Origin of the sequence: Achromobacter insuavis (assembly GCF_902859645.1) — a bacterium.
In the GTDB taxonomy this organism is placed as follows: Bacteria; Pseudomonadota; Gammaproteobacteria; order Burkholderiales; family Burkholderiaceae_B; genus Achromobacter; species Achromobacter insuavis.
The window spans coordinates 1-56954 of record NZ_CADIJR010000018.1 but is presented as its reverse complement, the minus strand read 5'-3'; the positions used below and the strand labels follow the sequence as shown (position 1 = coordinate 56954).

Annotated in this window: 51 protein-coding genes and 1 pseudogene; 27 read left to right on the top strand and 25 right to left on the bottom strand. The window is 69.0% G+C overall.

The features are described from left to right. Window positions 1-95 precede the first annotated feature (95 nt). Window positions 96-2258 carry a TonB-dependent siderophore receptor gene (locus H0523_RS12320; RefSeq protein WP_371741537.1) on the top strand — a complete coding sequence of 721 codons (2163 nt, stop codon included), beginning with the start codon at window positions 96-98 and terminating at the stop codon, window positions 2256-2258. Between the two features lie 52 nt (window positions 2259-2310). Here the strand turns inward: H0523_RS12320 and H0523_RS12315 are convergent, their stop codons facing one another. From H0523_RS12315 to H0523_RS12280, 8 genes are all read right to left on the bottom strand, one after another. Continuing rightward, window positions 2311-2466, bottom strand: coding sequence for a hypothetical protein (locus H0523_RS12315; protein ID WP_156350986.1), 156 nt, complete (start codon window positions 2464-2466; stop codon window positions 2311-2313). A 107-nt stretch (window positions 2467-2573) separates the two neighbouring features. Then, window positions 2574-3125: a hypothetical protein gene (locus H0523_RS12310; protein ID WP_054431868.1), complete on the bottom strand. Its 552-nt coding sequence runs from the start codon at window positions 3123-3125 to the stop codon at window positions 2574-2576. Window positions 3126-3184: 59 nt separating this feature from the next. After that, window positions 3185-5347, bottom strand: coding sequence for a TonB-dependent receptor (locus H0523_RS12305; protein ID WP_054431869.1), 2163 nt, complete (start codon window positions 5345-5347; stop codon window positions 3185-3187). Between the two features lie 44 nt (window positions 5348-5391). Beyond that, the gene (locus H0523_RS12300) at window positions 5392-6030 is read right to left on the bottom strand and encodes a hypothetical protein (protein WP_054431870.1); all 639 of its coding nucleotides are present in this window, start codon (window positions 6028-6030) and stop codon (window positions 5392-5394) included. After that, window positions 6027-6632, bottom strand: coding sequence for a hypothetical protein (locus H0523_RS12295; protein ID WP_054431871.1), 606 nt, complete (start codon window positions 6630-6632; stop codon window positions 6027-6029). The genes H0523_RS12300 and H0523_RS12295 overlap by 4 nt, the downstream gene beginning before the upstream one ends. A 3-nt stretch (window positions 6633-6635) precedes the next feature. Next, window positions 6636-7373 (bottom strand): ABC transporter ATP-binding protein, encoded by a 738-nt coding sequence (locus H0523_RS12290; protein ID WP_054431872.1) that lies wholly within the window; start codon window positions 7371-7373, stop codon window positions 6636-6638. Continuing rightward, on the bottom strand, window positions 7366-8442 hold the full coding sequence (locus H0523_RS12285) for a FecCD family ABC transporter permease (RefSeq protein WP_231689782.1): 1077 nt from the start codon (window positions 8440-8442) through the stop codon (window positions 7366-7368). Before H0523_RS12285 ends, H0523_RS12290 begins: the two co-directional genes overlap by 8 nt. Further along, window positions 8426-9496 carry an ABC transporter substrate-binding protein gene (locus tag H0523_RS12280; RefSeq protein ID WP_082385472.1) on the bottom strand — a complete coding sequence of 357 codons (1071 nt, stop codon included), beginning with the start codon at window positions 9494-9496 and terminating at the stop codon, window positions 8426-8428. The genes H0523_RS12285 and H0523_RS12280 overlap by 17 nt, the downstream gene beginning before the upstream one ends. A gap of 99 nt (window positions 9497-9595) precedes the next feature. On the opposite strand from H0523_RS12280, the gene H0523_RS12275 reads away from it, so the two are divergent. Continuing rightward, entirely contained in the window at window positions 9596-10294 is a 699-nt protein-coding gene (locus H0523_RS12275) for a Crp/Fnr family transcriptional regulator (RefSeq protein ID WP_054431873.1), read from the top strand. 76 nt (window positions 10295-10370) lie between these two features. On the opposite strand, the gene H0523_RS12270 is transcribed toward H0523_RS12275, so the two are convergent. Continuing rightward, complete coding sequence (locus H0523_RS12270) at window positions 10371-11144, bottom strand: alpha/beta fold hydrolase (protein WP_054431874.1); 774 nt, start codon at window positions 11142-11144, stop codon at window positions 10371-10373. A 157-nt stretch (window positions 11145-11301) separates the two neighbouring features. On the opposite strand from H0523_RS12270, the gene H0523_RS12265 reads away from it, so the two are divergent. Further along, window positions 11302-12747: an HD domain-containing phosphohydrolase gene (locus H0523_RS12265; RefSeq protein ID WP_054431875.1), complete on the top strand. Its 1446-nt coding sequence runs from the start codon at window positions 11302-11304 to the stop codon at window positions 12745-12747. A gap of 64 nt (window positions 12748-12811) precedes the next feature. On the opposite strand, the gene H0523_RS12260 is transcribed toward H0523_RS12265, so the two are convergent. Beyond that, window positions 12812-13999 carry a serine hydrolase domain-containing protein gene (locus H0523_RS12260; RefSeq protein WP_231689781.1) on the bottom strand — a complete coding sequence of 396 codons (1188 nt, stop codon included), beginning with the start codon at window positions 13997-13999 and terminating at the stop codon, window positions 12812-12814. Window positions 14000-14168: 169 nt separating this feature from the next. Here H0523_RS12260 and H0523_RS12255 point away from each other — a divergent pair, with 169 nt between their 5' ends. The 3 genes and pseudogenes from H0523_RS12255 to H0523_RS32255 all read left to right on the top strand — a co-directional run. Beyond that, complete coding sequence (locus H0523_RS12255; protein ID WP_180180066.1) at window positions 14169-15212, top strand: alpha/beta hydrolase; 1044 nt, start codon at window positions 14169-14171, stop codon at window positions 15210-15212. A 786-nt stretch (window positions 15213-15998) separates the two neighbouring features. Further along, complete coding sequence (locus H0523_RS12250) at window positions 15999-16478, top strand: hypothetical protein (RefSeq protein WP_156350120.1); 480 nt, start codon at window positions 15999-16001, stop codon at window positions 16476-16478. A gap of 118 nt (window positions 16479-16596) precedes the next feature. Further along, window positions 16597-16719 (top strand): annotated as a pseudogene (locus H0523_RS32255) (metal-dependent phosphohydrolase); the annotation flags it as partial. Between the two features lie 26 nt (window positions 16720-16745). On the opposite strand, the gene H0523_RS12245 reads toward H0523_RS32255, so the two are convergent. Further along, on the bottom strand, window positions 16746-17498 hold the full coding sequence (locus H0523_RS12245; protein ID WP_231689780.1) for a GntR family transcriptional regulator: 753 nt from the start codon (window positions 17496-17498) through the stop codon (window positions 16746-16748). Between the two features lie 94 nt (window positions 17499-17592). Between H0523_RS12245 and H0523_RS12240 the strand changes: the two genes are divergently transcribed. From H0523_RS12240 to H0523_RS12225, 4 genes are all read left to right on the top strand, one after another. After that, entirely contained in the window at window positions 17593-18948 is a 1356-nt protein-coding gene (locus tag H0523_RS12240) for a class-II fumarase/aspartase family protein (protein ID WP_054431880.1), read from the top strand. Between the two features lie 50 nt (window positions 18949-18998). Beyond that, entirely contained in the window at window positions 18999-19979 is a 981-nt protein-coding gene (locus H0523_RS12235; RefSeq protein ID WP_054431881.1) for a Bug family tripartite tricarboxylate transporter substrate binding protein, read from the top strand. A 12-nt stretch (window positions 19980-19991) separates the two neighbouring features. Beyond that, window positions 19992-21494, top strand: a complete 1503-nt coding sequence (locus H0523_RS12230; protein WP_054431882.1) for a fumarate hydratase — start codon at window positions 19992-19994, stop codon at window positions 21492-21494. A gap of 140 nt (window positions 21495-21634) precedes the next feature. Further along, a complete protein-coding gene (locus H0523_RS12225) occupies window positions 21635-22630 on the top strand; it encodes an AraC family transcriptional regulator (RefSeq protein WP_231689779.1) in 996 nt (331 codons plus the stop codon). A gap of 39 nt (window positions 22631-22669) precedes the next feature. Here the strand turns inward: H0523_RS12225 and H0523_RS12220 are convergent, their stop codons facing one another. Genes H0523_RS12220 through H0523_RS12210 form a run of 3 tightly spaced genes read right to left on the bottom strand, consistent with a single transcriptional unit; the run spans window position 22670 to window position 25209 of the window. Beyond that, complete coding sequence (locus H0523_RS12220) at window positions 22670-23518, bottom strand: IclR family transcriptional regulator (protein ID WP_054431884.1); 849 nt, start codon at window positions 23516-23518, stop codon at window positions 22670-22672. Window positions 23519-23546: 28 nt separating this feature from the next. Then, on the bottom strand, window positions 23547-24401 hold the full coding sequence (locus tag H0523_RS12215) for a fumarylacetoacetate hydrolase family protein (RefSeq protein ID WP_054431885.1): 855 nt from the start codon (window positions 24399-24401) through the stop codon (window positions 23547-23549). Window positions 24402-24438: 37 nt separating this feature from the next. After that, window positions 24439-25209 (bottom strand): SDR family oxidoreductase, encoded by a 771-nt coding sequence (locus H0523_RS12210; protein ID WP_054431886.1) that lies wholly within the window; start codon window positions 25207-25209, stop codon window positions 24439-24441. A 249-nt stretch (window positions 25210-25458) separates the two neighbouring features. Between H0523_RS12210 and H0523_RS12205 the strand changes: the two genes are divergently transcribed. Genes H0523_RS12205 through H0523_RS12175 form a run of 7 tightly spaced genes read left to right on the top strand, consistent with a single transcriptional unit; the run spans window position 25459 to window position 31107 of the window. After that, window positions 25459-25785: a UxaA family hydrolase gene (locus H0523_RS12205; RefSeq protein ID WP_054431974.1), complete on the top strand. Its 327-nt coding sequence runs from the start codon at window positions 25459-25461 to the stop codon at window positions 25783-25785. Window positions 25786-25795: 10 nt separating this feature from the next. Then, window positions 25796-27028, top strand: a complete 1233-nt coding sequence (locus H0523_RS12200) for a UxaA family hydrolase (protein ID WP_054431887.1) — start codon at window positions 25796-25798, stop codon at window positions 27026-27028. A gap of 22 nt (window positions 27029-27050) precedes the next feature. After that, window positions 27051-27734, top strand: coding sequence for an amino acid ABC transporter permease (locus H0523_RS12195; protein ID WP_006387173.1), 684 nt, complete (start codon window positions 27051-27053; stop codon window positions 27732-27734). Between the two features lie 10 nt (window positions 27735-27744). After that, window positions 27745-28404 carry an amino acid ABC transporter permease gene (locus H0523_RS12190; RefSeq protein ID WP_020928764.1) on the top strand — a complete coding sequence of 220 codons (660 nt, stop codon included), beginning with the start codon at window positions 27745-27747 and terminating at the stop codon, window positions 28402-28404. Further along, window positions 28388-29119, top strand: a complete 732-nt coding sequence (locus H0523_RS12185) for an amino acid ABC transporter ATP-binding protein (protein ID WP_020928765.1) — start codon at window positions 28388-28390, stop codon at window positions 29117-29119. Before H0523_RS12190 ends, H0523_RS12185 begins: the two co-directional genes overlap by 17 nt. A gap of 52 nt (window positions 29120-29171) precedes the next feature. Next, the gene (locus H0523_RS12180) at window positions 29172-29990 is read left to right on the top strand and encodes a transporter substrate-binding domain-containing protein (RefSeq protein ID WP_054431888.1); all 819 of its coding nucleotides are present in this window, start codon (window positions 29172-29174) and stop codon (window positions 29988-29990) included. A gap of 13 nt (window positions 29991-30003) precedes the next feature. Beyond that, entirely contained in the window at window positions 30004-31107 is a 1104-nt protein-coding gene (locus H0523_RS12175) for a mandelate racemase/muconate lactonizing enzyme family protein (protein WP_054431889.1), read from the top strand. Window positions 31108-31145: 38 nt separating this feature from the next. Here the strand turns inward: H0523_RS12175 and H0523_RS12170 are convergent, their stop codons facing one another. Genes H0523_RS12170 through H0523_RS12155 form a run of 4 tightly spaced genes read right to left on the bottom strand, consistent with a single transcriptional unit; the run spans window position 31146 to window position 35473 of the window. Then, window positions 31146-32744 (bottom strand): GMC family oxidoreductase, encoded by a 1599-nt coding sequence (locus tag H0523_RS12170; RefSeq protein ID WP_054431890.1) that lies wholly within the window; start codon window positions 32742-32744, stop codon window positions 31146-31148. A gap of 18 nt (window positions 32745-32762) precedes the next feature. Beyond that, the gene (locus tag H0523_RS12165) at window positions 32763-33572 is read right to left on the bottom strand and encodes a shikimate dehydrogenase family protein (RefSeq protein ID WP_054431891.1); all 810 of its coding nucleotides are present in this window, start codon (window positions 33570-33572) and stop codon (window positions 32763-32765) included. A 56-nt stretch (window positions 33573-33628) separates the two neighbouring features. Further along, window positions 33629-34615: a transketolase family protein gene (locus H0523_RS12160; protein WP_054431892.1), complete on the bottom strand. Its 987-nt coding sequence runs from the start codon at window positions 34613-34615 to the stop codon at window positions 33629-33631. Continuing rightward, window positions 34616-35473 (bottom strand): transketolase, encoded by an 858-nt coding sequence (locus H0523_RS12155; protein ID WP_054431893.1) that lies wholly within the window; start codon window positions 35471-35473, stop codon window positions 34616-34618. Window positions 35474-35608: 135 nt separating this feature from the next. Here H0523_RS12155 and H0523_RS12150 point away from each other — a divergent pair, with 135 nt between their 5' ends. Then, window positions 35609-36313 (top strand): GntR family transcriptional regulator, encoded by a 705-nt coding sequence (locus H0523_RS12150; RefSeq protein WP_054431894.1) that lies wholly within the window; start codon window positions 35609-35611, stop codon window positions 36311-36313. Between the two features lie 9 nt (window positions 36314-36322). Then, window positions 36323-37390: a glycerol dehydrogenase gene (locus H0523_RS12145; RefSeq protein ID WP_054486687.1), complete on the top strand. Its 1068-nt coding sequence runs from the start codon at window positions 36323-36325 to the stop codon at window positions 37388-37390. A gap of 40 nt (window positions 37391-37430) precedes the next feature. Here H0523_RS12145 and kce read toward each other — a convergent pair whose 3' ends face one another. Genes kce through H0523_RS12130 form a run of 3 tightly spaced genes read right to left on the bottom strand, consistent with a single transcriptional unit; the run spans window position 37431 to window position 40103 of the window. Continuing rightward, window positions 37431-38366, bottom strand: coding sequence for a 3,5-dioxohexanoate:acetyl-CoA acetone transferase (gene kce, locus H0523_RS12140; RefSeq protein ID WP_054417316.1), 936 nt, complete (start codon window positions 38364-38366; stop codon window positions 37431-37433). After that, window positions 38359-39321 (bottom strand): 3-hydroxyacyl-CoA dehydrogenase, encoded by a 963-nt coding sequence (locus H0523_RS12135; protein ID WP_054431895.1) that lies wholly within the window; start codon window positions 39319-39321, stop codon window positions 38359-38361. The genes kce and H0523_RS12135 overlap by 8 nt, the downstream gene beginning before the upstream one ends. Further along, entirely contained in the window at window positions 39321-40103 is a 783-nt protein-coding gene (locus H0523_RS12130; protein WP_054431896.1) for an SDR family oxidoreductase, read from the bottom strand. Before H0523_RS12130 ends, H0523_RS12135 begins: the two co-directional genes overlap by 1 nt. A 332-nt stretch (window positions 40104-40435) precedes the next feature. Here H0523_RS12130 and H0523_RS12125 point away from each other — a divergent pair, with 332 nt between their 5' ends. The 6 genes from H0523_RS12125 (at window position 40436) to H0523_RS12100 (ending at window position 46932) form a co-directional block, all read left to right on the top strand. Continuing rightward, window positions 40436-41635, top strand: a complete 1200-nt coding sequence (locus H0523_RS12125; RefSeq protein ID WP_054431897.1) for an ABC transporter substrate-binding protein — start codon at window positions 40436-40438, stop codon at window positions 41633-41635. 150 nt (window positions 41636-41785) lie between these two features. Continuing rightward, a complete protein-coding gene (locus H0523_RS12120) occupies window positions 41786-42652 on the top strand; it encodes a branched-chain amino acid ABC transporter permease (protein WP_006390231.1) in 867 nt (288 codons plus the stop codon). 22 nt (window positions 42653-42674) lie between these two features. After that, complete coding sequence (locus H0523_RS12115; RefSeq protein WP_054431898.1) at window positions 42675-44456, top strand: branched-chain amino acid ABC transporter ATP-binding protein/permease; 1782 nt, start codon at window positions 42675-42677, stop codon at window positions 44454-44456. Then, the gene (locus tag H0523_RS12110) at window positions 44449-45153 is read left to right on the top strand and encodes an ABC transporter ATP-binding protein (protein WP_054431899.1); all 705 of its coding nucleotides are present in this window, start codon (window positions 44449-44451) and stop codon (window positions 45151-45153) included. The genes H0523_RS12115 and H0523_RS12110 overlap by 8 nt, the downstream gene beginning before the upstream one ends. Window positions 45154-45172: 19 nt before the next feature. Then, entirely contained in the window at window positions 45173-46168 is a 996-nt protein-coding gene (locus tag H0523_RS12105) for an NAD(P)H-quinone oxidoreductase (protein WP_054431900.1), read from the top strand. Further along, window positions 46165-46932, top strand: coding sequence for an SDR family oxidoreductase (locus H0523_RS12100; protein WP_054431901.1), 768 nt, complete (start codon window positions 46165-46167; stop codon window positions 46930-46932). Before H0523_RS12105 ends, H0523_RS12100 begins: the two co-directional genes overlap by 4 nt. Before the next feature lie 64 nt (window positions 46933-46996). On the opposite strand, the gene H0523_RS12095 is transcribed toward H0523_RS12100, so the two are convergent. Continuing rightward, on the bottom strand, window positions 46997-49195 hold the full coding sequence (locus tag H0523_RS12095; RefSeq protein WP_054431902.1) for a TonB-dependent receptor: 2199 nt from the start codon (window positions 49193-49195) through the stop codon (window positions 46997-46999). A gap of 266 nt (window positions 49196-49461) precedes the next feature. Next, window positions 49462-50439, bottom strand: a complete 978-nt coding sequence (locus H0523_RS12090; RefSeq protein WP_054431903.1) for a pirin family protein — start codon at window positions 50437-50439, stop codon at window positions 49462-49464. A gap of 118 nt (window positions 50440-50557) precedes the next feature. Between H0523_RS12090 and H0523_RS12085 the strand changes: the two genes are divergently transcribed. After that, window positions 50558-51466 carry a LysR substrate-binding domain-containing protein gene (locus H0523_RS12085; RefSeq protein WP_054431904.1) on the top strand — a complete coding sequence of 303 codons (909 nt, stop codon included), beginning with the start codon at window positions 50558-50560 and terminating at the stop codon, window positions 51464-51466. Window positions 51467-51725: 259 nt separating this feature from the next. Beyond that, on the top strand, window positions 51726-54431 hold the full coding sequence (gene acnA, locus H0523_RS12080; protein ID WP_054431905.1) for an aconitate hydratase AcnA: 2706 nt from the start codon (window positions 51726-51728) through the stop codon (window positions 54429-54431). A gap of 246 nt (window positions 54432-54677) precedes the next feature. On the opposite strand, the gene H0523_RS12075 is transcribed toward acnA, so the two are convergent. Then, on the bottom strand, window positions 54678-55628 hold the full coding sequence (locus H0523_RS12075; protein WP_231689778.1) for an OmpA family protein: 951 nt from the start codon (window positions 55626-55628) through the stop codon (window positions 54678-54680). Between the two features lie 206 nt (window positions 55629-55834). Then, window positions 55835-56728 carry a LysR family transcriptional regulator gene (locus H0523_RS12070; protein WP_231689777.1) on the bottom strand — a complete coding sequence of 298 codons (894 nt, stop codon included), beginning with the start codon at window positions 56726-56728 and terminating at the stop codon, window positions 55835-55837. Between the last annotated feature and the right edge of the window lie 226 nt (window positions 56729-56954).

Sequence of the window (56954 nt, the reverse complement as noted above, 5' to 3'; positions counted from 1 at the left end):
AAGCGCTGCTGCAACTGGGCCGCCAGACCCGGCTGCAGGTCTACTACCTGCCCGAAGCCGTGCAGGACCGCCGCGCGCCGGCCATCAGCGGCACGCTGACACCGCAGCAGGCGCTGGACCGGCTGCTGGCGGGCACCGGCCTGGTGGCGCGCATCAACGGCAACACCGCGGTGGTGCAGCAGCCGGCCGGCGACACCGCCACCCTGCCCAGCGTGTCGGTCTACGGCGACGCGCGCGGCGAGGCCGTCGAAGGCCTGGTTGCGCGCCGCAGCCGCACCGGCACCAAGACCGACACGGCGCTCAACGAGATCCCGCAGACCATCAACGTGGTCACCGCGCAGCAGGTCGAGATGACCGGCGCCACCGACATCAACCAGGCGCTGCACTACGTGCCCGGCTTCTCCAGCTATGGCTCGGACAACCGCTCCGACTGGTACTCGGCCCTGCGCGGCTTCACCCCCACGGCCTACGTCGACGGCCTGCAGGTGCCCAACACGCTCAACCTGGCCAGTTGGCGCGTCGATCCCTACCTGATCGACAGCATCACCGTGCTGCGCGGCCCGACCTCGGTGCTGTACGGCCAGGGCGATCCCGGCGCCATCGTCGACGTGCAGAGCAAGCTGGCCAACGGCGAGCGCATCCGCGAGATCGAGACCCAGGTCGGCAACTACGCCCGCAAGCAGCTCAGTTTCGACCTCGGCGACAGCCTCAACGAGGACGGCACGCTGTCGTACCGCATCCTGGGCGTGGGCCGCGACGGCAACGCCCAGACCGGCCCCAACAAGGACCAGCGCGTGGTCCTGGCGCCGTCGCTGCGCTGGCAGCCCAGCGCCGCCACCAGCCTGACGCTGTCGGCCACCTTCCTGGAAGACTGGGGCGATGTCACCAGCAACTTCCTGCCCGCCCAGGGCACGGTGCTGCCCAACCCCAACGGCCGCATCTCGCGCGATCTCTACACCGGCGAGCCGGACTTCAACTACTACCACAAGAAGCAGTGGTCGCTCGGTTACGCGCTGGAACACAAGCTGGATTCGGTCTGGACCCTGCGCCAGAACACCCGCCTGATGCACCTGCAGCTGAACAACCGCTCGGTCTACGGCGGCGGCCTGGATGACAGCGATCCGACCATGGCCTCGATCACGCGCTACGCCGGCATCTTCCAGTTCAACTACAGCCGCTTCGACGTCGACAACCAGGCCGAGGCCAAATTCCGCACCGGCGCGCTCGAACACACGCTGCTGACCGGCCTGGAATACAGCCGCCAGTCGACCACCGACAGCGAATGGCTGGCGCAGGCGCCGTCGCTGAACCTGTACAACCCGGTCTACACGCCGATCAACAAATCGCTGTTCTACGGCCCCAACGCCTACCCGCGCACCGACACCTACACCGTCATGAACACGGTCGGCCTGTACGCGCAGGACCAGGTCAAATGGGACCGCTGGGTGCTGACGCTGGGCGGCCGCAAGGACTGGGCCCGCACCCGCCAGAACGACCGCGAGGCCGACACCCGCACCTCGCAGCTGGACCAGGCCTTCACCGGCCGCGTCGGCCTGACCTACCTGGGCGACTATGGCCTGTCGCCCTACGTCAGCTATTCGACCTCGTTCAACCCGGTCTCGAACACGCGCCTGGCCGACGGCAGCTGGGCCAAGCCGACCCAGGGCAAACAGATCGAGGCCGGCCTGCGCTGGCAGCCCGACGGCAAGAACCTGACGCTGAACGCCGCGGTCTACCAGATCAAGCAGACCGACGTCGTCACCAACAACCCGAACGACCCCACCAACAGCAGCTACGTGCAGACCGGCGCGGTACGCTCGCAGGGCATCGAGCTGAGCGCGGTCGGCAAGATCACGCCGGAACTGTCCATCGTCGGCGCCTACGTGTTCCAGAACGTCAAGATCACCAAGGCCAACGACGAGACCCAGGGCAAGTGGCCGGTGGACATCCCGCGTCCGCGCCAGATGGCGTCGCTGTGGGCCGACTGGACCTGGCGCACCGGGCCGCTGGAAGGCTTCGGCGCCGGCGCGGGCGTGCGCTACCAGAGCTCGGCCGCGGGCGCGTCCGACAACTCGCTGAAGATCCCCAGCTACACCGTCTACGACGCCGGCCTGCACTACGAGATGCCGAACTGGCGCTTCGGCCTGAACGCCACCAACCTGTTCGACAAGCGCTACGTCAGCGGCTGCCAGTCGTACGGCGTGTGCATGTTCGGCAACGGTCGCACGGTGGTGGCGTCGGTGAAGTACTACTGGTAGCAAAAAAAGGCGGGCGTCCCGCAACCGGGACGCCCGCCAGCCGATCAGACGGCTACACCAGCAACAACGCGCCGCCGCTTCCCGCGACGATGCCCAGCCCCGCCAGGGCGTAGCTGTCGCGGCGCTCGCAACCGGCGCGATGCGTGCCGATCGCCGCGTGCAGGCACACGGCGCCAAGAATGGCCAGGGCGATTCCGATCCCGAACATGAGGGGTTCCTTGATCTGTTGGGCGGACTGGCCGGCGGCCAATCCGTTGGCTATGGACCGGGCCCAATCCTTTCAGTTCCCTGAATAAATAAATGACCGGATCCGCGTCAAGGAGCCGTAACGGCCTGGTCGAGCTGGTTGAACACGAACAACGCCTCCGGCGCCTGCCCCAGCACCGTTTCCGCGATCCGCGCCCGCAGCCGCGCATGTTCGCGCTGCGCCTCGGGCGCCGGGTTGCCCAGCAGGGCGAAGAACTCAGGCGGCAGCACGCCTTCGCGCAGCACCGCCTGCACCCGCCGCTCGCCGCGCGCCAGCCAGAAGCTGTACGACTTGTCCGCGGCCTGGCTGTAGCGCGCCTCGGGCAGCGACAGGTCGATCCGGTAACAGCCGCGGGTGACGGCGCGGGTGGCGAACTCGATGGCATCGCGCACGCCCGGCCCGGGATGGCCGCTGACCACGCTCAGTTCGCCGCGCGGCACCGGCGCCCCGCCCTCTTCCAGCCGGGCCAGCGCGCCGCGCAGCCCCTGGAAGATCAGCGCCAGCATGGCGAGCGCGCCGTGGCCGTGATAGGCCATGACCGCGTCGAACGGAATCCGCAGGGGGCCCTGCTCGCCCTGCACGCGCAGCTCGCTGCCGGCGGGAATGGTCGGAATGGTCATGAAGGTCTCCATAAGAAAAAAAAGCCGGCCGCGCCAGGCGGCCGGCCAGCGGGGGGCTATCAGAAGCGCGTGCGCAGCGTCAGGCTGAAGCTGCGGCCCGGCTCCAGCAGCGGGTTCAGGTCGGTCATGGCGTAGGCCACGTTGGACGAGGTCGCGGCCGTGCGGTAGGCGCGGTCGAACAGGTTGTTCACGCCCAGCACCACCTGGGTATTGCCCAGTTGCGGCAGGCCCAGGCGGTCCAGCTGCAATTGCGCGTACAGGTTGACCACGCCGTAGCCGGCCGCCGGGTATTCGGTGCGGGCGTCATAGCGGCTCTGGCCCTTGGCCCACTGCACCTCGCCGCTCAGCGCGTAGGCCTCGTTGGCGCCCACATACTGCAGGCCCACGATGCCGCTGAGCGGTGCGATGGAGGCCAGCGGCCGGTCGGTGTTGCGGTTGGTGGCGTGCAGATAGCTGGCGTTGCCGTACAGGTTGACGGTGCGCGTCAGCTGCCAGCGCCAATCGGTCTCCACCCCCTGGATGCGCACCTTGCCGACGTTGCGGCGCTGGGTCGCGGGCAGGCCCAGGTAGGTCGTGGTGGCGTTCTCCAGGAAGTCGCGGTAGTCGCTGCGGAAAGCGGTCAGGCCGACCGTGGCGCTATCGAAGTGCAGGCGCGTGCCGCCCTCGACGGTGGTGCCGCGCTCGGGCTTCAGCTCGGGGTTGGGAATGGTGTAGCTGGTGCCGGTGTAGCCGGCGCTGAACATCTCGGACGTCCACGGCATGCGGAACGAGGTGCCGACGCTGCCCAGCAGTTCGACCACGTCGGTGGCGCGATACGACAGGCCCAGGCTGCCGGTGGTGGCGGTCTGCTTGCTGTCCTGCGCGGCGCGGAAGGCCGGCAGCAGGTTGGGCGACGGCAGCGCATCCAGGCCCACGTCGGAACGGAACCAGTCGAAGCGGCCGCCGGCGGTCACGGTCCACTTGGGCGCGGGCTTCCACTCCGTCGTCAGGAAGGCGCCGACGTTGGTCTGGTACTGGTTGGGGCCGGTCTTGGCGTAGGGCGTGCTGGTGGTGGTCGAGGTGCCGTTGGGCCGGTAGACCGTGATGTCGCTGCGGCTTTCCGAGCCGGGCCGGCGCTCGTGCATGAAGTCCAGGCCGAAGGTGGTGGTGGTCTGCGCCCACGGCACCGTCGCGGCCACGCTGCCGCCATAGACCACCGGGCCGATCACATGGCTGCGGGTCTCGACCAGGCGCGCCGGGTTGGTCTGGTTACGCGCCGACATCCAGGTATCGAACTCGTTGACGTAGACGCTGGCCTTGAGCGCGCTGATGGCGCCGTCGAATTCGCCGGTATAGGCCAGCCGGGCCTGCTTGACGCGGTTGGGGTCGCGCCGGCTGCTGGCGGCGGGATACGGCGGCACGGTGCCGGCGGCGCCGTCCTTGACGTAGGCCACGCGCGCGCTGGCCTCGATGCGCTGGCGGGCATCGGGCATGTAGCCCAGCACGATGCCGCCGCCCGCGCCGCGGAAGTCGCTGTTGGGCACGTCGCCCGTGGCGCTGTCGTAGTTGCTGGCGCGGCGGCCGGTGGCGTAGACGCGCAGGTCGAAGCCATCGCCCGCGCCTTCCACCGCCACGTTGCTCTGCACGCCGTGGCCGTTGCTGCGGTACGTGACCGAGGCTTCGCCGCCGTTCAGGCTGAACGGCTGCTCCAGGTTGCCATGGCCGCGCTTGGTGACGAAGTTGATCAGGCCGCCCAGCCCGTCGCTGCCGAAGCGCGACGAATCCGGGCCGCGCACCACCTCGACCTGTTCGATCTCGGTCGGGCTGATCAGCATGAACTGCAGCGTGTTGCGGCCGCGGAAGCGGTCGCCGTCGATGAACATCGGCACCCGCATGTCGTTGGTGTTCAGCCCGCGCAGGAAGATGGTGCCGGCGATGCCGCCGCTGCGGCTGACGGTGGCGTTGGGCACGCGGCCCAGCAGGTCGAGGGTGCTGTCGGTGTTGAGGCGCTCGATGTCCTGGCGCTCGATCACCGTGACCGGCTGCGTCACCGCGTGGTCGATGGTGGCGGGCGCGGGCGTGGCGCCCAGGGGCCGCAGGCGTCCGTCATCGGCCGGACGCTCGGCGCTGACCTGGATGGCGGGAAGTTGCGGCGCGTCGGCGGCGGCCGCCGGCGCGCCAATGGCCGCGGCGGTCAGCAGGCTGGCGCGGACGAGGGGCGAGAGAGAGGAAGGACGTGACATACGTGGACGCGATAGAAAAGACCAAGGGGTCGGACCGCGCCGCCTCAGGCGGCGGGAGTGGAAGCTTTCAGCCAGGGCAGGAAGCCCCGCAGGAAACGGGACGCGGCGGGCATGAAATAGCTGCCGTGGTGGTACATCGGATCCAGCGAGGTCACGATCAGCCGCCCCGCCGTGCTGTGGCGGTCCTCGTACAGCACCGAGCCCGCGCCGGCCTTGTCGATCAGCGAGACCGCGCCCGGCGGCGGCGTGAAGGTGCCGTGCTGATGCCAGGTGGCGTCGGCCAGCGTCAGGTGTGAAAACAGCGGGTGCGCGGGTTGCGCCAGGCGCAGGCCCGAATCGGCGCCCGGGGTCTTCCACCACCAGAAATTCACTTCGCAATCGGTCCAATGCACGCCATCCAGCCAGCGGTGCGAGCCGGTCTCGCCCATCGCCACCAGCGTCCTGCCCGAGGCCAGGAAACGGGCGAAGCGCGCGCGGTGCGGCACGAGCAGGTCCGGGTGGGTCCGGCACGACACGATCAGGGCGTCGCAGTCCGCCAGCGCGGCGTCGTCCAGCTCGGGCAGGTAAATGAAGCGGTCGAGATACGGCGTCAGTTCCGGCGTGTGGAAGGTGCGGTGGTGGTAATACGTGCCGGCGTCCAGCGCCGCGATCACGGGGGTGCGCGAGGCCATGGCGGCGGTCATGCGGCGTCTCCCCACAGCCAGTCGAACAGCTGCGGCACGATGCGCCCGGCGCTGTCGGCGCTGCCCGCGTACATCCACAGGTCGTTGCCGCTGTGCGTCAGCAGGCGGCCGCCGCCGGGCAGCGCCAGCACCCAGTCCACCGGCAGGGCGTCCGGGCCCAGGGTGTTCAGCACCCGCGCGCCGTCGGGCGGCGGGTTGCCGCCCCGCGCGTAGAAGCCCGCCACGCCGCGCCGGAAGGTCAGGTGTTCGGGATCGACGCCCTCGAACACCGGATGCGCGGCGGCGCGATGCACCCGCAGGCCGTCCAGGCCGCGCGCCGCCCCCGGCGCGAACGGCCGCAGCCAGCGCAGGAACGGATAGGCGACGTGGCCGTTGAACACCATGGCGCCGCCGGCCAGCAGCCAGGCTTCAAGCCGGTCGCGCTGCCCGAGCAGATAGCGCTGGTCGACGTTGGCGGGCACCAGCAAGGCACGCACGCGCGCCAGGTCGAGCCGCTCCAAGCCATACAGCGGTTCGGCCACGGCGCGCGGCCGCTCGCCGCCGGTGAGCGCGGCGGGGCCATTGCCGCTCCAGTGGTTCAGGTAGACGATGGAAGTCATCATGGATCAACGGAAAAGAGGAATCACGCCGCGTACCTCGCCGGCCTCGCCGCTCAGCGACGCCACCCGCACCGGCATGCGGTACAGGCGGCTCAGGCGTTCGTCGGTGCACATGCGGTCAGTGGGGCCGACTTCGCAGGCGTCGTCATGCATCAGCAGCGTCTGGCCGGCGATGTGCTGCGCGTGCTGCGGCTGGTGGGTCGAGAACACCACCGCCAGGCCCTGCTCGCGCGCCAGTCGGCGCAAGAGCGACAGGATGATGTCCTGGTTGCGCAGGTCCAGCGCCGCGCCCGGTTCGTCGAGCACGATGATGGAACTGGCGCTGGCCATGGCCCGCGCGATGCACACCAGTTGCTGCTGGCCGCCGCTCAAGGCCTGGAACGGCCGCCCGGCCAACGACTCCAGCCCCACCGCCCGCAGGCAGTCGCGGGCGATCTCGCGGTCGCGCGGGCCGGGCGACGCATACCAGCGCAGATGGCGGGCGCGGCCCATCGTCACCATCGCCAGCACGTCGTAGGCGAACAGCGCGTCGGTGCGCTGCGGCACGTAGGCGGCGTGGCCTTGCAGGCGCACCGCGCCGGCGGCCGGCGCCCGCAGGCCCAGCAGGGTCTTGAGCAGCGAGGTCTTGCCGCGGCCGTTCGGTCCCAGCACCGCCAGGATCTCGCCGCCGCGCACGCGCAGCGACAGGTCCGACAACAGGCGGCGGCCGCCCGCCTGCACCGCCAGGCGATCGAGCTCAAGCATGGTGCGCTCCCCCGCCCTGCGTGCGGCGCAGCAGCCAGGCGAACAGCGGCGCGCCGATCAGCGCGGTGATCACGCCCAGCGGAATCTCGGCGCTGGTGGCGCTGCGCGCCACCGTATCGACCCACACCATGTAGGTGCCGCCGATGAGCGCGCTGGCCGGCAGCAGCGCGCGGTGATCCGGGCCGACCAGCATGCGCGCGATGTGCGGCACCACCAGCCCGACCCAGCCCACCGTGCCGGACACCGCCACGCTGGCCGACACCACCAGCGTGGCGCAGCCCAGCAGCAGCCAGCGCAGCGGCTCGACCGCGATGCCCATGGCGCTGGCCTGCTCATCGCCCAGCGACAGCACGTTGATGCGGAACCGCAGCGCATACAGCAGGCCCATGCCCGCCGCGATCGGCAGCGCGGCCGCGGCCAGCTTGACGTACGAGGCCGTGGCGAAGCTGCCCATCAGCCAGAACACGATCGCCGGCAGGCTGTCGTTGGGGTCCGCGAAGTACGTGGCCAGCGAGATCAGCGCGGAGAAGAAAGCGCTGGTGACCACGCCCGCCAGCACCAGCATCAGGATGGTGGTGCGGCCCTGCGTGCGGCCCAGCAGATAGACGATGGCCACCGCCAGCAGGCCGCCGGCGAAGGCCAGCCCCAGCGTCGCCCACAGCGACGAGAACAGCAGGATCGCGGCGCAGCCGCCGAACGCCGCGCCGGACGAGATGCCAAGGATCTGCGGCCCCACCAGCGGATTGCGGAACGCACCCTGCAGCGCCGCGCCGCACAGCGCCAGGCTGGAACCGGCCAGCACCGACAGCAGCACCCGCGGCAGCCGCACCTGCAGCACCACGCGCTGTTCGGCGCCGCTGACGGCCGGCAGCCAGTCGGCCAGGCCGTCGGGCAGCGCCAGCCCCGCCAGCACGCTGGACACATGCGCCAGCGGCAGCGGGTAGCGGCCCACGCACAGCGCCGCCAGCATCGACGCCGGCAACGCCAGCGCCATCAACAGCCACGGCCAGGCCAGGCGGCGGCGCGCCACGCCCGCCTCGAGCGGCACGGATTCAGCGCAGGCGGTCATAGCCGGCGGCTCCCAGGTTCTGCCGCGCGTGCAGCACGGTGTCGATATCCGCCGCATCGGGCGTGTGGCCATACAGCTGCGTGTAGGCCTGCGCGATGTGCTCGCGCAGCGGCCAGTCGAAGCGGTCCGGGTGCAGCAGCTGGCTCAGCCACTGCCAGTACAGCGGCGACTCCTGGCTGGGCGGATCCCACAGGTAGCCGCCGGCCGGGATCTTGTAGACGCGATGGTTGCGCACCGCCGGAATGTCGGCGAACAGGGGGTCTTGATACAGCATGGCCGGCGTCAGCCCGGGCTCGAAGTTGTTCAGCAGGATCACGTCCGGCGCCCACGCCATGAGCTGTTCGATGTTGATCGTCTGCCCGCTGCCGATCGCCGCCGCCACATTGCGGCCGCCGGCCAGGCGGATGTCATCGTCGAAGCTGGTGCCCGCGCCCGAGGCGCGCAGCTGCGGCGCGTAGCGCGCCAGGTACAGCACGCCCGGACGCTGGTCGGGCCGCAGGCCGTCGGTCACCTTGGCGATGTCCGCCCGCACCTGGTCGCGCCACGCCAGCTGCGCCGCGGCGCGCGCCTCCTGCCCCAGCGACCGGCCCATCAACCGGATCCATTCGCGGCTGCGCGCCTCGTCGCCATACAGCAGCGCCGCCACCGGCAGGCCGGCGTTGCGCAGCGGCGCGATCAGGTCGTCGCCCATGTGCCCCCACTGCCACACCAGGTCCGGCTGGATCTGCAGCAGCGTCTCGACGTTGGGCGCGAAGCCCGAACGCGTGATGTCCGTCCGGACGGCGGCGAGGGCCGGGAACATGCGCGCCAGCAGGCCGTCCTTCATCAGTTCATGGGCGTTGGGGTGCATGCCGGCCAGATGCTGCGCGCCGCCGTCCAGCGAAATCAGCAGCGAACCCGCGGGCATCGGCAGCGTGACCACGCGGCGCGCGGGCGCCGCCAGCGGCACCGGGTTGCCCAGCATGTCGGTGAAGGCGGTGGGGGCCGGCAGGACGGCGGGCGGCAACAGGACCAGCGCCGCGAACGCGGCACTGCGCAGGAATCGGATAGCCATGGGAAATGAGGGGAACGGACGGCGCCGGATGGCGCGGTGGTACCATTACAAATAAGAATCAATCTTATTTAATTCTAAGCGGCGGGGCCGCTCCCTCAAATGACTATTGTCAATTCGTCAAAGTCCCTCCTGACGGCCGCCCTGCGCCGCCATCCCTGGTTCGACGGCGTCGGCGACGCGGCGCTGGCCACGCTGGCGGAACGCAGCCGCTGGCTGCGGTTCGAGGCCGGCGACACGCTGTTCTCGGAAGGCCAGGCCGCGACCTCGTGCCTGCTGGTCTGCGAAGGGTCGGTGCAGGGCCTGCGCTACACCGCCGACGGCGGCGACAAGGTCTTCGGCCACGTCGGGCCGGGCGGCTGGCTGTCGGCGCTGACGCTGTTCGAGACCTCGCCGCGCCACCTGCACAGCGTGCGCGCCCGCACCGACGGCAACGGCTGCCTGCTGCAGGCCGACGCCTTCCGGCAGCTGTGCCTGGACGACGCCCGCTTCGCCTGCCGCGTCATGACGCACGCCGCCAACCTGGTGCGCCACCACACCGACCAGATCGACTGGCTCACCTCCAGCTCGGCCGAGGAACGGCTGGCCGAATACGTGCTGCGCGCCGGCAAGCCACAGGCCGACCAGCCACTGGCGCTGCCGCTCAGCCACTCGCAGATCGCCGTCAAGCTCGGCATGCGGGCCGAGACCCTCAGCCGCATCTTCTCCAAGTGGCGCCGCGAAGGCATCATCGCCAGCCGCCGCGGCACGCTCTACGTGCTGCGGCTCGCGCCGCTCGAACAACTGGCGTCCGGATGCTGAAACGCCGCGCGTCCCGACGGACGCGCGGCGTTCATGCGTGACCGCCCGATGTCACGTCACCGGGCGGTCACAGCCCTCACTTCACGCTGGCCACCGCGTCCAGGATCACCCGCGCCACCGCCTCCGGCTGCGATTGCTGCGGCACGTGGCTGGTCTGCAGGTCGGTGACCTTGGCGCCGATGCGCTTGGCCATCTGGTGCTGCAGCGCCGGCAGGATCATGCGGTCATGGTTGCTGACCACGAACCACGACGGCTTGGTTTTCCACGCGGCGGTCGACACCGGTTCGCCAAAGGCGCTGGCCTTGATGGGACCCTGCGTGGCCGCCATCACCCTGGCCTGCGCGGCCGGCACGTCCTGCGCGAAATCGCGCGCCAGGCCGGCGGCCGACAGGCTCAGCCAGCCGTGGCTGTCGGCGCCGATGCTGTCCGAGCCCGGCGCCTTGGGCGTGCCTTCGGTCAGCGTCGCCACCGACTGGCCGGCGTCGGGCGCGAACGCGGCCACGTACACCAGGCTGGCGACCTTGGGATGGTTGCCGGCCTCGGTGATCACCGTGCCGCCCCACGAATGGCCGACCAGCACCACCTTGCCGGGCTGGTTGTCGATGGCGCGGTTGGCCGCGGCCACGTCGCCGGCCAGCGATTCGAGCGGGTTCTGCACCGCCTGCACCTGCACGCCCTTGGCCTGCAGCAGGGCGACCACCTTGGCCCAGTCCGAGCCGTCGGCGAAGGCGCCGTGCACGATGACGACGGACGGCCGCGCGGCGGCCGGCTCGGCGGCGAACGATTGCGAGACGGGCGCGGCGAACAGGCCGGCGACCAGGAGGGAGGCTGCGATAATATGGCGCTTCATGGAGATTCCTTTTTCGGGATCAAACGCCGACGTGGCGCTTGGTTGACGCCAGTGTCGTTTTCCCGCCGGTCGCGCGGTATCGGATGATTGACCGATGCGCCGGTTCTCGCCTTCCCGCCCTCTCCTGCCGCCCCCATTCATCGCCCCGCCTGTCCCCATGATCGCCGATAGCGCCATTGAACTGACCGACGCCGTGCTGGCCATGGCCTTCATCGGCGACCTCAGCATGGGCCGCGCCACCGACCATTCGCGCCGCACCGCCTGCCTGGCGGGCCTGCTGGCCGCGGCGCACGGCCTGGATGCGGCCGGCCAGGACCACGCCCGCGCGGTGGCGCTGCTGCGCTGGTCCGGCTGCACCGCCAACGCCGGCGGCTTCGCCGAACTGCTGGGCGACGACATCGCCTCGCGCGAGGCCATGATGGCGCAGACCCTGCCGCCGCTGGATGCGCGCACGCAGTCGCTGATCGTGCCGCTGGCGCTGATCCATTGCGAGATCTCCGGCGACGTCGCCGTCAGCCTGGGCATGCCCGACGCGGTGGTGGCCGGGCTGCGCCACGCCTTCGAGCGCCACGACGGCAAGGGCATGCCGCAGGCGCTGGGCGGCGACGCCGTCTCGCCGCTGGCGTTCATCGTCAACGCCGCCAGCGACCTGGAGATCCTCAGCCGCGCCCATGGCCGCGACAGCGCGCTGGACTTCCTGCGCCAGCAGGCCGGCGCCAAGTATCCCGCCGACGTCGCCGCGCTGGCCGTGCGCCACGGCCCGGCCTGGCTCGACCGGATCGACGCCGATCCGCCCGACGGCGCCGACTGGAACCTGGCCGGCGGCCGCCCCGGCGCGCCCGCCGCGCTGACGCTGCTGGCCGACGTGGCCGAACTCAAGCTGCCCTGGCTGGCCGGCTATTCGCGCCGGGTGGCGGCGCTGGCGGTGGCCACCGCCGCGCGGCTCGACCTGGACGCGGCGACGGAGGCGCGCTTGCAGGCCGCCGCGCTGGTCCACGGCATCGGCCGCGCCGCGCTGCCGAACCGCCTGTGGAACACCGCCGGCAAGCTGTCGCCGGACCAATGGGAGCAGGTGCGCCTGATGCCCTACTGGACCGCGCGCGCGGCGCGCCAGATCAAGGGCCTGAGCGAGGCCGCCGAACTGGCCTCGTATGCCTACGAACGGCTGGACGGCAGCGGCTATTTCCGCGGCGCGGCGGGCGCGGCTCTGGGCTTGCCCCAGCGCGTGCTGGCCGCCTGCGTGACCTTGCAGGCGCTGCTCGAGGACCGCCCCTGGCGTCCCGCGCTTGCGCTGGCGGACGCGGCGCGGCAACTGCGCCAGGAGGCCGCCGCCGGCCGCTACGACGCCGACGTGGCCGAGGCCGCCATCGCCGCGGCGGGCGGCGAGACCGCCGCCCCGCGCCGCGCCGTCTCGCCACTGTCGCAACGCGAACTCGAGGTGCTGCGGCAGATCAGCCTGGGGGCCAGCAACAAGGAAGCGGCGCGCGCCCTGAACATCAGCCCCAGCACGGTGCGCACCCATGTCGAGAGCGTGTTCCGCAAGCTGGAATGCTCGACCCGCGCGGCCGCCACGCTCAAGGCGCTGACCTCGGGCCTGCTGTAGCCGGCGTCACGCGCCGGCGCGGCCGGCAGGCAGTGATCGGCCAGGCCCCCGGCACGGCGCCGGCTCAACGATCGGCGATCGCCCGCAGGACCGCGTAGGTTTCCCGCTCGTCCTGGTTCTCGCCGTAGTCGCTGAGCTTGACGATCACCACGCGCCGGCCAGGATGGACGTACAGGTACTGGCCGTGGATGCCGACGGCCGCGAAGTCCGGCCCGCCCGCGGGGTCCAGCTGCCACCATTGCGCGGCGTAGCCCCAGCCATCGACCGGATGCGGCGCGGGACGCGCGATGCGCGCCACCCAGGCGGCCGGCACCAGGCCGCCGCCCTGCCCGGACTCCAGCACGCGCTGCCCGACCCGGGCGAAGTCGCGCGCCGTGGCGTTCAGGCAGCAGAAAGCCTTCTCGACGCCGCCGGGCCGGTCCACGTTCCAGGTGGCGGCGGACTCCGCGCCCATCGGGCCCCAGAGCCGCTCGGCGAGCAGGTCGGCCAACGGCTTGCCGGTGACCCGCGTCAGCGCCATGCCCAGCAGCTGGGTGTCGATGCTGCGGTAGTCGCCGTCGCTGCCCGGCGTGAAATGCATGCGCCGGTGATCGCGCGCAAAGCCGGCCAGGTCGCGCGTCAGGTACATGCGCGCAGTGCCGGTGAAGGGCCAGTAGGCCCGGTAGTTCTCCGACACGTCGATGCCCGAGGCCATGTCCAGCAGATGCCCGAGCGTGACGCGGTCGTAGTCGCCCGCGCCCGCCAGTTCGGGCAGCAGCGCGGTCAGGCGGTCGTCCTCGCGCAGTTCGCCGCGCGCGATCGCCTGGCCCACCAGCAGCGACACCACCGACTTGGCCATCGACCATGACGACTGCGTGTCGGTGGCGCGCACGCCCGGCCGATACCACTCGTATTCCAGCTGGCCGTCGCGCAGCACCACCAGCGCGTTGGTGGCGGTGCTTTGCAGGAACTGCTCGAACGGGATTTCGGCGCCCTTCCACGGCACCGTGGCGGGCGGCGGCCACGCGCTGGCCGCCAGCACGGATGGCGTGGCCGAGGCCGGCACGACCCGCGCCGGCAACAGATCGCCGCGGCGCGACGGCGCCGACACTTCCAGCCGCCACAACGTGTGCGGCGGCGGGATCTCCATCACGGCGGTGGCCGCATAGGCGGCGGCCGCCAGCGCGGCCAGCCCCAGGGCCAGCCGCCAGGCGGCGCGGCCCGGGCGGCGTGCGCGCGGGCGCGTGATGCGGGAGGTCGGGTCCGTAGCCATGGCGCGGATCATGCCAAGTCCGCGCCGATTGCACAACAGGCATCGCGCGGTCGAGATTCAAGTCCCAATGTATCTGCCCGCCCGCGCCGTACATTGCGACACCCCCGGGTCCGCGCGCCTGGCTACAACGGCACCACAACCTGTCACTTCCCTTTCTCGGAGACCCGCCATGCCGGACCCCATCGATACCCAACGCCGCCGCCTGCTCGGCACCACCTCGGCCCTGGCCGGCGCCAGCCTCTTGAACCTGGGCCTGGGCGCCAGCGCACGCGCCCAGGGCGCCGCGCCCACCGCCCCTCGCGCCAGCGGCGCGGCCGCCTTCAGCGGCCTGCGCCAGATCCGCGCCGGCGACCTGGATATCGGCTACGTCGACGCCGGTCCGGCCAACGGCCCGGTCGCGGTCCTGCTGCACGGCTGGCCCTACGACATCCACAGCTTCATCGACGTCGTGCCGCGCCTGACCGCCGCCGGCTACCGCGTCATCGTGCCCTACCTGCGCGGCTACGGCTCGACCCGCTTCCTGTCGGCCGACACCGCGCGCAACGGCGAACAGGCGGTGGTGGCGGTCGACATCATCGAGCTGATGGACGCCCTGAAGATCGGCAAGGCCGTGATCGCCGGCTTCGACTGGGGCGCGCGCACCGCCAACATCATGGCCGCGCTCTGGCCCGAACGCTGCCAGGCGCTGGTGTCGGTCAGCGGCTACCTGATCGGCAGCCAGGAAGGCAACCGCAAGCCGCTGCCGCCGCAGGCCGAGTTCCAGTGGTGGTACCAGTTCTACTTCGCCACCGAGCGCGGCGCGGCCGGCTACGCCACCAACGTCGACGCCTTCAACAAGCTGATCTGGCAACTGGCCTCGCCGCAATGGCGCTTCGACGACGCCACCTATGCGCGCAGCGCCCGCGCGTTCGCCAACCCCGACCACGTCGCCATCGTCATCCACAACTACCGCTGGCGCCTGGGCCTGGCCCAGGGCGAGGCGCGCTACGACGACCTGGAGCGGCGCCTGGCCGTGGCGCCGAAGATCGCGGTGCCGACCATCACGCTGGAAAGCGACGCCAACGGCGCGCCGCACCCCGCGCCCGCCGCCTACGCCGGCCAGTTCAGCGGCAAGTACCGGCACGTCGACGTCACCGGCGGCATCGGCCACAACCTGCCGCAGGAAGCGCCCGAGGCCTTCGCCGACGCGGTGCTGCAGGTGACGCGGCTGTGACGGCCGCGTGTCCGCCGGGCAACACGTCTTCGCTGTTCGAACTCTCCCGCCTTGCCCCCCCCCGCACGGCAGACGCAATTCCGAAAGCGCAACACATCCATCCGCGTCCTTCCCCGCAAGACCGTGTTGTTGGCTTTACCGCCTTTCCAGGAGAAACCCATGACACCGGGTTTCTGCGCGCATGTATTCGCCCTGCGCAATCCGCCCAGACTTAGCAGGTGAAGTGGAGCCTCAGTTGGATCTTTCGTTGCGCCTGCCTGGCGAAGGCGTCGGTCGTTAAAAGACCGGCGCCTACCACTGACCAAGCGGTGGGCACACTGTAATTTTTCGAAGCGCCGCTGCGGGCGTGTGCGCTGCTTGTCTGCCTACCCGTCACACGTTCCACTGTGCAGCTTTGGTCCGGGCGGACCGAACGTGATGAACTCTTGCAGCGAACTTTCGCTGCATTTCCAGGCGGTATAGCTACGGCCGAAAAAAATCAGACCGGAGCAAAATGGTTCGCGAGCGCAACTCAACATACCAGCACATCAAGCACATCATATTAAATAAACATCAGATGCGTGCCAGTGCAATGTTGTCTCCGCATACCTGGCGCAGACACCTACCAATCTGCATATCGGTATGCTCGCGGCTTTAGATCCAGGCGTGGCATGCAGTACTGCATGACGCATTCGCTCCTTATTGCTTCGCGAATCTCTCAAGCCATCAACGAATAAGGTATGGTAAACAGGACGCTTTATTCCTCTGTGCCATTAAAAACAATTCTCTTTTGTATGATCCGATCTAATGGATTGGAGTTTTTTTGCGCTGGCCTACACACACATAACGTGCTGCAAAATGGAAATAACTCGATTTGAAAAAAAGGCCTTGTTCTGGAGCCTCGTTGCCGGAATCTCGGGCATCTTCCTAAGTTTCTTGCTGAAAGATGGAACCTGGTTTGCGCGGTCCGGCGCTCTGATCACGGCTGTGGCCGTGTGGTTCGCCTCCATCGATCTCCCAGCTCGCCTACTACTTGCCGCCCCCGATGCATTGGCGAAGCCGCTGGCCGAACAGAAAGCTGACTTGTTGGCTCGAAAGGAAGAGTTCAAGTTCACCGAGCAGCAAATTCAACAAATTTTCGATCAAATTGAACGGGACTCACGAGCTATCCTTGATAAGGCAAATCGCGCACTCTCGCAGCGATTTCACTATGTTGAGCTATATCTGTTTCTGATCGGAACGCTGATTTGGGGATTCGGCGATCTGCCGTTCATGTTGCTGGGGTAATGCGCAGGCATACGAGTATTAAAAAAAAGACTAGTCTCAGGCTGCGGTAAAAAAAGGCCGTCCAACGGGGACTGCTAGACAGGCCGGGGCAGAGTCTTGGTGTTAGGAAAGCGCACCCGAGCTGCTGCGGCGCAACGCCCGGCGCGACACGTCGCTGCCGAACAAGACCCTGCTGGGCATGCTGCACCGCTGGGACCTGCCGCTGCCGACCGAAGCGCACCGCGTGGTGTACGCGGTGTAGGCGCGGCGGCGCCGGGATCAACCGGCTCAGTGCTCGCGGATCAGCGTCGTCGAAAACTCGTAGCGCCCGGCCGGATGGTACGAGCACGACGCTTCCACGATCTGTCCGGCCTGGTCCTTGTAGTGGCGCAGGATCAGCAGGCCGGGCGACTCGGGCGTCACCTGCAATTCGCCCGCCACCGCGGCCGGCATGGCGCAGGCCGAGATGGTCTGCTCCACCGACGCGATGCGGCGGCCGTAGTGTTCCTCGATCAATTCCGACACCAGCCGGTCGGGATGCTGGCGCGCCAGCTTGCGCACGCCCTTGTAATGGGCATCCACGTACAGCTCGGTCCACACCACCGGCGCCTGCCCCGGCGTGCCGCGGGTGGAGGCGAAGCGCAGCCAGCGCGTGCCGGGCCCGACGCCCAGGCGCGCGGCCAGCTCCAGGTCGGCCACGATTTCCTGCACCTGCAGGATGGTGCGCGGCGTGCGCGCGGCCAGTTGCACCAGGTCTTCCAGCGACCGCAGCGACTGGCTGAAACCGGCCTTGGGCCGGGCCGCCGTGACCACGGTGCCGCTGCCGCGCCGGCGCGCGATCAACCCCAGGTCCTGCAACTGGCGCAATGCCGCCCGCAAGGTGTGGCGGCTGGCGTCGAACTCTTCGGCCAGGGCGTTCTCGGACGGCAGCACGGCCCCCACGGCATACACGCCGCCGGCGATCCGTCGTGCCAGTTCTTCGGAGATGCGGGTGTACAGCGAGATGGACATGGAACCGGGGGTGTATGCGACAGGCTCCATTCTATCTGCTGCCCGGGCGCGGGTATTCCCCGGCATTGACGCCCGCCGACGGCCCTGCTTAAATGTACGTACAACTTTTTAAGAGCGTACATTTATGCCAGTCTCGGTCCTCGAATCCACCCTGTTCAAAGACATGTTCGGCACCGCCGCGATGCGGGCCGTGTTCGACGACGCCGCCACCGTGCGGCGCTATGTGGAAACCGAAGTCGCGCTGGCGCGGGTGCAGGGCCGGCTGGGCGTGATCCCGGCCGAGGCCGCCCGCGCCATCGAGGCCCGCGCCGACGCCGCCGCCCTCGACATGGCGCTGCTGCGCGAGGAGACCGAGATCGTCGGCTATCCGATCCTGCCGCTGGTGCACCAGCTGTCGCGCCAATGCGGCCCGGAGGGCGAATACCTGCACTGGGGCGCGACCACGCAGGACATCATGGACACCGCCACCGTGCTGCAGGTGCGCGAGGCGCTGGAACTGGTGGACGCCGACCTGGCGGCGCTGGACGCCATCCTCGACAACCTGGCGCGCGAATACCGCGACACCCCCATGGCGGGCCGCACCCACCTGCAGCACGCCCTGCCGATCACGTTCGGCTACAAGGCGGCCGTCTGGCTGCTGATGCTGCGGCGCCATCGCGAACGCCTGGCGCAATTGCGGCCGCGGGTGCTGATCGGGCAATTCGGCGGCGCGGCCGGCACGCTGGCCTCGCTCGGCGAGCAGGGGCTGGCGGTGCATGGCGCCCTGATGGACGAACTGGGATTGGGCGCCGCGCCGGTGACCTGGCACGTGGCGCGCGACGGCCTGGCCGAAACGGTGCAGTTCCTGGCGCTGGTGTGCGGCTCGCTGGGCAAGATCGCGGTCGACATCATGCTGATGATGACCAACGAGCTGGGCGAGGCGTTCGAGCCGTTCGTGAAGGGCCGCGGCGCCTCCAGCACCATGCCGCAGAAGCGCAATCCAATTTCGTGCGAGCTGATGTGGGCGGCGTCCAAGACCGTGCGCCAGCACGCCGGGCTGGCGCTGGACGCCATGCTGCAGGACTTCGAGCGCGCCACCGGCCCCTGGCACATCGAATGGTCGGCCGTGCCCGAGGCCTTCGTGCTGACGGCCGGCTCGCTGCGCCAGGCCCGCTTCATGCTCGGCGGACTGGAAGTGGACACCGCGCGCATGGCGCGCAACCTGGATCTGTCCGGCGGCCTGATCGTGGCCGAGGCCGTGATGATGGGGCTGGCGCCGCACATCGGCCGCCAGACCGCGCATGACGTGGTCTACGACGCCTGCCGCGAGGCGGCCACGTCGCGCCGCCGCCTGGCCGACGTGCTGCGCGAGGACGCGCGGGTCGCGCAGCGGCTCGGCGCGGACCAGATCGAACGGCTGTGCGATCCGGCCCACTACCTCGGGGCCGCGCCCCGGATGGTGGACCGCATGCGCGCCCATCTCAACCCCGGCGCCGCCTGAACCGCGGCGCCGGCTTTCCCCCGATAAAAAAACACCCACGGAGACAAACCATGAAGAACTGGCTGGCGGCGATCACCGCCACGGCGGCGTTCGCCCTGACCCCGGGCGCGCACGCGCAGGACACCTACCCCAACCGCGCCATCACCTGGATCGTGCCGTTCGCGGCCGGCGGCCCCACCGACGCGATGGCGCGCAACATCGCCAACCGCGTCGCGCAGGAACTCAAGCAGACCATCCTGATCGAGAACGTGGGCGGCGCGGGCGGCACCATCGGCGCGGCCAAGGCGGCCAAGTCGACGCCCGACGGCTACACCTTCCTGGTGGGCCACATCGGCTACATGGCCGCCGCGCCGTCGCTGTACCAGCGGCTGCCGTACGACCCCACCAAGGACTTCCAGGCGGTGTTCCGCTTCCCCGACACGCCGCTGGTGCTGCTGGTGGGCGAAAGCTCGCCGTACAAGTCGGTGTCCGAACTGATCGCCTTCGGCAAGCAGCATCCGGGCAAGCTCAACTTCAGTAACGCCGGGGTCGGCTCGACCTCGCACCTGGTGGCCGCCATGTTCGCCAGCCAGGCCGGCATGGAGATCACGCCCATCGCCTACAAGGGCGCCGGGCCGGCGCTGAACGACCTGATGGGCAATCAGGTCGACGCCATGTTCGACCAGACCAACACCGCGCTGCCGCAGACCCGCGGCGGCAAGGTGCGCGCGCTGGGGCTGACCTCGGCCACCGCCATGCCGCAGTTCCCCGATGTGGCGCCGATGGGCGCGCAGGCGCTGCCAGGCTTCCAGGTGTCCACCTGGTACGGCCTGTACGCACCCAGGGGCACGCCGGACGCGGTGGTGCAGACGATGTACCGCGCCTGGCAGAAGGCGCTGGCCGACAATGACTTCACCGGCAAGATGGTGGAACAGGGCATCCAGTTGCTGCCCGAGGGCCAGTACGCGCCCGCCGCCTTCCAGCAGTTCACCGCCGACGAAGGCAAGCGCTGGGCCGGCGTCATCAAGCAGGCCGGCATCACGCTGCAATAGGCCCGCCACATCATGCGCGTCCTGCTCGCTTCCGATATCGAGACCAGCATCGCCCAGGCCCTGCAGGCGGTCAGCCACACGCACCCGCCCGATTTCGTGCGGGCACTGAAGGCCGCCCACGACCGCGAAACCGCGCCGGCCGCGCGCCACGCGCTGCTGCAATTGCTGGTCAACAGCAAGATGAGCGCGCGGGCGCGGCGCCCGGTCTGCCAGGACACCGGCGTGGCGCATGTCTATGCCCGGCTCGGCATGGACGCGCGCATCCGCGCCGATGGCCCCGGCCCCACGCCCACCCTGCAGGCCCTGGCCGACCGGGCCGTGGCGCGCGCCTATGGCTGTGCCGCCAATCCGCTGCGCGCCTCGATGGTGCGCGACCCGCTGGGGCTGCGCCGCAACACCCGCGACAACACGCCCGCCGTGCTGCACGTGGAACTGGTGGAAGGCGACGGGCTGGAGCTGACCGTGGTCGCCAAGGGCGGCGGCGGCGACGTCAAGGCGCGCTACGCCATGCTCAATCCCAGCGACTCGGTGGCCGACTGGGTGGTGGCGCAGCTGCCGGGCATGGGCGCCGGCTGGTGTCCGCCGGGCGTGCTGGGGCTGGGCGTGGGCGGGTCGCCGGAACAGGCCATGGCGCTGGCCAAGCGCGCCCTCTTCACGCCCATCGACATGCCCGAGCTGCTGGCGCGCGGCGCTGGCGATCCGGCCGAGCGCTTGCGGATCGAGGTCCACCAGCGCGTCAATGCGCTGCGCATCGGCGCCCAGGGCCTGGGCGGCGACACCACGGTGCTCGACGTCAAGGTCGCGACCGCCGCCTCGCACGCGGCGCTGCTGCCGGTGGCGCTGCTGCCCAACTGCGCCGCCACCCGCTTCGTGACGTTCACCATGCCCGACAGCGGGCCGGCGCAATGGCCGCAACCGGACCCCGCGACGTGGGATGGCATTCCGGACGCCCTGCCCGCCAGCGGCGGCCGGCGCGTCGACCTGGACAGCCTGACGCGCGCCGAGGTGGCGTCGTGGAAGGTGGGCGAAACGCTGCTGCTGTCCGGCAGGCTGCTGACCGGACGCGATGCCGCGCACAAGCGCATGGACGAATTGCTGGCGCGGGGCGAACCGCTGCCGGTGCCGCTGCAAGGGCGCGCGCTGTACTACGTCGGCCCGGTCGATCCGGTGGCCGGCGAAGCGGTCGGCCCGGCCGGCCCCACCACCGCGGCCCGCATGGACAAGTTCATGCCGCGCCTGCTGGCCGACAGCGGCCTGCTGGTGACCATCGGCAAGGCCGAGCGCGGGCCGCTGGCGGTGCAGGCGATCCAGACCCACGGCGGCGCCTACTTGAGCGCGGTGGGCGGCGCCGCCTACCTGGTGTCGCAGGCGGTGCGCGCGGCGCGCGTGGTCGCCTTCGCGGACCTGGGCATGGAGGCGATCTATGAGTTCGAGGTGCGCGACATGCCGGTGACGGTGGCGATCGATGCGCGCGGCCGCTCGGTGCATGCGGTGATCCCGATCCAGGCCGCTTGAGGCTGGCCACATGAGGCGGCTGCATGAAGCAGCCACGCCGTGCAGCCGGCGGCGCGATCTTCTATAGTGCCGCCAGGCGCCCGCCCCCCGGGCGCCCGGCCGCATCGGCCGGTCACCGTTCCGTTCGTCGCGCCCCGGCCTTGAACCCACCCGCTTCCGACCTCCCGCCCGATACCGCCGCCCCGCTGCACCGCGCCGAATACGCGCGCCGCATGAACCGGGTGCTGGACCACATCGACCGCCACCTGGATACGCCGCTGGACCTGGCGCAGCTGGCGGACGTGGCCAACTTCTCGCGCTTCCATTTCCACCGCGTGTTCGCCGCCTGGATGGGCGAGACGCTGGGCGACTACGCGCGCCGCCGGCGCCTGGAGTACGGCGCCTTCCTGCTGTGCTGCCGTCCGGCCGACGCCGTGCTCGACATCGCCCTGGCCACCGGCTTCGGCTCCGGCGAAGCGTTCGCGCGCGCCTTCAAGCAGAAGTTCGGCTGCACCCCCACGGCCTGGCGCGCCGGCGCCGACGCCCGCCGCCTGGCCGACATCCAGGAGCGCCGCCTGCGCCGGCGTGGCGCGGACAGCAATCCTGATCAGGCCGAGCGCAAGCCCGGTCAGGCGCCGGACGGGCAATCCCGCGACCATGACGGCTCCGTTTTCTTCAGCGAGCCCGCCATGGAAGTCCGCCTCATCGACCTGCCCGCGACCCGCGTCGCCTACCTGCGCAAGATCGGCCCCTACGGCCCTGCCATCGGCGAGTTCTGGCGCGGCGTGGTCAAGCCCTGGATGCTGTCGCACGGCCTGGACAACGCCGAGTGCTTCGGCGTCGGCCACGACGATCCGGCCATCACCGCGCCGGCCCGGTGCCGCTACGATGCCTGCGTCGCCGTGCCGGACGGCTTCCAGGCAGGCGGCCAGGCGCTGGTCACGACCTTGCCCGGCGGCCGCTACGCCGCCGCCGTGTTCAATGCGCCGCCCGCGCGCATCGCCGACGCCTGGATGACGCTGTGCCGCGAATGGCTGCCGGGCAGCGGCCTGCAATGCGACGAGCGGCCGCTGTTCGAACGCTTCCGCCCCGCCGACCAGGATCCGGCCAGCGGGCGTTTCGTGTGCGAGTTGTGCGTGCCGGTGCGGGCGCTGTAGTCAGGCGCTGTCGTCAGCCGCGGCGGCGGGCGTCGCCCCCTAGCTCTGTTCCGGCAGGTAGCCGCTGTAGCCCATCAGGGTCGACAGCCGCTGGGCGACGTTGCCGACGATCTCCTGCACCTGGGCGATGCTGGGCGATTCCTTGCGGTCGATGCGCTCGATGTGCGGCACGTTGATCGCGGCGATGACGTGGTTGCCCACGCCCATCACCGGGTAGGCGACGTTGGTGATGCCGCGGATCTGGCGGCTGGCCATGCAGGCGCAGCCATTCTTGCGCACGTCCGCCAGGATCGGGAACAGTTCGCCCGGGTCGGACTCCAGCTCGCCTTCCACCTTGATGTGGGCGGCCAGCATGCGGGTGCGCTCGACCTCGTCGCGGAACGCCAGCAGCACGTGGCCCGAGGACGTGTCCGTCAGCCCCATCATCACGCCGACCTTCAGGCCGAACGACCAGCGCTCGGGGCTGTCGACCTGCGCGATCACCACCACCCGGCCGGCCTGGTAGACCGCCAGGTGGCAAGACTGGCGCGCGCGGTTGGCCAGTTCGCGCAGCAGCGGCAGCGCCACGCTCACCAGCGATTTCAGCGGCTGCTGACGGTGCGCCAGCTCGAACATCTTCAGCGTCAGCGTGTAGCGATCGTTGTCGTCGACCTGCACGAAGCCGCGTCGCTGCAGCGTCACCGCCATGCGGAAGATCTCGCTGACGCTGCGGCCGATCTTCTGCGCCAGCTCGGCCAGCGTGTAGCCGGCCGGGCTGGCCGCCAGCGCCTCCAGGATGTCCAGCCCCTTTTCCAGGGCGGGCGCGGCGTAGCGTTGCGCGCCCGGCGAGTCCGCGGCGTCGGCCTCGGGCGTGGCGGGATCGGGAACGGGAATCTTGGATGCGGTCATGGCGGCGGCAAAGGAGTGGAACCCGATTTTATTCGGCGCGGACCCAGGCCTGCAGGGCCTGGCGCTGCTCGCCCAGTCCGGCGATGCCCAGGCGCATCTCGTCGCCCGCCTTCAGGTAGACCGGCGGCTTCTGGCCCAGGCCCACGCCCGGCGGCGTGCCGGTGCTGATGATATCGCCCGGCATCAGCGACATGAAGCGGCTGATGTAGCTGACCAGCGTCTTCACGCCGAACACCATGGTGCGGGTGCTGCCGTTCTGGAAGCGGTGGCCGTTCACTTCCAGCCACATGTCCAGGTCCTGCGGATCGGCGATCTCGTCGCGCGTCACCAGCCACGGGCCGACCGGCGCGAAGGTGTCGCAGCCCTTGCCCTTGTCCCACTGGCCGCCGCGCTCGATCTGGTACTCGCGCTCGGACACGTCGTTGACCACGGTGTAGCCGGCCACGTAGTCCATGGCCTCGCTTTCTTCCACGTACGAGGCCTTCTTGCCGATGACCACGCCCAGCTCCACTTCCCAGTCGGTCTTGACCGAGCCGCGCGGGATGATCACCGGGTCGTTCGGGCCGCTCAGCGACGAGCTGGGCTTGAGGAACAGGACCGGCTCGGCGGGCACCGGCAGGCCGGACTCGGCGGCGTGGTCGGCGTAGTTCAGGCCGACGCAGACGATCTTGCCGACGCCGTTGACCGGGCAGCCGTAGCGCACCGCGCCGTCCACGCGCGGCAGGCCGGCGGGGTCGAGTTTGGCCAATCTGGCCAGCATCGCCGGGGCGATGGCGGCGGTGTCGATGTCGGCGACCACGCCCGACAGGTCGCGCAGCGCGCCCTGGGCGTCGATCAGGCCGGGTTTTTCCTGGCCGGGCTGGCCGTAGCGTACGAGTTTCATGCGGAATCCTTGAAAGGGAACAAAGCGGGACGGCGGCTCAGTTGGACCAGCCGCCGTCGATAACCTGGATGGTACCGGTGGTGAAGCCGGATTCGTCGCTGGCCAGGTAGACCACCAGCGCCGCGACCTCCTCGACCCGGCCGACGCGGCCGATCGGCTGGCGCGCCACGAAGGCGGCGCGCACCGCGGCCTCGTCGTTGCCCTGCAGCCGCGCCTGGGCGGCGATGCGCTCGCGCAGCGAGGGCGATTCGACCGTGCCGGGGCAGATGGCGTTGCAGCGGATGCCGCGCGCCACGAAGTCGGCCGCCACCGCCTTGGTCAGGCCGATCACGGCGGCCTTGGAGGCGCCATAGACGAAGCGGTTGGGCACGCCCTTCACGCTGGAGGCGGCCGAAGCCATGTTGATGATCGAGCCGCCGCGTTCCAGCATCGCCGGCAGGTAGGCGCGGAGGGTGCGGTACATGGTCTTGACGTTCAGGTCCATGCTGAAGTCCCAGTCGGCCTCGTCGCAGTCCAGCACCGAGCCCGCGTGGACGAAGCCGGCGCAATTGAACAGCACGTCGACCGCGCCGGTCTCGCGCGCGCAGTCGGCCACGGCGGCGCCATCGCGCACGTTCAGCACGCGGGTGCGCAATCCGTCCAGGCCGGCCGCGCGGGCCTCCTTCGCCAGGTCGGCCAGCGCGGCCTCATTGATGTCGGTGGCCCAGACCTGGGCGCCCTCGCGCGCCATGGCCAGGGCGCTGGCGCGGCCGATGCCGTTGCCGGCCGCCGTGACCAGCGCCCGCTTGTCCTGCAAACGTAGGGTCATGTCTCTTCCCGTGGGTGGATAGGCCTGGAGTGCCGGCCGGATGGCCGCCTTCATTTGCCTTATGAAAATTAAATTTCATTCATAAAAACAAATATACGGGATTTATGGCGCGCCGCAAGCCGACGACATGCCGAAAAACTCAGTAATTACCCGAATTTCAACCCCTTTTTCCTCACCCAAGGGCAAACGTGTGTTGACCACGAATATGAAACTTGCTTTTATATGCAAAACATCAACACACAAAAAATCATGACGAGACAAGCCACCCTGGACCCTCAGCTCCTGCTGATTTCCCCCGAAGACAACTGCCTGATCGTGCGCCACGCCCTGCCCGCCGGCGCCCGCGTGCAGCTCGAAGACGGCAGCGCCGTCATCGCCGCGCCGCTGGGCCTGGGCCACAAGCTGGCGCGCCACGCCATGCCGGCCGGCGAAAAGATCCTGAAGTACGGCGCCATCATCGGCAGCCTGACCGCCGCCGTCGCGGCCGGGGACCACATCCACACCCACAACCTCGACAGCGACTACACCCCCACCTACACGTTGGAAGAAGGCCGCGCCTTCACCGACCGGCACTGAGGTTTCCGCCATGACCGATCTGTCCCAGCCCCTGCAGGGCTATCCGCGCGCCGACGGCCGCAAAGGCATCCGCAACGTGGTCGTCGTCGCCTACCTGGTCGAATGCGCCCATCACGTGGCGCGCGAGATCGCGCTGGATTTCCGCGACCTGGCCGGCGACGTGCAGGTGCACCTGGTGGGTTTTCCCGGCTGCTACCCCAACGCCTATGCCGAACGCATGATGACGGCCATCGCCACCCACCCCAACGTCGGCGCCGCGCTGCTGGTGTCGCTGGGCTGTGAAAGCATGAACAAGCGCAAGCTGGAAGCGGCCATCGCCGACTCCGGCCGCCCGGTCCAGACCCTCACCATCCAGCAGCGCGGCGGCACCCGCAGCACCGTGGCCGAGGGCCGCGCCTGGGTGCGCGCCACCGCCAGGGACCTGGCGCAACAGCAGCGCGTGCCCATGGGCATCGACGAACTGGTGATCGGCACCATCTGCGGCGGCTCGGACGGCACCAGCGGCATCACCGCCAACCCGGCGGTGGGCCGCGCCTTCGACATGCTGATCGCGCAGGACGCCACCTGTATCTTCGAAGAGACCGGCGAACTGGTCGGCTGCGAATTCCACATGCGGCGCCGCGCCGCCACGCCCGAGCTGGGCGAGGAGATCGTGGCCTGCGTCAACAAGGCGGCGCGCTACTACAGCATCATGGGCCACGGCAGCTTCGCGCCCGGCAACGCCGACGGCGGTCTCTCGACCATCGAGGAAAAATCGCTCGGCGCCTACGCCAAGAGCGGCGCCTCGCCCATCGACGGCATCATCAAGCCGGGCGACGTGCCGCCCTTCGGCGGCCTGTACCTGCTGGACGTGGTGCCCGACGGCGAACCGCGCTTCGGCTTTCCCAACATCAGCGACAACGCCGAGATCGTCGAACTGATCGCCTGCGGCTCGCACGTGATCCTGTTCACCACCGGGCGCGGCTCGGTGGTGGGCTCCGCGGTCTCCCCGGTCATCAAGGTCTGCGCCAACCCCGACACCTACCGCGCCCTGGGCGAGGACATGGACGTGGACGCCGGCCGCATCCTGGAGGGCCGCGGCTCGCTGCAGGAGGTGGCCGAGGAGATCCATGCCCAGGTCCGCGCGGTCGCCAACGGCGCGCCCAGCAAGTCCGAGGACCTGGGCCACCGCGAATTCATCCTCACCTACAAGGCGTTCGAGCCGATCGGCCCGTCCTGCCTGCCATTGAGCCGCGCCGCCTGACGCGGCCCCAGGGAGCGAGACGGTGAACTACACGTTTGATTTCGCCTCGGTGCTTGAACAGTGGCCCCTGCTCGCGCAGGGCGCGTGGGTCACGGTCAAGCTGTCGTTCTGCGCCACCGTGCTGGGCTTCATCCTCGGCACGCTGTGCGCGCTGGCGCGCAACAGCCGCCTGGGCTGGCTGCGCGCCGTGGCCGGCGGCTATGTGGAACTGATCCGCAACACGCCGCTGCTGATCCAGGCCTATTTCCTCATCTTCGGCCTGTCCAGCGCCGGCCTCACCATGCCGATCATGGCGGGCGCGGTGCTGGCGCTGGTGATCAACATCGGCGCCTACACCTGCGAGATCGTGCGCGCCGGCATCGAATCCATCCCCAAGGACCAGCTCGAGGCCGGCGAGTGCCTGGCGCTGTCGCGGCTGCAGGTGTTCTGGCACGTGGTGCTGCGTCCGGCGGTCGAACGGGTCTATCCGTCGCTGACCAGCCAGTTCGTGCTGCTGATGCTGGCCTCCAGCATCATGTCGGCGGTGGGCGCCGAGGAACTGCTGGGCGTGGCCAACCGCATCCAGTCGGACACCTACCGCAACTTCGAGGTCTTCATCGTGCTGTGGGGCGTGTACCTGGCGCTGTCGTGGCTGATGCGGCTGGGGTTCTGGCTGCTGGCCCAGGTCGTGTTCCCGCGCCGGCGCAAGCTCGGCACGCCGCTGTAGGGGACGCGCCATGGCTTTCTTCATTCCCGAACAACACGCCTGGTATCTGGTGGAAGGCGCCTGGGGCACCGTCAAGCTGTCGGCCTGGACCTTCGCCGGCGGCGGCCTGGCCGGCCTGCTGCTGGCGCTGGCCCGCGTCTCGCCGCGCCGCGCCCTGCGCGCGGCCGCCGCCGGCTACATCCAGGTGATCCAGGGCACGCCGCTGCTGGTGCTGATGGGCCTGTGCTTCTTCGGCCCCAGCTTGTTCGGCCTGGGCGAGCTGTCGGCGCTGGCCGCGGCCGGCCTGGCCATGACGATCTACTCCAGCGCCTTCCTGGGCGAGATCTGGCGCGGCTGCATCCAGGCGGTGCCGAAGAACCAGTGGGAAGCGGCCGAATGCCTGGGCCTGTCGCGGCTGCAGCGCATGGCCAAGGTGGTGCTGCCGCAGGCGCTGCGCATCGCCACCCCGCCCACCGTCGGCTTCCTGGTGCAGATCATCAAGAACACCTCGATCGCCTCGCTGGTGATCGGCTATCCGGAGCTGGCCTACAACGCCAAGATCCTCAACAACTCGACCTTCCAGCCCTTCGTCTATTTCGGCTGCGCCGCCGTCCTGTACTTCCTCATGTGCTACCCGCTGTCGCGCTGGAGCCGTTCCTTGGAAAGGAGACTCAATGCATCCCGTCGTTGAACTGGACCAGGTCCACAAGCGCTTCGGCGGCACCCACGTGCTGCGCGGCGTGTCGTTTTCCGTCAACCGCGGCGAGGTCGCGGCCATCATCGGCAAGAGCGGCTCGGGCAAGAGCACCGCGCTGCGCTGCATGGACCGGCTCGAGACCACCGACGCCGGCACCATCCGCGTCTGCGGCCACGCGCTGCACGACAGCGACGGGCTGGACCTGCGCGCGCTGCGCAAGGACGTCGGCATCGTGTTCCAGAGCTACAACCTGTTCCCGCACATGACGGCGCTGCAGAACATCACGCTGGCGCCGCGCTCGGTCAAGGGCGTCAAGCCAGCCCAGGCGCGCGAACAGGCGATGCAGGCGCTGGCGCACGTCGGCCTGGCCGACAAGGCCGACGCCTATCCCGAGCAGCTGTCGGGCGGCCAGCAGCAGCGCGTGGCCATCGCCCGCTCGCTGGCGATGCAGCCCAAGGTGATGCTGTTCGACGAAGTGACCTCGGCGCTCGACCCGGAACTGACCGGCGAAGTGCTCAAGGTGATGGAAAACCTCGCCGCCGACGGCATGACCATGATCCTGGTCACGCACGAGATGGCGTTCGCGCGCGAAGTGGCCGACAAGGTCATCTTCATGCACCAGGGACAGGTCTGGGAGCAGGGGCCGGCCAGCATGCTGTCGGCCCCCGCCACGCCGGAACTGCGGCAGTTCCTGGGCAGCGGACTGTAGGGCCGCCGGCCCCGCCCCCTGCCCGATGACAACGACAATGGAGACAACCCGCATGAACAAGTCCGTATTTCCGCCGCGGCTGCGCGCCGCTTTCGCCGGCCTGGCCCTGATCGGCGGCCTGGCCGTGTCCGGCGCCGCCCACGCCGACCAGCTCGACGACATCATGAAGGCCGGCAAGCTGCGCGTGGCCATCGACCTGGGCGTGCCGCCCTACGGCATGAAGGACGCCGCGCTCAACCCCACCGGCTCCGACGTCGAGACCGCGCGGCTGCTGGCCAAGGGCCTGGGCGTGACGCTGGAGATCGTGCCCACCACCGGCGCCAACCGCGTGCCGTTCCTGCAGACCGGCAAGGCCGACATCGTCATCTCCAGCATGTCGGTCACGCCCGAGCGCCAGAAGGTCATCGACTTCTCCACGCCTTATGCCGCCATCCTGGCGGTGGTCGGCGCGCCCAGGGACATGAAGCTGACCAGCGCGGCCGACCTGTCCAACAAGAAGGTCATCGCCACCCGCGGCACCACCAACGACACCGAGCTGACCCGGATCGCCCCCAAGGACGCGCAGATCATCCGCTTCGACGACGACGCCACCTCGATCACCGCCGTGGTCAGCGGCCAGGCCGACATCTTCGCCACCGCGCCGGCCCTGCTGCGCACCATCAACGAAAAGGCGCCGGCCAAGCAGATGGAATCGAAGTTCGTGATGCGCCTGAACATGCTGGCCATCGGCCTGCGCAAGAACGAACCGGCGCTCAAGGACAAGCTGGACGGCTGGGTGCGCGCCAATCTCAAGAGCGGCGAACTGAACACCATCTACAAGCAGTTCCACGGCGTCGACTTGCCGCAGGAAGTCGGCAAGGCCGGCGGCTGATCCAGGAGACCCCATGGCCCGCATCGCTTCCGTCGAGATCCTGCAGGTCGACCTGCAGCCCAAGGTCCGGCGCACCGACGCCGTGCAGAGCTTCGAGCGCCAGGAAACGCCGATCGTGCGCATCACCGACGCCGACGGCGTCACCGGCACCGGCTACAGCTACACCATCGGCACTGGCGGCTCGTCCGTGATCCGGCTGCTGGACGACCACCTGGCGCCGCTGCTCCTGGGGCGCGAGGCCGACGACATCGAACAGCTCTGGCGCGACCTGATGTACCGCGTCCACGCCACCACGGTCGGCGCGCTGACCTCGATCGCGCTGGCCGCCATCGACACCGCGCTGTGGGACCTGCGCGCGCGCCGCGCCGGGCTGCCGCTGCACCGGCTGGCGGGCGGCGCCAAGGCGGACATCCCGCTCTACACCACCGAGGGCGGCTGGCTGCACCTGCCGCCCTCGCAACTGGTGGAAGAGGCCCTCAAGGCGCGCGAGGCCGGCTTCGGCGGCGCCAAGATCAAGGTCGGCCGGCCGCACGTGGCCGAGGACGTGGCGCGGCTGTCCGCGGTGCGCGCCGCCGTCGGCGCGGACTGGGACATCATGACCGACGCCAACCAGGGTTTCTCGTTGCCCGAGGCGATCCGCCGCGCGCGCTGCTTCGAGCCGCTGGACCTGGCCTGGTTCGAGGAGCCCATCCACGCCGACGACGTGCAGGCCCATCGCCGGCTGAGCCAGTCCACCACCCTGCCCGTCGCCGTGGGCGAATCGCTCTACAGCCTGTCGCAGTTCAAGGACTACCTGCAGAGCGAAGCCTGCTCCATCGTCCAGGTGGACGTGGGCCGCATCGGCGGCATCACGCCGTGGCTCAAGGTGGCGCACATGGCCGAGGCCTACAACGTGCCGGTGTGCCCGCACTTCCTGATGGAGATCCACGTGGCGCTGTGCTGCGCGGTGCCCAACAGCCGCTGGCTGGAATACATCCCGCAGCTGGACATGGTGACCGAACACGGCATGCGCATCGAGAACGGCCGCGCCATTCCATCAGACGCGCCCGGCCTGGGCATCGCCTGGGACTGGGACCGCATCGGCAAGCTGACCCTGCACCGCAGCCGGCACGGTTGAAAGCGCGAGGCAGCCGGCCCACGCGGGCCGACCCGCTCTCACGCGGCGGCGGCATCCTCCAGGATCATCTCGGCGCCGCGCTCGGCCACCATCATCACCGCCGCCTGGGTGTTGCCCGACACCATCTTCGGCATCACCGAGGCGTCCACCACCCGCAGGCCGGCAATGCCGTTGACCCGCAGGCGCGGATCGGTCACCGCGCCGGCGTCCGCGCCCATGCGGCAGGTGCCGATCGGGTGGTAGATGGTCTGGCCGTTGCGGCGCGCGAAATCCAGCCATTGCGCGTCGCTGTCCACGTCCGCCCCCGGACTCAGCTCGCGCTCGATATAGCGCTGCAGGGCCGGCCGCTGCACGATGCGCCGCGCCACCCGCATGCCGCCCACCAGGCTGTCGCGGTCGACCTGCGCCGACAGGAAGTTCGGCCGGATCGACGGCGCGGCCAGCGGGTCGGCCGATTTCAGGTGGATCGAGCCCACCGACTCCGGCCGCAGCTGCGCCACGCCGATGGTCATGCCCGGCGCGCGGTCGAGAATGCGCTCGGCCGCGTTGGCGTAGCTGGCGTGCACGAAGAAATACTGCACGTCGGCCGCCGGCAGGTCCGGCGCGCTCTTGACGAAGCCGTGCACCAGGCCCGTGCCCAGCGTCAGGATGCCCTTGTGGCGGGTGTAGTAGCGCGCCACCTGCCGCGCCAGGCGCCAGCCGCGCGACATCTCGTTGAGCGTCACGGTGTTCCGGACCCGCCAGTTCATGCGCGTGGCGAAGTGGTCGATGTAGTTCTCGCCCACCTGCGGCTGCGCGTGCACCAGCGGAATGCCGAACGATTGCAGCAGCGCTGGGCTGCCCACGCCCGACAGCTCCAGCAGTTGCGGCGACTGCACCGCCCCCAGGCACAGCAGCGTCTCGCGCCGCGCCCGCACGGTGAACTCCTGGCCGTTCTTGCGATAGGCCACGCCGACGCAGCGCTTGCCCTCGAACAGCAGCCGCGTCACGTGCGCGCCGCACTCCACCGTCAGGTTCCTGCGGCCGGCGGCCGGCTTGAGGTAGCCGTCCACCACGCTCCAGCGGCGGCCATGGCGCTGCGCCACCTGGTAGTAGCCGACCCCGTCCTGGCGGCCGGCGTTGTAGTCGGGATTGAGCGGCAGGCCGTCTTCCTGCGCCGCGCGCAGGAAGGCGTCGGACACCGGAAAGCGTTCGGCCACTTCCTCCACGTGCATCGGGCCCGACTTGCCGCGAGTCTCGCCGCCCGGCTCATAGCATTCAATCTTGCGGAACACGCGCTCGGCGGTGCCGGCGCCCCAGCCGGCGGCGCCGGCCGCCTCCCAGCCGTCGTAGTCCTGCGGCCGGCCGCGCACGTAGATCATGCCGTTGATCAGCGTCGAACCGCCCAGGCCCTTGCCGCGCGGCACGGCGATGGTGCGGCCGTAGACGTTGTCCTCCGGCTCGGTGGCGAAGCGCCAGTTGTAGTCCGGGTTCACCAGCAGCTTGGAAAAGCCCGCCGGGATCGAGATCCACATGCTGCGCGCCTCGTGCCCGGCTTCCAGCATCAGCACCCGGTGGCGGCCGTCGGCCGTCAGGCGGTTGGCCAGGATGCAGCCGGCGGTGCCGCCGCCCGCGATAATGAAGTCGTAGTCGCCCATCGTCTCGTCCGTCGCGCCTCAGCGTTGCGCGGCCGGCGCCACGCCCATCATTTCCGCCATCAGCTCGATCTGCCCGGCCAGCATCGGCGCGCCGTAGTGCACCTTGCAGCCGCGCGCCCGCGCCGCCACCAGCAACGGCGTGTCGGCCGGCTGCATGATGACCTCGCACACCAGCTGGTCCGGCGTCAGCCGCGCCGCGTCCAGCGGCAGCGCGTCATCGGGCTTCATGCCGAGCGAGGTGCCGTTGACCACCAGGTCATGGCCCGACGGATCGGCCGTGCCGACGCTGATGCGGGCCTCGGGATGCAGCGACAGGATGCGCGCCTTCAGGTCCTCGGCCTTGGCCGGCGTGCGGTTGGCGATGGTCAAGCGCGACACGCCCGCCTGCACCAACGCGAAGCCGATGGCGTTGGCCGCGCCGCCGGCGCCGGCCAGATAGGCGCTCTTGCCCTCGGGCGCCACGCCGTGCGTGCGCAGGCCGCGCACGAAGCCCTCGCCGTCCAGCATGTGCGCCACCAGGCGGCCGTCCGCCTCGCGCCGCACCACGTTGGCGGCGCCGATCTTGCGCGCCACCGGCGTGGCCTCGTCGGCCAGCGCCAGGATCGCCGCCTTGTGCGGCATGGTGACGATCAGGCCGCCCAGGTTCTCCAGCCGCCGCAGTCCGGCCACCACCTCGGCCAGATTGTCGGGCCGCGCATGGAACGGCACGCAGACGCCGTCAAAGCCGATGCGGGCGAAATGCTCGTTCAGGCGCTGCGGGGTTTTGACGTGGTAGATCGGGTCGGCCAGGATGCCGAACAGGCGGGTGTTGCCGCTGATTTCCTTCATTGCTTTGTCTCCTTGTCGGGGCGCCGGCGTCCGGCGCCCGTGAATGCTGGCATGCCCTATCGCGCGATGAGTTCGCGCGCCACCGCCTCGATGCCGGCGCCGTCCAGCTGGTAATGCGCGTACAGCGTGGTGGGCGGGGCGATCAGGCTGTATTCGTCGTAGATGCCATGGCGCCGCAGCCGCGTGCCGCTGCCGGCATCGGCCAGCACCTCGGCCACCGCCGAGCCCAGGCCGCCCATCACATTGTGCTCTTCCACCGTCAGCAGGACGCGCGCCTGCCCGGCGGCCGCCAGCACCGCCTCGCGGTCCAGCGGCTTGATGGTGGGCATGTCGATCACGCCCACCGACAGGCCGTCCTCGCGCATCCGGGCGGCCGCTTCCAGCGCCGCGTGCAGCGTGATGCCGCAGGCGATGATGTTCAGGTCGCTGCCGGTCGAATGGACGATGGCGCGGCCGAACGTGAACGGCGCGCCGTCTTCATACACCTGCGGATCGCGGCCGCGCCCGATGCGGAAATAGATCGGCTCGGGCCAGTCCACCGAGGCCTTGATGGCGGCGGCCAGCTGCGGCCCGTCGGCCGGCGACACCACCGTCAGGCCGGCGATGGCGCGCATGGTCGAGATGTCCTCGGTGGCGTGGTGCGAGGTGCCGTAGAAGCCCAGGCTGATGCCGGTGTGATGGCCGATCAGCCGCACCGGCAGCCTGGTGTAGGCCACGTCCATGCGGATCTGCTCGCAGCACAGCAGGCCCAGGAACGAGGCGAAGGTCGCCACGAACGGCATCGCGCCGGTGGTGGCCAGCCCAGCCGCGGCCGACACCATGTTCTGCTCGGAGATGCCGAACTGCACGTAGCGCTCGGGATAGGCCGAGGCGAAGCGGTTCAGGCCGTTGGAATACTGCAGGTCCGCCGAGCCGGCCACCACCGGATGCCCGGCCTGCGCCAGCGCGATCAGCGCGTCGGAAAGATACGACAGCCCGGGGTTCACTGCGTTCAGCGCGCGGTACTGCCAGGAATCGGGAGAAAGCGTCTGTGCCTGTGCCATTCAGATCTCGCGGGTCATGATTTCGTCGATGGCGGCCTGCGCGTCCTGCGGCGCCAGGTAGCCCAGATGCCAGCCGGGTTCGGTTTCCATATAGGACACGCCCTTGCCCTTGACGGTCCTGGCGATGACGCAGGCCGGCCGTTCGCGCGCCTCGTCCGCGCGCAGGCGCCGCAGCAGCGCGGTCAGCGCCACCAGGTCATGGCCGTCGACCTCGTGCACCTCCCAGCCAAAGGCCTGCCACTTGTCGCGCAGCGATTCCACGCCGATCACGTCGTCGACCTTGCCGTCGAGCTGATAACCGTTTCGGTCGATGATGGCCACCAGGCGCGACAGCTGGTGGTGCGCCGCGAACAGCGCCGCCTCCCACACCTGCCCTTCCTGCATCTCGCCGTCGCCCAGCATCACGAACACGTTGAAGTCGCGCTGGCTCATGCGGCCGCCCAGCGCCATGCCGGCGCCATTGGAGAGCGCGTGGCCGATGGAGCCGGAACTGAAATCGACGCCCGGCACCTTGGTCATGTCGGGGTGGTCGCCCAGCGGGCTGCCCAGGCGGGTGTAGCCGTCCAGCAATTCATGCGGAATGAAACCGTGGTCGGCCAGCACCGGGAACAGGCCCACGGCCGCATGGCCCTTGCCCATCAGGAAGCGGTCGCGGTCCGGCCAGGCCGGCTCGCCCGGCCGCAGCCGCATCACGTCGTAATACAGGGCGGCAAAGATCTCGGCGCACGAAAAGACCGAGCTGTAATGCCCGACCTTGGCGATCTCGATCAGCCTGATGGTCTCCAACCGGATGTGGCGGGCCTTTTCCCGCAACACCCGGACCTCGTCTTCGCTTGGGTCTCCCCGGTCCTGGCGCATGGCGTCTCCTTCGCTTATCAGAATATATGATATATAATATACCCATCGCGCTTGAATTGGCCAGGGCGGGATAGAATTCAGCCGGGCGCCGTTTCACGGCTTCCGCCATTCCATCGAACCCAAGCCTCGACCGTCATGCCCAGCCTTAAACCGGTAAAAAAAGAGAACCTCTCCGTCAAGGTCTACAACGAGATCCGCAACGCCCTGATCAACGGGCAGTACGAACCCGGAGAGCGCCTCATCATTGGCGAGCTGGCCCAGGAAATGGGCGTCTCGATCACGCCCGTGCGCGAGGCCATCTTCCGCCTCATCAGCGAACAGGGCCTGGAAATGCAGGCCGCCACCGCGGTCTACGTGCCCTATGTCAATTCGGAAAAGCTGCGCGAGATCCAGCAGATCCGCTTCCACCTGGAAGGCATGGGCGCGGCCGAGGCCGCCAGGAACATCACGCGCAAGCAGCTGGACAACCTGATCGCGCTGCAGAAGGACTTCATCTCCTGCACCTCGACCGACCCCAAGCGCGCCAGCTACCTGAACCGCAAGTTCCACTTCGGCATCCTGGAAGCCAGCAACAAGCCCATCCTGCGCAACACCGTGGAATCGTTCTGGGTCATCACCGGCCCGATCCTCAAGGTGTTCCACGTCAAGACGGCCGGGCTCGACTACTCCCAGGACGAACACCGCCACGAAGCGGTGCTGGCCGCGCTGGAGGCGCGCGACCCTGAAGCCGCCACCAAGGCGATCCAGGCCGACCTGGTGTGGGGCGGCAAGATCATGATCGACTGGCTGGTCGAACGCGAAAAAGAACTCGACTACCGCCCGCCCGGGCCTCGCAAATAGGAAGACTCGATGCTGAAGATTTTCGGCGCTCCCGGCCGCTACATCCAGGGAGCCGGCGCGCTCGACGCGCTGGGCGGATACGCCGCCCTGTTCGGCCGCCGCGCCGCCCTGGTCATCGACCGCTACGTGCAGGGCGTGCTGGGCCCGAGAATCGAGGCATTGTGCGGCGCCCACGGCGTGGCGCTGACGGCCCTGCCGGTCGAGGGCGACATCACGCCCGAATCGATCGCGGCGCTGCGCGCGCAGGCCGCGGCCGCCGGCATCGACATGGTGATCGCGGTGGGCGGCGGCAAGGCGCTGGACGCCGGCAAGGCGGTCGCCAAGGCCGCGCACTGCCACCTGGTCACGGTGCCGACGGTGGCCTCGAACGATGCCCCCACCAGCAAGAACTACGTGCTGTACGACGCCCATCACAACCTCCTGGCGGTCGAACACATGCTGTTCAACCCCACCATCGTGCTGGTCGACACCGCCGTCATCGCCACCGCGCCGGCGGCGTTCTTCCGCGCCGGCCTGGGTGACGCCATCTCCAAGAAATTCGAAGCCGAGCAATGCGCCCGCAACGGCGGACGCAACATGTACGACGGCGTCCCGCCGCTGACCGCCCAGCTGATCGCCGACGGCTGCCTGCGCACGCTGCTGGCCGACGGCGCCGACGCGCTGGCCGTGGCCGGCAGCGGCCAGCCCACGCCCGCCTTCGAGCGGGTGGTGGAAGCCATGATCCTGATGAGCGGCCTGGGCTTCGAAAGCGGCGGCCTGTCGATCGCCCACGCCCTGACGCGCGGCCTGCCGAAGATCGCCGGCCTGGCCAGCGCGCCGCACGGCCTGCAGGTGGCCGTCGGCCTGCTGGTGCAGCTGGACCTGGAGGCGCGCCAGGACGGCATGCTGGCCACGCTGACGCAATGGTACGAACAGGTGGGGCTGCCCACCACGCTGGCGGCGCTGGGCGCGGCCGCGCCGTCCGATGCCGAACTGGCGCGGGCGGCCGAGCTGACGCTGGCCGCGCGCCATGCCGCCAATTTCGATCGTCCGCTGGACATCAAGACCCTCGTCGACGCCTTGCGCCGCCACGCCTGACGCCCCGGCGGCGGCGCGCACGCCCTTGCCCGGATTGGCGTCAGAACGCCACGTTGTCGCCGCCCTTCAATCCCAGCTTGGCGCGGGTGTCGGCGGGCGTGGCCACTTCCAGGTTGAGCGCCTCCAGAATGGTGCGGATGCGTTCGACCTGCGACCGGTTCGACTCGGCCAGCTGGCCCGGCCCGATCCACAGCGAATCCTCCAGCCCCACCCGCACATTCGAGCCCATGGCGGCGCCGATGGTGGCCAGCGGCATCTGGTTGCGGCCGGCGCCCAGGATCGACCATTCGTACTCATTGCCGAACAGGCGGTCTGCGGTGCGCTTCATGTGCATCAGGTCTTCGGGGTGCGGGCCGATGCCGCCCAGGATGCCGAACACCGACTGGATGAATGGCGGCGACTTCACCAGGCCGCGGTCGACGAAGTGCGCCAGGTTGTACAGGTGGCTGATGTCGTAGCACTCGAACTCGAAGCGGGTGCCGTTGGCGTTGCCCAGCTCCAGGATGGATTCGATGTCCTGATAGGTGTTGCGGAAGATCAGCGAGCGGCTGTTCTCCAGGTGCTCGCGCTCCCACTCGTGCTTGAAGTCCTGGAAGCGGCCCAGCATCGGGAACAGGCCGAAGTTCATCGAGCCCATGTTCAGCGACGCCAGCTCCGGCTTGAAGGTGGTGGCCGGCCGCATGCGCTCCTGCACCGTCATGTGCGGGCTGCCGCCGGTGGTGATGTTGATGATGGCGTCGGTCTCGGCCTTGATGCGCTTGAGGAACGGCTCGAACAGCGCCGGGTCCTGCGACGGCTTGCCGGTTTCCGGGTCGCGCGCGTGCAGGTGCAGCACGGCGGCGCCGGCGCGGGCCGCGCCGATGGCGGCCTCGGCGATCTCGTCGGCCGTCACCGGCAGGTGCGGCGACATGCTGGGCGTGTGGATGGCGCCCGTCACGGCGCAGGTGATCACGACTTTCTGTTTCGGCTTAGCCATTTCCGTCTCCGTTGTCTTGCTGTTGCTTGTGGCGCATCAGGCGCATCAGTTGTTCGTCGCGCCAGTAGCGGCGCGCCGTCAGGTCGTCGGCGGGCAGCAGGCCGCGCCGTTCGGCCGCCAGGGCCTCGACCAGCGCGCCGTCCCAGGGCACGCTGTCGGCCTGGGTGGCGCCGATGGATTGGTACAGCCCGCCGTAGCGCGCGCAGTAGTCGGCAAGGCCGCCAGGCGCGTTCAGGTCGATGGTCTCGAACGGCCCCATGAACGACCAGCGCAGGCCCAGGCCGTCCTTGACGGTGGTGTCGATGTCCTCGGCGCTGGCGATGCCGGCGGCGGCCAGGCGGAAAGCCTCGTGCAGCAGCGCGCCCTGCAGCCGGTTGAGGATGAAGCCCTCGATCTCGCGCCGCATCGTCACCGGCTTCTGGCCGATATCCAGCATGATGTCGCGCGCCGCCTGCATGGCGGCCTCGCTGGTCCAGGGCGCCGGGCACAGCTCCACCACCGGGATCAGGTACGGCGGATTGACCGGATGCGCCACCAGGCAGCGCGCCCGGCCGGGCAGGCCTTCGGTGAATTCGCTGGCGGGGATGCTGGACGTGGAACTGCCGATGATGGCGTCGGGGTCGGCCGCCGCGTCCAGTTGCGCGAACAGGTCGCGCTTCAGATCCAGCCGCTCGGGCGAGTTCTCCTGGATGTAGCGGGCGCCCGCCAGCGCCTCCTGCAGGCTGGCGGCGGTCTGGATGCGGCCGGCCGCGGCGGCCGCGTCGCGCAACAGGCCGTGCGCCTGCAATGCATCCAGCTGGCGCCGGATCAGCGCGCCGGCCTCGGCCAGCATGGCGGCGTTGACGTCGTACAGCCGCACCTGCCAGCCCTGGCGCGCGAACACGATGGCCCAGGCCTGGCCGATCAGGCCGGTGCCGATGATGGCGGCGTGGCGCCGCTGCGGATCGGCCGCCATCAGTAGAGCTTCTGCGTGAAGCCGTCCACCACGATGGCCTGCCCCGTGACGCTGCGGGCGGCCTCGCTGGCGTTGAACAGCACCATGTTGGCGATGTCGCGCGCGGTGACCATGCGGCCCAGCGCCGCCTGGTTCTCGTAGAGCGCGGCGATTTCCTCGACCGGCTTGTCCAGCGTCCTGGCCTTGGCGTCGATCACGGCGCGGATGCGCGGCCCTTCGACCGCGCCCGGCAGGATGGCGTTGACGCGGATGCCGTGGCCGCCCAGCTCGATCGCCAGCGACTTGGTGAAGCCGATCACCGCCCACTTCGAGGCCGAATAGACCGAGCGCCCGGCAAAGCCCAGGTGGCCCGCGGCCGACGACAGGTTGATCATGACGCCGGCGCGCGACTGCTTGAGCAGCGGGATGGCCTGGCGCGCGCACAGGAACTGGCCCGTGATGTTGACGGCCAGGGTGCGGTCCCAATCGGCCTTGGACAGCGTCTCGACGAAGCCGGTGGGGCCGGCCACGCCGGCGTTGTTGACCAGGATGTCCAGGCCGCCCAGCTGCTGGCGCACGGCGTCGAACAGGGCGGCCACGCTGGCCTCATCCGACACGTCGGCATGGACGGCGCGCACGCCCGGCAGCTCGGCCGGCAAGGCCGCCAGCCGCTCGCGGTTGACATCGCACACCAGCACCGACGCCCCGGCCCGGTGGAACACCTGGGCCATTTCCAGGCCCAGCCCATCGGCGCCGGCGGTGATGAGTACCTTTTTTCCGGCGAAATCCACTTCCTCGAACATGCTTCTGTCTCCTGGATTCTTGTGCTCAAACGCCTTTTGATCATATAGGATATATGATTTAAAGGGGAACTTTCTTGCCAGGAAAGCAGCCATGAACGGGTCCGTGAAACCGGGTCCGGACAGCGGAATTTGACCTGCTCCGCAGAGGAAAACTGCCCGCAAACGCTTTATTCATGCGGCTTGAGGGAAATCCCCGATTCAACCGGACAAGTCCGGCACTAGAATCCAGGACGAGGTTCCCACACCCCGCCGGCGCATATATCATATATTCAAAAACAGACGGACGATTCAGACAACAGTCCGCACCCCATACCCACAAAGGAGCGTAGACAGTGTTCAAGATCAACAAATTCGCCATCGCGCTGGGCCTGTGCGGCGCCATGGCCAGCGGCGCCGCGGCGGCCGACATGAAGGTGGGCGCCCTCTTCCCGTTCAGCGGCGCCCTGGCGCTGCTGGGACAAGAGAGCTATCGCGGCCTGGAGCTGGCCGTCAACGAGATCAACGCCGCCGGGGGCATCAACGGCGAGAAGATCCAGATCATCAAGGCCGACGCGGTCGACCCGACCCAGGCGGTATCCGAGACCAAGCGCCTGATCTCGTCCAACGTGGTCGGGGTGTTCGGCAGCTACGCCTCGGGCATCTCGTACGCGGCCTCGCCCGTGACCGAGCTGGCCGGCGTGCCCTACTTCGAGCTGGGCGCCACCGCCCACAAGATCACCACGCGCGGCTACAAATACCTGTTCCGCAGCAACCCCAACACCGCGCTGTACGGCGTCTCGGTGGTCAACGCGCTGCACGACATCATCGGGCCGGGCATGGGCCTGAACCCGAAAGAAGTGCGCATCGGCATCATCCACGAGGACGGCCCCTACGGCACCGACGTGGCCGCCACCGAGAAAAAGCGCGCCCAGGAACTCGGCTACACCGTGGCCGAGGTGCTGCCGTACTCGGCCAAGACGGTCGACCTGTCCTCGCTGATCCTGCGCCTGAAGGGCGCCAAGGTCGACGTGGTGCTGCAGACCGCCTACCAGAACGACGCCATCCTGTACTTCAGCCAGGCGCGCGCGGCCGGCTTCAAGCCCAAGGTGGTGATCGGCGCCGGCGGCGGCTACTCGCTGGCCGACACCGCCAAGGCCGTGGGCGCCGACATGAACGGCGTGTTCGACCTGGACTTCCCGCAATCGTCCATCAACCCGGCCGGCGCGCCGGGCCTGGACAAGTTCCTGGAAGCCTACAAGGCCACCTACAAGAGCGACCCGCAGTCCGGCCACAGCCTGACCAACTACGTCGGCGCCAAGGCCTTCTTCGAAGCCATCGCCAACGCCAAGTCGACCGACAAGGACAAGATCCGCGCGGCCGTGCTGGCGTACAAGAAGCCCGCCGGCCAGACCGCCAACGGCTGGGCCTTCGACTTCGGCGAGGATGGCCAGAACAACGCCTCGACCTTCTACGTGATGCAGTGGCAGGACGGCAAGCTGGTCACCATCGCGCCGGACAACCTCGCGCTGGGCAAGCCCGTCTTCAATAAATAGAACGCCGGGGCCGCCTTCCGGCAGGCCCGGCACGGCAAGCCAGCAAACCGGACGCTCGGGGGCGTCCGGCGTTTCACTGGGGCCCGCGGGCCCCGGTTCCGTCGGCCACGCCGCGGCGCCGGGGCGCACCCCGTTCCAAGAGGTTGCACCATGGATATCTTCATTCAACTGGTCATCAATGGCCTGTTGCTGGGCGGCGCCTACACCATCATCAGCCTGGGGCTGACGCTGATCTTCGGCGTGGTCCGCGTCGTCAACTTCGCGCACGGCGAATTCCTGATGATCGGCATGTACCTGGTCTATCTGATCGCGGCGCAGTTCGGCGTGCATCCGTACATCGGCCTGGTGCCGGTGGCGGTCATCCTGTTCGCGCTGGGCGCGCTGACGCAGAAAGGCATCATCCAGCCGCTGCTCAACGCCGACCAGCACATCCAGATCTTCGCCACGGTGGGCGTGTCCACCATCCTGCTGAACCTGGCGCTGGTGATCTTCGGCGCCAACGTGTTCCGCGCCCCGGTGCAACTGGGCACCAGCGCCATCGACGTCGGCAACTACTCCATGGTCACCGGCCAGCTGGTGACCTTCGTGGTCGGCCTGAGCCTGGCCGTGCTGCTGCACCTGTTCATGCACCGCACCTACCTGGGCCGCGCGCTGCGGGCGGTGGCGCAGCACCGCTACGCCGCGACGCTGATGGGCGTGAACGTCAACAACGTCTACGCCATCGCCTTCGGCCTGGGCACCGCCTTCGTCGGCATCGCCGCGGGCCTCCTGGCGCCGCAGTATCCGGTGTTCCCGACGGTGGGCACGTACTTCGTGCTGACCGCCTTCGTGATCGTGGTGCTGGGCGGCCTGGGCAGCCTGTACGGCGCGGTGGCCGGGTCCATGATCATCGGCATCGTCGATACGCTGGCCGGCTACTACATCGCCCCCGACCTCAAAGAGGTCGTCTATTTCGGGATCTTCCTCTTGATCCTTGTCCTGCGTCCGACCGGCCTGTTCGGCGTCGGCACAGAGTGATCAGAGCCACAAGGAGCGAGACGTGTTTCCCGACTTTCGAAGCCCCAAAGCCTACGTCAGCCTGATTCTGCTGATCGTCATGTTCATCGTGCCCGTCGTCACGGGCACGCCGTTCTGGACCAACCTGTTCGTCCTGCTGTTCGTCTTCTCCGCGCTGTCGGTGGCGTGGAACATCGTCGGCGGCTACGCCGGCCAGCTGTCGCTGGGCCACGCGGTGTTCTACGGCATCGGCGGCTACACCGCCACCCTGCTGACGCAGAACTTCGGCATCTCGCCGTGGTTCGGCATGCTGGCGGGCGCGGCCATCTCGGCCGTCGTGGCCATCATCATCAGCTATCCCACGCTGCGGCTGCGCGGTCCGTTCTTCGCGCTGGCCACCATCGCCATCCTGGAAGTGGTGCGGCTGCTGGTGATCCACGAGGAAAGCTGGACCGGCGGCTCCAGCGGCATCAGCCTGCCGCTGAACATCGGCTGGGCCTGGATCGTGTTCCGCGAGAAGATCAACTACGTGATCATCGCCTTCGGCCTGTTCCTGCTGGTGACCTGGGTGTCCTGGTACATCCGCAAGTCGCGCATCGGCCATTACCTGATCGCCATCCGCGAGCGCGAGGACGCGGCGCTGGCGGTGGGCATCCACACGGTGCGCGTCAAGATCATCGCCGCGGTGGTGTCGGCCATGCTGACCAGCGTGATCGGCACCTTCCACATCACTTACCTGACCTTCGTCGATCCCAGCTCGGCCTTCTCGCTGGAGCTGTCTATCCAGGTGGCGATGTTCGCGCTGATCGGCGGCCTGGGCACGGTGGCCGGCCCCATCGCCGGCACCTTCCTGGTGCTGCCGATCGCCGAGCTCGCGCGCGGCTGGCTGTCCAGCGTGGGCAACGGCATGCACGGGCTGATCTACGGCCTGATCCTGGTGGCGGTGGTGCTGACCATTCCGCGCGGCCTGGCCGGCGCCTTCGGTCCGGCCATCGAGCGCGCGCTGGCGCGCCTGCCCTACCTGGGCACGCCGCGCGCCCGGCGCCAGCGGGTCGAACCGGCCCGTCCGACCGACGCGGCGCGGCGCGAGCAGCCGGTGCTCAAGGCCGAGAACCTGTTCAAGAGCTTCGGCGGCCTGCGCGCCACCAACGACGTCTCGCTGACGCTGAACCAGCACGAGATCCTGGGCATGATCGGCCCCAACGGCGCTGGCAAGACCACGGTGTTCAACCTGCTGTCCGGCTTCCTGTCGCCCGACAAGGGCGCGGTGTCGATGGTCGATGCCAAGGGCAACTGGGTCTCGTGCAACACGCCGGACGAGTTCGCGCACCAGGGGCTGGGCCGCACCTTCCAGATCGCCAAGCCGTTCACCGGCCTGACGGTATTGGAGAACATCATGCTGGGCGCTTTCATCCGCACCGCCGACCGCGAGGAGGCCGAGCAGATCGCGCTCAAGGTGGCCGAGGAAACCGACCTGCTCAAGTACCTGAACACCGAGGCCCGCAGCCTGACGGTGGGCGGCATGAAGCGGCTGGAGATCGCCCGCGCCCTGGCGATCCGGCCGCGCATCCTGCTGCTGGACGAGGTCATGGCGGGGCTGAACCCCACCGACATCGAGAAGTCGATCAAGATGATCCGCCGCATCCGCGATTCGGGCGTGTCGGTGCTGCTGATCGAGCACATGATGCAGGCCACCATGGCGCTGTCGGACCGCATCATCGTGCTGAACGAAGGCGCGGTGCTGGTGAGCGGCGCCCCCAAGGACGTGGTCGAGAACCCCGCCGTCATCGAGGCCTATTTGGGCAAGGAGTACCAGGATGCTTAAGGTTTCGGATCTGTCGTCGGGCTACGGCAAGAGCCAGGTGCTCAACGGCCTGAACTTCGAGGTCAGGGCCGGCGAGATCGTGACGCTGATCGGCGCCAACGGCGCCGGCAAGACCACCACCCTGAAGACGCTGTGCGGCGTGGTCGCCGCCACCACCGGAAGGGTCGAGTTCGAGGGCCGCGACCTGACCAACCGCACGCCCTACGACATCGTCGACGCCGGGATCACCATGATTCCCGAAGGCCGCCAGCTGTTTCCGCATTTCACGGTGCGCGACAACCTGCTGATGGGCTCGTACAAGCGCGCCGCCCGCCCCATCGTGCAGCGCAAGCTGGAGGAAGTGCTGCAGATCTTCCCGCGGGTGCGCGAACGCCTGGCGCAGTACGCCGGCTCGCTGTCCGGCGGCGAGCAGCAGATGGTGGCGATCGCGCGCGGCATGATGGCCGACCCCAAGCTGCTGGTGTTCGACGAGCCCTCGCTGGGCCTGTCGCCGCTGCTGGTGCAGCAGATGTTCGACATCATCCGCGACGTCACGTCCCACGGCGTCACGGTGCTGCTGGTGGAGCAGAACGTGTTCCGCACGCTGCGCCTGGCCGACCGCGGCTACGTGCTGGAGAACGGCGCCATCGTGCGCACCGGCACCGGCGCCGAGCTGCTGGCCGATCCCCATGTCAAGAAGGCCTATCTGGGCCACTGAAATCCGAAGGACCGCATTCATGTCTCTACGCTGCACATTCATCGACCACGGCACGGGCGGCGCGCCCGATTGCCTGCGCCTGGCCGAACGCGAGATGGCCGCGCCCGCCGGCCGCCAGGTGTTGATCGAGGTCGCCTACGCCGGCGTCAACCGCCCCGACGTGCTGCAACGCTCCGGCTCGTATCCGCCGCCGCCCGGCGCCTCGCCCTACCTGGGACTGGAGGTCGCGGGCACCATCGTCGCCGTCGGTCCCGACGCCACGCGCTGGCAGGTTGGCGACCGGGTCTGCGCGCTGACGCCCGGCGGCGGCTACGCGCAGTACTGCCTGGCCGACGAGCGCCACTGCCTGCCGGTGCCGCGCGGCCTGGACCTGCTGTCCGCCGCCGCCATCCCGGAGAACTACTTCACCGTCTGGACCAACGTGTTCGAGCGCGCCCGCCTCGCGGCCGGCGAGAAGTTCCTGGTGCACGGCGGCTCAAGCGGCATCGGCCTGACCGCGATCCAGCTGGCGCGCGCCTTTGGCGCCGAGGTCTGGACCACGGTGGGCAACCAGGAAAAAGCCGAGGCCTGCCTGAAGGCCGGCGCGCAGCACGCGCTGATCTACCGCGACACCGACTTCGAGGCGGCGGTTCGCCAGGCCACCGACGGCCAGGGCGTGGACGTGATCCTCGACATGGTCGGCGGCGCCTACATCAACAAGAACATCCGCCTGCTGGCGGTGAATGGCCGGCTGGTGCAGATCGCCTTCCTGGAAGGCAGCAAGACCGAGATCGACGCCCTGCCCATCATGACCCGCCGGCTGTCGTTCACCGGCTCCACCCTGCGGCCGCGTTCCGACGACGACAAGGGCGCCATCGCCCAGGCGCTGGCCGACAAGGTGCTGCCGCTGATGGAACAGGGACGCTGCCTGCCGCTGATCCACCAGGTGTTCCCGCTGGAAGAAGCGGCCCAGGCCCACGCGCTGATGGAAAGCAGCCGGCACATCGGCAAGATCATGTTGAAGGTGCGGGCATGAGCGCGCGCTTCCAGGATCAGGTCATCATCGTCACCGGCGCGGTCGGCGGCATCGGTTCGGCCATCGTCGAGGGCTTCCTGGCCGAAGGCGGCAAGGTCGGGCTGATCGACTTCAATTCGCAGGGCGGCCAGGCCTACGAGCAGGAACTGAAAAAGCGCGGCCATGCCGTGACCTTCGTGCACGCCGACGTCTCGCATTTCGACCAGTGCCAGGCCGCCTACGACCGCATCACCCGCGACCTCGGCCCGGCCACCATCCTGGTCAACAACGTCGGCATCTCGCCCAAGACCGACGGCCGCGCGTTGAAGGTGTGGGAGATGACGCCGGGCGAATGGGACAAGGTGGTCGCGGTCAACCTGAACAGCGTGTTCTACATGACCCGCCTGGCCACGCCGCACATGGTGCGCCAGCGCCAGGGGCGCGTGATCAACATGTCGTCGGTGGCGGGCAAGGCCTATTGCGACATCGTCGCCGCGCACTACGCCGCCACCAAGGCCGCCCTGCTGGGCCTGACGCGGCACTGGGCCGCGGAACTGGGCGAGCACGACGTCACCGTCAACGGCCTGGCGCCGGGGCGCATCAGCACCCCGCTGCTGAAAAGCGTGCCCAAGGAGATCAACGACGCCGTGGCCGACGTCACCGCGTTGCGCCGGCTCGGCACGCCCGAGGAAGTGGCCGACGCCTGCCTGTTCTTCGCCTCGGACCAGGCCCGGTTCGTGACCGGGCAGGTGCTGGACGTGGCGGGCGGCTGGTTGATGACCTAGCTCGCCGGCGGGGCGTTGCTTTTCCTGGCCTGCGTGACGTCCGCCCGGAGGCGGACAGCCGCGATCAGAAGTCCATGCTGGCGCTCAACGAGAAGGTGCGCGGGCCGCCCAGCACCAGGTAGCCGTTGCCGGGGTAGCCGCCCACCGACGCCCAGTAGTTGCGGTTGGCGATGTTCTCGACGCGGGCGCGCAGCGTCACCACGTGGCCGTCCACGTCCATCATGTAGCGCAGGCCGGCATCGAAGCGGGTCCAGCCGGGCACCTTGAGGGTGTTGGCATCGTCCGCGTAGGACGCGCCGGTGTAGACCACGCGGCCGTCCACGGCCAGGCCCTGCACGCCGGGGATGTCCCATTCCGCGCCCAGGTTGGCCTGGAAGCGCGGCACGCCGATCACGCGGTTGCCGTCGATGGCGGTATTGCCGGTGGAACGCTGCTTGGCGTCCAGGAAGGTCAGGCCGCCCAGCACGCGCACGCGGTCGATCGGCTCGCCGAACACGGTCAGCTCGATGCCCTGGTGGCGGTCCTTGCCGGAGGCGGTGAACCGATTGGACGCGTCGTAGGCCGCGCGCGGCTTGTCGGTGGAGAACAGCGCCAGGCCCGCGCCCAGGCCGCCGCCGTCGTACTTGACGCCGACTTCCTTCTGCTTGGACACGTACGGCTGCAGGCTTTCGCCGCCGTTGGGCACGGGTTTGCCGTTGGCGTTGAGCGGCGCGGTATCGCCCGCGACCAGGGCCTCGATGTAGTTGGCGTACAGCGACACGCTCGGCGTCACCTTGAAGACGATGCCGGCGGCGGGCGAATTGCGGCTGGCGTCATAGGCGCCGTTTTCCGTGCCGGTGTTGTAGGCGTAGCTGCGCGAGGACAGGCGCTGGTGGCGGATGCCCAGCGTCAGCAGCACCTTGTCGTCCAGGAACGACATCGTGTCGCCCAGCGCATAGCTGCTCAGGCGGGTGCGGCCCTGCAGCGCCGGATCGTCCAGGTCGTTACCCACCAGCGCGCCGGCGCTGAAGGCGGGCCGGCTGTAGGTGGTCGGGTTGTAGAGGTTGGTCTGGAAGGTGTTCAGGTAGTCCATGACATACGCGTTCTTCTTCTTGAGATCGAAGAAGGACGCGGACGCGACGAACTCGTGGCCGACCAGGCCGGTGCGCACCTTGGCGCGCAGGCCCAGTTCGCCGGTGTTGACGCTGTCCTTGCGGGTATTGTCGAAGCGGTAGAAGTTGCCGTCGCCGGTGCTGCCGTTGGTCACGGTGACGTTGGCGAGCGAGTTGGCTTCGTCGCTGCGGCGCATGCCGAAGGCGGCCCAGCCGGTCAGTTTGTCGCTGAAGTCATGCTCGGCGCGCACGGTGCCGAACACGTCGCGCTCGTTCGAGTACGACCAGGGCTGGGCGAAGTTGGAGCTGGCGTCCGGCGCGTCCGGCACGCTGGTCACGCCGCGCAGCGTCACGTTCGGACGGGCGCGCTTGAGCTTGTTTTCCTGCCAGCCGATGTCGGCCGACAGGCGCGTATCGGCCGAACGCCAATCCAGGCCCAGCGACACCAGGCTGGTGCGCGAGTGTTCGTCGTCGATGGCGGTGTCGCCGCTGCGATTGGCCACGTTCAGGCGGATGCCGGTGCTGTCGCCGGGGCCGAAGCGGCGCGCGATGTCGGTGGATACCGAGAACTGGCCGCCGCTGGAGAAGCCGGTGGTGAAGCGCGTGAGCGGATCGTTCGGGGCGCGCTTGGGCACCAGGTTGACGGTGCCGCCGATGCCGTCGCCGCCGGGCGAGGCGCCCGTCAGGAAGGTCGACGCGCCGCGCAGCACTTCGACGCGCTCGAACAGTTCGGTGGCGATGTACTGGCGCGGCAGCAGGCTGTACAGGCCGTTGTAGGCCACGTCATCCGAGCTCAGGATGAAGCCGCGGATGAAGTACGACTCCTGGAAATTGCCGAAACCGCGCGCCACGCGCACGCCCGGATCGTTCTGCAGCACGTCGCCGACGCTGCGCGCCTGCCGGTCCTGGATCAGCTCGTTGGTATAGCTGGTGATGCTGAACGGCGTGCTCATGATGTCTTGCGTGCCCAGCAGCCCCACCCGGCCGCCACGGGCCACCTGGCCGCCGGCATAGGGCTGGGCCAGGCCGCCGGCCGAGGCGTCGGCGCTGGCCTCGACCTTGATCGCGTCCATCGAGACGACGGAGCCGTCGGTAGGCGTGGCGGATTGGGCGTGGACGATGGCGGTGTACGGCAGGGCCGCGACCACGCACGCGAGGGTTCGTAATTTCATATCGGGAGTCTGTAGGCGGGCGCTTCGCGAGAAGCGGAAAATCGCAAAAATCCCGATGGGGTCACGCGCGGGTAACGGCTTGCCACTCGAACTGCCGCAGAGCCGGTCATCCCGGCCTTGTCGAGCCCGTTCTCCAAGGGGTATTGAGATCGTGCGGTACCGATTCTAAATAAAACGGAATCATTCTCATTCCGTCCCCTATATAGAATTCTGTTTCCGTTGCTACGGAACAACGAGGCCCGGCCGGCCGCCGCCGGCCCGCGGCCTTACCCGGGAACGCCGCTTTCCTGGCGCAACTGCCCGAATTCCCCGGCTTCGTAGGCCGCCATGGCCTGCGTCAGGGCGCGCGCGTCCGCCATCACGAACGGGCCGCGCTGGATCACCGGCTCGTCGATGGCGGGGCCGGCCACCAGGATGAAATGGACCGGCGCGCCGGCCGCGATCACCTGCAACAGGCCCTCGCTGTCGGCCGAGGCGGCCAGCGCCGCCCCCGCCGGCAGGACGGCGAAGTCCGGGTCGGCGACCCGCGTGCTGGCGACCCGCGTGCGCCCCGGCGGCCGGAACGCCGCCACCGGCGACGGTTCGGCCGGGACCGCGTCCGGCGCCGCCCGCGGCGGCGTGGTCTGATGGCGCGCCCGCGCGCCCAGCTCCCCCTGCACCGCGTACAGCCAGGCGTTCCAGCCCGCCGGCAGCGGCACCAGGCGCGACGCGCCCGGACGCAGCCAGCCGTCCAGGATCAGCAGCGGCTCGGGCGTTTCCAGCGGCGCGTCCCAGCCGTCGAAACGGCCCGAGGCCACCCGCACCCGGCCGGCATCGCCTTGCACCACCGGCATTTCCCAGGCGCGCAGCAGCGACGTCGCCGGCGGCAGCGTCTTGAGCCGCTCCGGCAGGTTCACGAACAGTTGCAGGCCATTCAGCTGCGCCTCGCCCACCGGCTGCTGGGTATGCACGATGCCGCGCCCCGCCAGCGTCCAGTGCAGGTCGCCCGCGCGGATCTCGTGGTCGTTGTGGACGCTGTCGCGGCTGCGCATGACGCCGCGGCTGTCTTCCAGCAGCAGCGTCACGGCCGACATGCCGGCGTGGGGATGGGGCGCGAACGTCGGCCCGGTCATGACGAAATGGTCGACCAGCACGAGGGGCGACATGCCCAGGGGAAAATCGGTGTGGCGGAACTGCCGGATGGAACAGGCGTCGCCGACCGGTTCGAAGGGCCGCGCGACGGGGGGACTGAGACGGATGGTCAAGGATGTGCTGCCAGGTTTTTACGTGGCGCAGAGCTTATGGGTTCTGCCGCCGGCACAGTAGAGGCCAATTTCAGGAATAATTGTCCTGTTAAGTAGGACAATCACTCGCGTAAACCCCATGCACACCTATCTCCATCATCTCGACGACCTGCTGCTCTTTAGCGAGGTGGTGGAGAAAGGCGGCTTTTCCGCCGCCGCCCGGGTGCTGAACATGCAGCGCTCCAAGTTGAGCCGACGGGTGGCCGAACTGGAGGCGCGCCTGGGCCTGCGGTTGCTCCAGCGCAACACCCGGCGGGTCTCGCTCACGCCCATGGGCGAGCAGATCTACGTGCACGCGCTGGCCATGGCGCGCGAGGCCCGCAGCGCCTTCGACCTGGCGGCGGCCATGGGCGACACGCCCAGCGGCCTGCTGCGCATGACAGCGCCATCGGCGCTGGCGGTGACGCTGCTGGGCGAGCTGGTGGCGCGCTTCTGCCTGAAGCACCCCGGCGTGCGGGTGCTGCTGGACACCCGCGACCAGATCATCGACCTGGTGGGCGAAGGCTATGACCTGGCCTTTCGCGCCCAGGGCGCCTCGCTGACCGATTCCCGCCTGGTGGCGCGCGAACTCGCGCCGGTGCCGCTGATCCTGGTGGGCACCCCGGCCCTGGCGCAGGCGGCGGCGCGCCATCCGCGCGAGCTGAACGCCCTGCCGCTGCTGGCCCATGCCACCCAGGACAGCCCGCAGAGCTGGCACTTCACCGGGCCGACCGGCGAAACCGAGTCGGTCGAGTACCTGCCGCGCTGCCTGAGCAGCAACCTGGCGGCGCTGCGGGAAATGGCCCGCGCCGGCCTGGGCGTGGCGCTGCTGCCCCACTACCTGTGCGCCGGCGCCCTGGCCAAGGGCGATCTGGTCCACATGCTGCCCGGCTGGCAGGCGGCGCCGGCCCGCATCTACGCGGTGATGCCCGCCCGCCGCGGCGCGCCGCTGGCCCTGCGCCGGTTCCTGGACTTCGCGGTGGCGGAACTGCCGGCGCTGCTGGGCTGAGCGGCGACGCCACGCGCCTGTAGGACTTTTTTGTTAAAAAAAGGGGACTTGCAGGGACGGCACGCCTGCTCCACAGTACGGGGTGGCGGCGCCGCCACGCAACCCGCCCCCGGGCGCGGGCCGGAACTTTGACGCGTCGCCCAGGTCTTATATAAGATATAAGACATACAGCCAATCGCGCCGCTGTCGCCCGGAATGACAAACGCGCCGAAACGCCTGAAAATGCCGGCTTTACGCGGGCAAAACCACGGAGTCCATCATGCCGCACAACACCCTCGACACACTCAAGAATTTCAAGATCGGCAACAAGTCCTGTCAGTACTATTCGCTGCCGGCGCTGGGCAAGTCCCTGGGCATCGACGTGCAGCGGCTGCCGGTCTCCATCCGCATCGTGCTGGAATCCGTGCTGCGCAACTGCGACGGCAAGAAGGTCACCGAGGAACACGTGCGCCAGCTCGCCAACTGGCAGGCCAACGCCAAGCGCGAGGATGAAATCCCGTTCGTGGTGGCCCGCGTGGTGCTGCAGGACTTCACCGGCGTGCCGCTGCTGGCCGACATCGCCGCCATGCGCTCGGTCGCCGACAAGATGGGCAAGAGCCCCAAGAGCATCGAGCCGCTGGTGCCGGTCGACCTGGTGGTGGACCACTCGGTCATGATCGACTACTTCGGCACCAAGAACGCTCTCGACCTGAACATGAAGCTGGAATTCAAGCGCAACCAGGAGCGCTACCAGTTCATGAAATGGGGCATGCAGGCCTTCGACACCTTCGGCGTGGTGCCCCCGGGCTTCGGCATCGTCCACCAGGTGAACCTGGAATACCTGGCGCGCGGCGTGCACCAGGACAAGAAGAACAACGTCTACTACCCCGACTCGCTGGTGGGCACCGACAGCCACACCACCATGATCAACGGCATCGGCGTGGTCGGCTGGGGCGTGGGCGGCATCGAGGCCGAGGCCGGCATGCTGGGCCAGCCGGTGTACTTCCTGACCCCCGACGTGGTCGGCGTGGAGCTCAAGGGCAAGCTGCGCGGCGGCGTCACCGCCACCGACCTGGTGCTGACCATCACCGAAATGCTGCGCCGTGAAAAAGTGGTCGGCAAGTTCGTCGAGTTCTGTGGCGAGGGCACGGCCAGCCTGTCCGTGGCCGAACGCGCCACCATCGGCAACATGGCGCCCGAGTACGGCGCCACCATGGGCTTCTTCCCGGTCGACGGCCGCACCATCGACTACTTCCGCGGCACCGGCCGCACCGAAGCCGAAATCGACGCGTTCGAGGCCTACTTCAAGGCCCAGGACATGTTCGGCGTGCCCGCCGCCAAGGACATCAACTTCACCAAGCTGCTGACGCTGGACCTGTCCACCGTCGCGCCGTCGCTGGCCGGCCCCAAGCGCCCCCAGGACCGCATCGAGATCGGCAACGTCAAGAGCACCTTCATCGACCTGTTCTCCAAGCCGGTCGCCGAGAACGGCTTCAACCAGCCGGCCGAGAAGCTGCAGCAGACCTTCACCACCAGCACCGGCACCAAGGTCAAGAACGGCGACATCCTGATCGCCGCCATCACCTCGTGCACCAACACCTCCAACCCCAGCGTGCTGCTGGCGGCGGGCCTGCTGGCCAAGAAGGCCGTCGAGGCCGGCCTGAAGGTGCCCAAGCACATCAAGACCTCGCTGGCCCCCGGATCGCGCGTGGTCACCGAATACCTGACCAAGACGGGCCTGCTGCCCTACCTGGAGAAGCTGGGCTTCGATGTGGCCGCCTACGGCTGCACCACCTGCATCGGCAACGCCGGCGACCTGACGCCCGACCTGAACGACGTCATCACCAGCAATGACCTGGTGTGCTCGGCGGTGCTGTCCGGCAACCGCAACTTCGAGGCGCGCATCCACCCGAACATCAAGGCCAACTTCCTGGCCTCGCCGCCGCTGGTGGTGGCCTACGCCCTGGCCGGCACCGTGACGCGCGACCTGATGACCGAACCGGTCGGCCGCGGCAAGAACGGCGACATCTGGCTGGGCGACATCTGGCCGACCACCGAGGAAGTCGAGGCCCTGCTCAAGTACGCGCTGGACCCGAAGGCCTTCGAGGCCAACTACGGCCAGGTCAAGAGCAACCCCGGCAAGCTGTGGGAGAACATCAAGGGCGTCACGGGCGAGACCTACAACTGGCCCGACTCCACCTACATCGCCGAGCCGCCGTTCTTCGAAGGCTTCGGCATGACGCCGGGCGCGATGCCGACCGTCAAGAACGCCCGCGCGCTGGGCGTGTTCGGCGACTCGGTCACCACCGACCACATCTCGCCGGCCGGTTCCATCAAGGAAACCTCGCCCGCGGGCAAGTGGCTCAAGGAAAACGGCGTCATGAAGGCCGATTTCAACAGCTACGGCTCGCGCCGCGGCAACCATGAAATCATGATGCGCGGCACCTTCGCCAACGTGCGCATCAAGAACCTGATGATCCCGGCGCGTCCGGACGGCAGCCGCTTCGAGGGCGGCGAGACCCTGTTCCAGCCGAGCGGCGAACAGATGTCGATCTACGACGCGGCCATGCAGTACGTGGCGGCCGGTACGCCCACCGTGGTGTTCGGCGGCGAAGAGTACGGCACCGGCTCGTCGCGCGACTGGGCCGCCAAGGGCACCCAGCTGCTGGGCGTCAAGGCCGTCATCACGCGCAGCTTCGAGCGAATCCACCGCAGCAACCTGGTGGGCATGGGCGTGCTGCCGCTGCAGTTCAAGGGCAACGACAGCGTGCAGTCGCTGGGCATCACCGGCGAGGAAACCTACGACATCTCGGGCCTGGAAAACGGCATCAAGCCGATGCAGGACGTGACGCTGACGATCACCCGCAAGGATGGTTCGAAGCAGGACGTGACGGTGCTGCTGCGCATCGACACCCCGATCGAAGTCGACTACTACCAGCACGGCGGCATCCTGCCCTTCGTGCTGCGCCAGCTGCTGGCCGCGTAACGCGCGAGCCTCAAAGGCAAAGCCCCTGGAACCGCGAGGTTCCAGGGGCTTTTTCATCGCCGAGCCGCCTCAAGATGAAAACGCCCCCCTCGGGGGGCAGCAAGCCGAAGGCGCGGCGTGGGGGCCCTTTTCATCGCCGAGCCGCCTCAAGATGAAAACGCCCCCGCGGGGGGCAGCAAGCCGAAGGCGCGGCGTGGGGGCCCTTTTCATCGCCGAACCGCCTCAAGATTAGGCAGGCTCACCGCGTCATTGGGCGACCAGTTCGACCCGGCGGTTCTTGGCGCGGCCGGCCTCGGCGTCGTTGGCCGCCACCGGCGCCAGCGAGGCCACGCCCCGCGCCGACAGGCGCGCGGCCGGGATCTTGTAGCCCGCTTCCAGCGCCTTGACCACGGCGTCGGCGCGCTTTTGCGACAAGTCCAGGTTGCCGGCCAGCGTGCCCTGGTTGTCGGTGTGGCCGACCACGTAGACCTTCAGCTTCGGGTTGGCGTTGAGCAGCTTGCCCATCTCGTCGAGCGCGGCCTTCGATTCGGGCTTGACCTCGGCCTTGTCGGTATCGAAGTAGACGCCGTAGACCGCGACGCGGCCCGATTCGGCCAGCGATTTCTGCATGGCGGCCATGTCCAGCACCTTGACCTGGCCGGTCTGCATGGGCTTGGTCTCGATCACCTGCTGGAACACCGGCGTGATGTTGTTGGAGTTGTCGTCCATCACATCCAGGAACACATAGATGTCGCCCGTGGGCGCCTCTTTCTTCGCCAGCACCGCGTAGTACTTGCCGCCGAAGGCCGCGTCGCCCTGCCCCGGCTGGCTGACCTTGCCGCTGTTCAGGACGAACGACTGGAAGTCGCCGCCGCACTGCTCGTCGCCTTTGCATTCGAACAGGGTCTTGAAGCCGCCGGCCTGCAGCGCGCCCTGGTAATTGCGATAGACCTCCAGCGCCGACTTCTTGCCGTCGATGCGATAGGCGATGCGCGTCAGCTTGCCTTCCAGCGTCAGGCCCTTGGCCTCGCTTTCGCGGGTGATGGCCTGGTTGGGCATCAGGGCTTCGTCGTAATCCTTGAATTCGTAGGCGCGGATCTCGGCGCCCGCGAAGCGGGTCAGGGCGGGATGGTCGCGCGAGCCCTCGACGTCCCCGGCCCAGGCGGACGATGCCGCCGCCAGCGTCGCGGCGGCGAAGGCCAGGCACGCGGATTTCACGATATGCGCATTCACGATCTCTACACTCCCGGCCGGATGGCTCCGGCATGCGTCCAGAACAGGAAAACGCCCGCAGCGCGGGCGGCTGCCATTATGCATAGCCGGTCCGGCATTTGGAACCGCATCGGGTAACCAAACGTTGGCCGCGGTGACCAAGGCCGACAGGCCGCGGCGAAGCGCGCGCGCTTTTGCGGGATCCGCCCGGGTCAACGGCCGCTGATCGCCAGGCTGATCCGGTGCACCATCTGCCGGATCGCCCGGTGGGCCGGGTCTTCGTTGAAACGCGGATGCCAGGCCTGCGAGATCACCACGGCGGGCGTGTCGAATGGCAAGGCGCGCATCAGCAGGTCGTCGCGCAGGTGCAGCGTCAGCAGGTCCGGCACGGTGGCGACCAGGTCGGAGTTGCGGGTGATCGCCAGCGCCTCGGCAAAGGAATACGTGACGGTGCTGATGTGGCGCGCCAGGCCGGCCTTGCCCAGCTCCACATCCACCGGGCCGCTCAACACGCCACGACGCGAGACCGTGGCGTGGCGCGCCTTGGCGAAGCGTTCGGGGGTCAGCTTGCGATGCCGCGCCAGCGGGTTGGCCAGCCGGAACACCGCGACGAAGCGGTCGGGGAACAGGCGCTGCCGCACGATCTCCGGCCCCATGTCCTCGATCACGCCGATGTCCAGATCGATGGCGCCCTCGCGCAATGACAGCACGTCCTGCTTGCCCTGCGAGATGAAGCGCACCGTGACGCGCGGCGCTTCCTTGGCCAGCGTGTCCAGCAGGGCCGGCCCGAGCGTGCTGACGGCGCCGTCGTCGGCGCGGATCGTGAACACGCGCCGCAGGGTCTTCAGATCGAACGTGGCATCGCGCGCCAGCAGTTCCTGCGCCTGGGCCACCAGGGCCCGCACGGGTTCGCGCAGCGCTTCGGCGCGCGGCGTCGGCACCAGGCCGCGCCCGGCGCGCACGAACAATGGGTCGCCCATCATGCGGCGCACGCGGTCGAGCGTGCGGCTCATGGCGGGCACGCTCAATTGCAGGCGTTCGGCGGCGCCGGTGACGCTGCCTTCGGCCAGCAAGGCATCGAGCGCGACCAGCAGATTCATATCCATGGATTGCACCCAACGCAACTATTACTTATCAGCTTGTCCATATACGCAACTGTAGCGCAGCGGCACCATGGCGGCCAGTTCAACACGGAAGCACGCCATGATTCACTCAACACGGTATCGCCCCGACGCCCGGCCCGTCCGCCGCGCGCGGTGGCGGCATGCCCCGCTCGCCGCCGCGCTGGCGGCGCTCGTCAGCGTCGCGGGATGCGCCAGCCACGGCGGCCTG

Coding starts and splice junctions, on each gene's coding strand:
- H0523_RS12305 (WP_054431869.1), bottom strand. CDS start 5,347: ATGTCACGTCCTTCCTCTCTCTCGCCCCTCGTCCGCGCCAGCCTGCTG.
- H0523_RS12105 (WP_054431900.1), top strand. CDS start 45,173: ATGTCTCTACGCTGCACATTCATCGACCACGGCACGGGCGGCGCGCCC.
- H0523_RS12120 (WP_006390231.1), top strand. CDS start 41,786: ATGGATATCTTCATTCAACTGGTCATCAATGGCCTGTTGCTGGGCGGC.
- H0523_RS12315 (WP_156350986.1), bottom strand. CDS start 2,466: ATGTTCGGGATCGGAATCGCCCTGGCCATTCTTGGCGCCGTGTGCCTG.
- H0523_RS12285 (WP_231689782.1), bottom strand. CDS start 8,442: ATGACCGCCTGCGCTGAATCCGTGCCGCTCGAGGCGGGCGTGGCGCGC.
- H0523_RS12165 (WP_054431891.1), bottom strand. CDS start 33,572: ATGAAGGAAATCAGCGGCAACACCCGCCTGTTCGGCATCCTGGCCGAC.
- H0523_RS12210 (WP_054431886.1), bottom strand. CDS start 25,209: ATGACCCTACGTTTGCAGGACAAGCGGGCGCTGGTCACGGCGGCCGGC.
- H0523_RS12265 (WP_054431875.1), top strand. CDS start 11,302: ATGATCGCCGATAGCGCCATTGAACTGACCGACGCCGTGCTGGCCATG.
- H0523_RS12250 (WP_156350120.1), top strand. CDS start 15,999: ATGGATTGGAGTTTTTTTGCGCTGGCCTACACACACATAACGTGCTGC.
- H0523_RS12270 (WP_054431874.1), bottom strand. CDS start 11,144: ATGAAGCGCCATATTATCGCAGCCTCCCTCCTGGTCGCCGGCCTGTTC.
- H0523_RS12150 (WP_054431894.1), top strand. CDS start 35,609: ATGCCCAGCCTTAAACCGGTAAAAAAAGAGAACCTCTCCGTCAAGGTC.
- H0523_RS12235 (WP_054431881.1), top strand. CDS start 18,999: ATGAAGAACTGGCTGGCGGCGATCACCGCCACGGCGGCGTTCGCCCTG.
- H0523_RS12070 (WP_231689777.1), bottom strand. CDS start 56,728: ATGGATATGAATCTGCTGGTCGCGCTCGATGCCTTGCTGGCCGAAGGC.
- H0523_RS12295 (WP_054431871.1), bottom strand. CDS start 6,632: ATGATGACTTCCATCGTCTACCTGAACCACTGGAGCGGCAATGGCCCC.
- H0523_RS12135 (WP_054431895.1), bottom strand. CDS start 39,321: ATGGCGGCCGATCCGCAGCGGCGCCACGCCGCCATCATCGGCACCGGC.
- H0523_RS12170 (WP_054431890.1), bottom strand. CDS start 32,744: ATGGGCGACTACGACTTCATTATCGCGGGCGGCGGCACCGCCGGCTGC.
- acnA (WP_054431905.1), top strand. CDS start 51,726: ATGCCGCACAACACCCTCGACACACTCAAGAATTTCAAGATCGGCAAC.
- H0523_RS12175 (WP_054431889.1), top strand. CDS start 30,004: ATGGCCCGCATCGCTTCCGTCGAGATCCTGCAGGTCGACCTGCAGCCC.
- H0523_RS12155 (WP_054431893.1), bottom strand. CDS start 35,473: ATGCGCCAGGACCGGGGAGACCCAAGCGAAGACGAGGTCCGGGTGTTG.
- kce (WP_054417316.1), bottom strand. CDS start 38,366: ATGGCTAAGCCGAAACAGAAAGTCGTGATCACCTGCGCCGTGACGGGC.
- H0523_RS12145 (WP_054486687.1), top strand. CDS start 36,323: ATGCTGAAGATTTTCGGCGCTCCCGGCCGCTACATCCAGGGAGCCGGC.
- H0523_RS12095 (WP_054431902.1), bottom strand. CDS start 49,195: ATGAAATTACGAACCCTCGCGTGCGTGGTCGCGGCCCTGCCGTACACC.
- H0523_RS12160 (WP_054431892.1), bottom strand. CDS start 34,615: ATGGCACAGGCACAGACGCTTTCTCCCGATTCCTGGCAGTACCGCGCG.
- H0523_RS12310 (WP_054431868.1), bottom strand. CDS start 3,125: ATGACCATTCCGACCATTCCCGCCGGCAGCGAGCTGCGCGTGCAGGGC.
- H0523_RS12230 (WP_054431882.1), top strand. CDS start 19,992: ATGCGCGTCCTGCTCGCTTCCGATATCGAGACCAGCATCGCCCAGGCC.
- H0523_RS12190 (WP_020928764.1), top strand. CDS start 27,745: ATGGCTTTCTTCATTCCCGAACAACACGCCTGGTATCTGGTGGAAGGC.
- H0523_RS12110 (WP_054431899.1), top strand. CDS start 44,449: ATGCTTAAGGTTTCGGATCTGTCGTCGGGCTACGGCAAGAGCCAGGTG.
- H0523_RS12245 (WP_231689780.1), bottom strand. CDS start 17,498: ATGGAGCCTGTCGCATACACCCCCGGTTCCATGTCCATCTCGCTGTAC.
- H0523_RS12215 (WP_054431885.1), bottom strand. CDS start 24,401: ATGAAACTCGTACGCTACGGCCAGCCCGGCCAGGAAAAACCCGGCCTG.
- H0523_RS12200 (WP_054431887.1), top strand. CDS start 25,796: ATGACCGATCTGTCCCAGCCCCTGCAGGGCTATCCGCGCGCCGACGGC.
- H0523_RS12205 (WP_054431974.1), top strand. CDS start 25,459: ATGACGAGACAAGCCACCCTGGACCCTCAGCTCCTGCTGATTTCCCCC.
- H0523_RS12130 (WP_054431896.1), bottom strand. CDS start 40,103: ATGTTCGAGGAAGTGGATTTCGCCGGAAAAAAGGTACTCATCACCGCC.
- H0523_RS12220 (WP_054431884.1), bottom strand. CDS start 23,518: ATGACCGCATCCAAGATTCCCGTTCCCGATCCCGCCACGCCCGAGGCC.
- H0523_RS12240 (WP_054431880.1), top strand. CDS start 17,593: ATGCCAGTCTCGGTCCTCGAATCCACCCTGTTCAAAGACATGTTCGGC.
- H0523_RS12300 (WP_054431870.1), bottom strand. CDS start 6,030: ATGACCGCCGCCATGGCCTCGCGCACCCCCGTGATCGCGGCGCTGGAC.
- H0523_RS12275 (WP_054431873.1), top strand. CDS start 9,596: ATGACTATTGTCAATTCGTCAAAGTCCCTCCTGACGGCCGCCCTGCGC.
- H0523_RS12180 (WP_054431888.1), top strand. CDS start 29,172: ATGAACAAGTCCGTATTTCCGCCGCGGCTGCGCGCCGCTTTCGCCGGC.
- H0523_RS12260 (WP_231689781.1), bottom strand. CDS start 13,999: ATGGCTACGGACCCGACCTCCCGCATCACGCGCCCGCGCGCACGCCGC.
- H0523_RS12185 (WP_020928765.1), top strand. CDS start 28,388: ATGCATCCCGTCGTTGAACTGGACCAGGTCCACAAGCGCTTCGGCGGC.
- H0523_RS12085 (WP_054431904.1), top strand. CDS start 50,558: ATGCACACCTATCTCCATCATCTCGACGACCTGCTGCTCTTTAGCGAG.
- H0523_RS12280 (WP_082385472.1), bottom strand. CDS start 9,496: ATGGCTATCCGATTCCTGCGCAGTGCCGCGTTCGCGGCGCTGGTCCTG.
- H0523_RS12255 (WP_180180066.1), top strand. CDS start 14,169: ATGCCGGACCCCATCGATACCCAACGCCGCCGCCTGCTCGGCACCACC.
- H0523_RS12100 (WP_054431901.1), top strand. CDS start 46,165: ATGAGCGCGCGCTTCCAGGATCAGGTCATCATCGTCACCGGCGCGGTC.
- H0523_RS12290 (WP_054431872.1), bottom strand. CDS start 7,373: ATGCTTGAGCTCGATCGCCTGGCGGTGCAGGCGGGCGGCCGCCGCCTG.